A 49,456-nucleotide genomic window follows, 5' to 3' on the forward strand; every position below is an offset into this window, starting at 1 on the left:
TAATTACCTCTGAAATCGTCAAAGTATGGCATTTTGTAGCCTTTATTGATGCGAACAAAAATAGCTACTTCACCATTAATTTTCTGATTGGCACCCAATGTCCATGACGTTTTTCACTCGTCATAGGTCACAAACTTATTGATAATTCCATCTAGCCCTTCATCAACAGAGTAGTCAACTTTGTAATTTTCACTGCGTAGGCCTAAATCGAATGTAAGCACATCGCTAAAATTGTATGTTTGTGTGGTATATAAGGCTAGAGCAGTTTGTCACAAATAGGCTAATGAACGACTTCTTGAAACTAGGTGGATTAGTCAGCTGTTTAAGTGAAATAACAGAACAATGGGATAGCCCAAATGGCTGGGCGCCACTGCAGTGGTTTGCGGTACAAGTGGTGCTTAAGTATGGCTATAAGGTAGAGACCAATGAAATGATGGTACGCTGGCTTACAATGCTCGAAAAAGACTTTGCGACTCGGAGGGGGTTAGAAAAATATAACGTTGTATTGCCTGAAAACACCACAGGAGGCGGCGAGTATCAGGTTCAACAGGGTTTTGGATGGAGGAATGGCGTGACCAGTCGATTTTATACCTTGTTGCGTTAGTAAGTGGATAAGGCGCGATGTACACATGGCGCCTTATCCAGGTTCTTCGACACTTGAATCGGCAGAATAACGACTTTATTTTACGTAATAAAGTAGTTCATTTTGGTGGTGCCGAGAGCTTTCATCCGTGCCATATGGCCAAACATCAAACTTAGTACTTGAATTGGGGGCTTGAAGTACTGACGCGCCTTGATACGTGTAAGAATTAACGCGAGTCGAGTCTTTATCGCCTAAAATGACACCCGCATAATCCCATGAAGCATTGCAATTGGTATCTTCATGAAGCCAAATTAAGCCATATTCCCCTTCAGTTGATAAATTGGCTAAGTCATCTTCCGAATGAATATTTCGACAGTTTGCATTGATCATCTTCGTTTGTGTAACTGCCGTAATATTTTGATGTTCATCAATGAACATCATGCCGCCTGTGACGGTTTTTCTCAGTGCCTGCCAACGTTGTGACTGCATCACCGCATATGAATTTGGAGATATAATATCTCCTGCAACGATATTTTCGATGTTATCTTTATGGTTGGCAAACAAGGTCCATCCACCACCTTGGTGTGCCATATCACACCATACTTTAAATGGTTCAACCCCTAAATGTGCGCCGTCTGGGTCTATTTCATATAAACCTGATTGGGCATCAGTAAACTTATTTTTGATATCTAAGCAATTTTTACCTATGCCACTGACTTTGTCTTCTAGAATGCCTACTTTAGATTCTAGCAATGCAATACGCGCAAGTAACTGTTGATATTTTTGATCTTGTTTAAGTTGTTCAGCATCATGGTAAGCTTTTGTTGCTAAGTGGTTTGCTTGGGTTGGAGTGGCAGCTATCACGTTACCAACCACTTCTAATGGGACTGAAGGGGTAAGCGTGCCTATGCCTACGTTAACATGAGTGACAACGCTATTTGTGAGGTCTTGCCATGACGATGTTCCTGCGACTCCTTGTATCCCTTGTATCCCTTGAATTCCTTTATCGCCTTTAGCACCGACATTACCGGTATCTCCTTTGTCTCCTTTGATACCAACGGCACCTACATCACCTTTGTCGCCTTTATCACCTTTATCACCTTTATCGCCTTTATCACCTTTATCACCTGTAGGTGCTGCGGCTACTTGCCACGATGCACCATCGCAAAATTGCAGTTCAGATAAGGCAATTTCATATTTTAAAATGCCAATACTAGCGTTATCACATGAGGTTGAAGTTACGACATGCGTTGATGTAGGTGGTGTGCTACTAAACAAACTTGGGTTTGATTGGCCGACGTATTCAGCATAGTTTGAGTAGCCATCTCCATCTAGGTCAGAATATTTATCATCATTACTGTATGCGTTAGTCGCATTGGCATTTTCCCAAGTGTTGGGAATACCGTCTGCATCACTATCAGTTTGCATTCCTGAAAGAGAAATATTGTCGATAAATACCGTGGCATTATTTGAAGTGTTTTTTATTGAAAGTGAAGCTTGTTCATGCGTTGCAAGTAGGCTTTTAAGTGGTTCAGATACTGTTATTTGGGTATGAAATTGAGAGAAAAGGTTTGTTTCTTGTAAAGAAAGAGTGGATAGCAAGACATATTCATTATTGACGTGGAAACCAATTTGAAGATGTTGCGTTTGAATGTCCTGAACATGCAACTTAGCATCAAACCTTAACCAGTACTGCTCATGAAACAGCTGTTTTGTTTCGATAGTTTGCGCCAATGAAGAATGTGGCGGTAATTCGGCAATATTACCAAACTTTTCATGTGCAGAGATCGAGACATCGTTGGTGAATATTGAGCTACTCCAGTGTTGGGATGCTTTTTCAAAGGCACCATTGTTCAGTAACTGTTGTGCATTTGCCAATGGAAAAAGGCAGCAGGTCATAGTTAGGGTAATTAAGTTCAGTTTTAACTTTGAAGTCACTATAAAGTCCTTGATTTATTTACGTTAAATAGCAATTTTTGAGCGGTTTAATTGCGTATTATAATATATAAAAGTATGAATTAATTTATTTTATTTGAGTCTTTAGGCTGGTGTTGTGTTGAGTTTTGGGGAGGAGGTAATACTGCATTGTGAATCTATCAAATTGTTCTATATATACTTTTTATGTTTTTTTAAAAAGCTCAGGCAATTCACTTACAGGCTTCTATACTGATTAAGTTAAATAAAATGTTGGAATCAATAATGAACATAGTTGTGTACAGTCTAATAATAGGCGGCAGTATGTCTACCGCTTTAGCCAATGAGCAAAGTAACTGGTCATGGCAAGCAATAGACGGCAGTTTATCAAAAACTGCCATGCAAAAAGGTACTGTCAATCCGAGCGAGCGATATTTCTCAGCAGATATTCAAAAGGCACAGAAAGATTTGATGGCTGTGGCACTCAATGACAGCTCAATACGCATTAGTTTGCCAACGTTAAGCGGCAAATTTGTACAGTTTTCTATCTCACATGACTCAATAATGGCGCAGGCGCTGCAAGAAAAGTTTCCATCCATTCGCAGTTTTGCAGGTTACGAAGTAGGTAATTCAAGTAATAAAGGTCGATTTGATATCGGGCCAAATGGCGTGCATGGCGTTTATTACATTAATGGGGAGCGTCTATATTTAGATCCTGCGGACAGCGGTATTTTAAAGCTTTATAAAAAAACCGCTAGGCAGCAGGCGTGGAGCGATGAGGTGCTCACGCCTGAATTGGACGCATTAACACTTAAAAACACACAGCCGCGTGGACCCTTGATTGGTAACGGTGGCAACGTAGACTTTGTGACGTATCGTTTAGCGGTAACAACCAGTGATGAATACACTGCTTTTTTTGGTGGCAAAGTGGGGGCAATGAATGGCATTGTGACGACCATAAATAGAGTGAATCAGGTGTTTAAAACCGACCTTGCTGTTAAATTAGAGCTGATCGCGAACAATGATGCCCTTATTTTTGAAGCCAATGACCCGTATGATAATGGCAATGCAGACGACACTTTAGGCGTAGTTCAAACTCAAATAGATACCATAATTGGTACGGCGAATTATGATGTAGGCCATCTTATGGCCACAGCGGGGGCCGGTCTAGCTGGTTTAGGGGTTGTGTGTTCGGAAGGTGCAAAAGCATGGGGTATGACAGGGATTTCTACGCCTCAAGGTGATGCATACGATGTTGATTATGTAGCCCACGAAATTGGGCATCAGTTTGGCGCTAATCATACCTATAATGGTTCAAGCGGCTCTTGCAATACGCGAGTGGGTTCTGCGGCGTATGAGCCAGGCAGTGGCATAACCATAATGAGCTATGCAGGTATTTGTGGTGACGATAACTTGGCTCAAAATTCCATTGCCATGTTTCATTCACACAGTATTGATGAAATGAATACGCATTTAACGACGGGATCAGGCTCTACATGTGGTACACCTGTGGGAATTGGTAATAATGCGCCTATTTCAGACGCAAAGTTAGATTACACTATTCCAATCAATACGCCATTTATGCTATCGGGTTCTGCCACAGATCAAAACACTGCAAATACATTAAGTTATGCATGGGAGCAAATGGATTTGGGGGCCACAACTTTAGGGGCATCCCAACTCATTGATAATGGTGAAGGACCATTGTTTAGGCCTTATTTACCTAGTAGTGGCGCGACGCGTTATTTTCCAAAGCTTGAAGATGTGATGAACGGTACGACTACGAAAGGCGAAGCGTACCCAACAACAAATCGAACTATGAATTTTCGGTTAGTCGTTCGAGATGGAGAGGGCGGGGTAAATTATGACGCAATGACCGTTACCTCCACAACGTCTGCGGGTCCATTTGCAATAACATCTCCAACCTCTTCAACTATGTTAGGGGGAAGTAATTCAGTCAATGTGCAATGGAATGTTGCCAATACAGATCAGACGCCCGTTTCGTGTGCAAATGTTAACATTATGCAGTCATCAGGCGACACATCATTCGATCAGATGTTACTAGAAAATACACCGAATGATGGTTCTGAAACGGTTAGTTTAGCAGGCAGTGCCGATAATAAAGCCAGAGTAATGGTGAAATGTAGTACAGGGATCTTTTATGCATTATCTCAAGAGTTTCAACTGGGCAGTATTATTTCTATTACTGCACAAGACACATTGAGTATGAACGAAGACGCAAGTCTATTGTTGACGCCAGCGATGTTTACGGTCATTAATCAACAACCCGATTCGACATTGACAGTTACGGTTTCGACAGGCACGAACTATACAGTTAATGGTGAGACAATTACACCTACGTCCAATTTCTTTGGTGAATTAACAGTTCCCGTGAGTGTCAGCGATGGGAATAATTCCAGTGTTAACTTTTTAACCAAGGTTAGCGTAGTCGCTGTGAATGACGCCCCCACAATTACAGGTCAACAAGATATAGCGGTTAATGAAGATGCGTCGTTAACGTTAAGTTTAACGCATTTTAATATTGTGGATATCGATAGTACGAGCTTCACCTTGACCGCACAACAAGGAGATAATTACACGTTAGACGGTTTAAAAGTAACACCCTCCGCTAACTATAACGGTGCATTAACGATTCCTATTACTGTTGCTGATGAGTTAGGTGCTTTGGTTGATTTTAGTGCTCAAGTAACCGTCACAGCCATTAATGATGCGCCAGTGGCAACGGCTGATAGTGGTACGGTTGTTCAAGGTGAAACCGTGGAATTGAACGTGTTAAACAATGATACAGACATAGACAGTACTGAACTGAAAATAAGCATGGTTGATTATAGCGGGACAGGCACTGTAACTATTAGCGGGGCGGTGCTCATTTACCAGGCAAGTGCTGACTTTACAGGGCAAGAACAATTTAGCTATGAAGTCGACGATAATAATGGTGGAAAAGGAATAGGTACGGTTACGATTGATGTTACGGAAGCTATTGTTGAGCCAACGCCAGATCCAACACCCACAGTGCCAGTTACACCTGCGGAGCCTGTATCTGATTCAGGTGGTAGTAGTGGTACTTTGTTCTTCTCAGGGGTCATTTTAATGCTCATTGCCTTCAGGCGGTTTATTGCATGGAGGTTTTAAGATGTTGAATTACAAGCATCTCATCTGGATTTTTTTACTAGGTGGTTGTGTGGTGACTAACTCAACAGATAAAAGTGCTAAACCTGAGCTCGTTAATGAGCTCAGGGCGTTAGCGTGGTTTGATGAGCAGCGTGTTGAAGAGGTGATCCAATTACACCAACAGCAAAAAGTATATGGCTTAATTGCGTTAAATAGACGGGGGTATTTTTATCCAAAAATTGGCATGTCTCGAAAACCACTTAAATTGAAAGCAGGCTGCATGACTTGGTTGTTATCTAGTTCCTCTGATGTCATAACAAGTGATAGTAACAAGGAACTTAGGGTCTCACAGCAGAAGTTTTCAAGCCGTTTTAACGAAGCCATGGCGCCAAATTGCTTGGAATAAAGGTCTCTTTTAAACCATACAAAAGTGGTGTTGCATAATAGGTCAAACAGGGGACGTTTGGCCTTTTTTATTGAGAAAAAATATCTGATCATTGAGTGGGTCAACGCTGCTTTGTTGCCAAAGTTAGCTATAGTTACAGGAGTGCTTGAGGTAATAATATGATCGATATTAATAATTGTTTTGTGAAACACCCCCATCCTTTTTTCGATTGTCAAAAATGGCAGCAGCTGGTTAATACACTTGCAGAACTATATGACGCGGCCAGTGGTACAGTTGTTCAGCTCAGAGAAGATGAGTTTAATGTTGTTGCGACCAGTTATAATGATGATAATTTTTTAGCTCAAAATAGTAACTGGCCTTGGGAAATGCGCAGTTTTTGTCGACATATGATGGAAACAAAGCAATCATTGTATGTTGGTGATGCAGCTAATCATGCCATGTGGTGTCAAGTACAACCTGTGAGTGAGGGGCCTGTGCGCTCATACTTAGGTTTTCCACTGTTTTGGCCTGATGGTGAACTGTTTGGCTCGATTTGTGTTATCGATACTAAAGTAACGGATTACCCACCAATTTTGGTGCAGCTCCTTTCGCAATTTAAAACAATTATAGAGGGGGATTTACGGCAAATTGTTGATTATGAAAAAATAAAGTTACTTGCGTTAGAAGATGAACTCACCGGTATAAATAATTTACGTGGATTTAATGTACTCGCAAAACAAAGGCTAAAAGATGCACACCGGTTTATGCAGCATGTTGCCATCGTCTATCTTGATATTGATAACTTAAAGCAAGTGAATGATGAATATGGCCACCAAAGCGGTGATCACTGTATTGTTGCATTAGCGACGCTATTGAAAAGTGCCAGTAGAGATGCTGATATTAAGGCACGGGTTGGTGGAGATGAGTTTGTAGTTATGTTGTTATCATCAAGCGACGCGTTTATTTCGCAGTGGTGCAAGAGTTTAATAGAAAAATATGTGGGGGTGTTGAAAGATAAGCCCTATACTCAACTTATAGGTGTAAGTGTAGGGTACAGTATTTATGACCCTGTTGATAAAGTACCTTTAGAAGACATGGTTGAGCGAAGTGATAATGCTATGTATGCGAATAAACAAGCTAAAAAGCGTGCTTAACCTCATTTTCATGGGCATAACTGGGCCCTATTTGTATTCGTGATAATTTATAGTTGGTAACGAACGCCAATATAGAAACGTCTTCCATTGCTGTAAATTCCTGTCGGTGCAAACATATTTCTTTCGTAGCTATATAAAATTTCGTTGGTTAAATTAATAAAATCGAACGTGACTTTGATTTTTGGGGTTACCGAAAGTGTGACGTTACCGTCGAGTTGACCATAATCATCAGTTATCGTTTCGCCAACACCCGTGGCAAATTCTGTCCGAAAGTTATAAGCAAGGCGCGTACTGATAAAGTGATCTTCATAATAGGCTGTGATATTAAAACTATGTTTTGAAGTGCCTGGTACTCGGTCTTTTTGTGAGGTGAGGTTTTGTACACGAGTGCCATCGACGTAAGTATAGTTGGTAATTATGCCAAACCCATAAGCGATATATTGTTGATAACTTAGTTCGACTCCTCTGACACTTCCGCCGTTACCATTGATAGGTCGGTCAATTGACATTAAAATATTTTCATGGCGCTCTAACTCTCTTTTGAACTCGATAAAGGAGTCGACATTTTTATTGAAAACCGCTGCAGAAGTAAGACCTCCTTCTTGAAAGTACCATTCAATACTGGCGTCAAATTGTGTGGCGCGATAGGGGTCTAAATCAGGATTTCCTCCTTGGCCTTGTGCTTGGGTCACATTGTAGTTAGTTGATGGCATTAGGTGGTTAAATTGTGCTCGCGACATGACCCGAGCAAAAGAAAATCGAGATACAACATCATCTGCCAGTTCAATGTTGAGGTTGATACTGGGTAACAAATCTAAATAGGATTTTTTGTCGTTAACCCATTTAAGTTCAGTATTCACTGAATTAACTGGGAGCTGTTTAAGTGCTGCGGCATTTTGCCAAGTCGAAACGGCTCTAACACCTAAATTTAATCGATAAAAATCACTGTCTAAAGCTAATTTAAAATACCCAGCCAATGTTCGTTCTTCGATGTTAAATCGACTGGCTCGCTCCACGGTTTGTACAAAACCGAGTGACTCAAAGTCATTGTTTAATTGCGCAATATTGACAAAGCTATATTGTTTCAGTGTTTGTTCGTTGCCGATATCGTGTAGGAAATCATTCGCAACAGCTGCAGGGTAATTTGCTAACGTGGTGTTTAATTGTCCTGCAAGTCCATTTAAACCGCCATTGATTGACCGTAGGCGACGGAAATCTCGTTGATGTTCTCGATACTTAAGGCCAACTTGAATACTCGATATAACTGGGTGCTCAAGTTGATAAGTAGAGTCAATTTGTGCGAAGTGTGCTTTGTCATTACCATGCTGCGCATCTTTTCTTGCTTCGGTTAGGAACCAGCGCTGTGCATCGAGAGGGGAAATGTCATATTGGGCTATGATGTTTTGTTCTTGTCGTGTATCGACACTAAATTGGGTATTTGCAGAAAATTGTGACGTGCTGTCTTCGCTGGTTCCGCCTTGCGCGTGACTGAAACCTATTTGGTATTGAGTTTGCCACACTGGGCCTGAATATAATAAATCGAAATGAATGCTCTGTGTTCTTATTTTAGAATTACGCCAAATGGCCTCCATGCTGGTATTGAACATTTCATTCTCTAGTTGGCTATATTGTCCGTAAGTCAGTGTTTTTTTGTTGAGGACAGCCCCTTTTATCTTGCCACCTAAATCTAAAACTTTTGCGGGTTGCCATAAAAAGTTTTGATTTGTGTTGTCGGCGTGTAATTCTGAGTGAAGTAGGTGTGTGTTCAACTGCCAATGGTGGTTGAACTTATATGCGAAATTGGCTGAGACAGTTGATAAAATGCGCGCTTGATTAAATATTGCTGAGCCCCCTCCGCCTGGCGTCCAAATATTTGACAGGTTTTCATTTTCGGCTTTTTTAACTGGCACTAAATCATGGTTATTATCAAATTGGTAATTTCGCTCATGCCAGCCCCATGACTCTAAACCATCACGACGAAGTTGTCTTTTATTTTGAGTGGCCGTAAATAGTGCTGCGAAATCTTCATTGGGGTTTTTATAGTTAAAAATTACGGACAGTTGAGGGTCAAGTTCTTTTGATAAATCATTATACTGTAGCTGAGTATTTAGCACCAAAAAGCGGTTATCAGTGAGTAAAGGGTCTAACGTTTTGATATTGATAGCTCCGCCTAGAGAGCCCTCGTCTTGATCTGCTTGTGGGGTTTTATATACTTCGAGAGAAGCAATAATATCGGCAGGTAACAAAGTAAAGTTAAAGCCACGATTTGGCTGAGATGAAATCCACCAATCAGCAGATGCTAAGTATTGACCATTAAGGTAGGTTCTATTTTGTTCTGGCGTTGTGCCCCTAACGCCGACTCTTTCACCTTCACCTTGTATTCTAGATAAAGATATTCCGGTAATACGTTGTAAAGCTTCTGCGACATTTTTATCTGGAAACTTACCTATTTCTTGGGCGCTAATAGAGTCTGTTATTTGATCACTAAATCGCTTATTATTAAGAGACTTGACAACGCTGTCATGAAATCCCCTAATTTGTATTTTTTCAAGCGTGTTGTCACTCGTTTGCTGCGGTGTATTTGCCAATAGAAGTGTAGGAAAGAGCAATATTTTTAATAAGAATAATGAATAACGACGATGAACCATTTAGCTTCCCCATACAGCTTTGGGTAAATAAACCCGTTTTTGCGTATTGTACTATTGATAATCAGTGTATTATTAATGCCAAATATCATACTCTTTTATTACGGTTTTAACCATACCTTTACATTGTACTTAGGACACTATGCAGCAGAATAGGCCCAAAAAACTGTTAATTAATGATGTTGAATTAGACGTTGTTGGGTTACGCGTCAAAGTGGCTGAGCAATGGCGTACGATTGAAGTAAAGCAATTGGCACTGTTACAGCTATTGTTAGACAATGAAGGTAAAACAGTGTCGCGTGATACCATTATCACAACGTTATGGCCTGATATTATCGTCAGTGACAATTCAGTCAGTCAGTTGGTTGTTCAACTGCGTAAAACGCTCGGTGATGATAAAAGTAGGCCGCAATTTATAAAAACAGTTCCTAGGGTTGGTTATCAGTTAATTGCTGCCGTAAATGATGTGCCAGACATCGCCTCGAAACTCATCAGAGCACAAGAAAATAGACCTATCTACTGGCTTTTAGGGGGGCTGTTATTTGGGGCTGTAGGTTATAAGGTTACCGGGGCTCTGCTTACAACCCCCGCTCAAACTATTGACTATAAATATCAATCTAGGCTAACAGCCTCACCAGGGGCTGAAGTTTATTTACGCTATTCTCCCGATGGGCGTTATTTGGCATTTAGTCACGTGGGTAATAATCAAGAACAGTTTGACCTATCCGTCATTGATATGAAAACTCAGTCTTTACATAACTTAAAGAGTACAGGGTATAGCGAAGAAGCGCCGGTTTGGTCCGCAGATGGAAAGTGGCTTGCTTATTATCGGTATGATCCGTTTTCATGTACTGTTCGCGTATTTTCTGTTGATAGTACAATAGAAATGTGGCGTTTGAGTCCTGAAACGACTTTATTTGAATGCGATCCAGCGCAAGGGCCTAACCCTTTATTTTGGCCAAAAGAAACTGCAATTTATGCGCAGCAGTGGCGCGACGAGGATGTAAAAATTACGCGTTATCATATTGAATCTGAAAATAGCTTCATTATCACAAAAGAGACTGAATACTCAGATAGCCAAGGTATGCTACATGATGTAAATCCAAACAACCAAATGCTGCTATTCTCGCATGCTAAGCAGGGAAAAAACCAACTGCTATCAAAGAGTGAATTTCATGGTGATCTAAATAAAAGGTTGTTAAGTGCAAATGTCAAAGGCCCTGTTGTATGGGGAAGAGAACGTGGTACCTATTGGACAGGTGATGACTCATTAAGTCTTTCAGATATTACTGGGAAATCGCAAAAAATACATACGCCAAATGGCGTTATTACAGATATTGCGGTTGACTTTAATCATGGCCATGTCGCGCACTCAGAAGGGATTTCTCAGGTCAATTTGTATCATTTAGATAAATCGAATGAAAGTGACAGTTCTGATTTAATCGCGATTTCTTCCGCAGCAAAACTAGACATACTAGCGGAGGTTTCACGTGATGGACATTGGTTTGCGTTTGCTTCTTATGATCAGCAAGTAAAAAGCCAACGTGCGCAAGTTGAGATCTGGGTTAAGCATAGACAAAGGCCTACCGCGAGCTTACTTGCGTTGTTACCAAGCCAAGTATTTCCAAAACAGTTGCTTTTCTCACCAAAAGGGAACAACTTACTGATTGTTTCTAATCGTGGTGATACCTACTTAATTAATTTGTTTTCTAAGAAACTTGTCACCATTATTCAAGATTACAATAAAACACGGAATATGGTTTGGAGTGCTGACGGGCAATCAATCTATTATCAAGCGAAACATTCAGAGGGCACTTGGCAGTTATGGCAATACTCATTGAATGAAACGACAAATCGATTGTTGTCTAAGGGTGTTAAATCTGTGGAAGTAGATGAGTTAGCACTGGCGTCTAAGAATCAGAGTTTTACAGGTTTTTTGGATGATGCTACATCCTATTTGTTGAAATATACTGCACAAGATATTGACCCAAATCAGCTTCGCGCTTCGCTTCGTTTATATCAGCCAGCCTTATTTGAGAAAGGCATTTATTACGTATTACGTCAGGGTCATCAGCTGTATTTGTATTGCTATTACACCGACAGGCAAGAAAACGTGAGAGTCAAAGCGTTAGGTACGTATCTTTATGATATTAACGTTCCACTTTCACTAAGTACTGACTGGCGAGGAGAGCATATACTTATTAATAAAGTGGATGGAATAGAAACGGACATTGTACTGCATCACTTTACTCCAAAGACGCAATGAACGAATCAATCTCATGAGTGGACCATGCTCTAGAAAGAGCCGATTTTTTGGCCTTTAACGCGAGTGCTTTAGCTGCAGATTGAACTGGGGCTAGTTGCGCTTGGTAAAGTAGTAGAGTGGGGTGGTTATTATCTAAAGCGCGTGCTTTGTTTATCCATTTATATATCGTTTCACTTGCGGTGTCATTGCGGATCAGCTCCTTGATGAGTGTCAACTGAGCTCTGAGGTGTTGCTGTTGTGCTGCACGCTTAAGCCATTTAATGCCTTTATTTGGTGCATAATAACTTTCAGTTTTTTGTAAATAGCTAAGTCCGAGCCTGAATTGCGCTGCCGCTAGGTTATGATCAGCGGCTTTATGTAGCCAATTTAGGCCAACCAGTTTGTTCGGGTGCGATGTTTTTGCGCTCATTAAGCTGGTGGCGAGTTTATATTGAGCTAAAGGATAATTGTTCTTGGCTGCGGCTAATAATAAGGCTGCATCTGCATTATCATCTCGCCAGTGATATTTTAATAGCCTGCTTGCATTATACTTATCAGAGTTTAACCATTGAGAAATGTAATATTGTATTTTGCCGTTTCCTTGTTCTGCAGCATCAATATGTTGTGTTATTTCTCGTTGATACTCTTTTCTCTGTGCCCCCAAACTTTTGTCATATTGCTTACCTTTGAAAGTGGTGAAATGGTATGTCAAAGAACGATTGAATATCGGGGTCGTAACATCGTATTTCCAATGTGTTAAAGCATTCAGAATACTGGCTGTAAAGGTATTCTTTGGGTGACTGTCAACAATAGATATATCTGTTACATTACCATTGTCGTCAATATCAAATTCGGCCCATACCCAACCTTCAAGTCCCAGTCGCCGAGCTTCATCTGGATATTTTGGGGGAACATAAGTTGTTCTAGACAGAGGGAATGTGGAATTGGGCGTCAAAGCAGGAAAGAGCAGTTTAGAAATAACATCGTAAGAATAGAGTTTTTGTAATGTTTGGTACATGTCGGTCATAGCATGAGGGTCATTATAACTTTGTAAAACCAGCTGTGCCGTTTGTTGGGCATCGTGTGAACCAAACTCACCAGCAAGCATGAACCATGCATAAGCACGAGGTTTACTTTGTGTGACCCCTTGACCATGTAAAGACATGACGGCCAAATTATACATCGCATCAGCATTACCTAACTGTGCCAATTGCTCGAATGAGTTATACGCAGAGCGGTAGTTTTTATTCTGGTAAGCGACAGTAGCACTATATAAATCTGCAAATACGACTTGGCTTTTAATTACTAAGCAGATGCTTAGTATGACAATCAGTCGGTTGAAATTCATAGTGCCTTATTGATTTATGATGAAAAGATAACAGGGCGGGTAACCCAATAATTTCCTTACAATCGATTGTACTGTTTTATTTTATAAATACCAGTTTCCGAGCCTATATCAGGTGGATAAAAGAAAAAGCTGATAGCAACTGCTATCAGCTTTTGCCCCGGGCAAGGAGCGTCCATCCATGGATAGTCGAATCTGTGTTAGCTATACAATCTTCGACTAGAAGTTAAATCTAATACCAGCAACAAAGCGACGGCCATCGGCATACACACCTGTAAGAGCATGCTCGACGCCCTCTTCTTGGTAACTAAACGTATGCTCGTCTGTTAAGTTAACGGCTTCAAAAACAGCGGTAATATTTTCGGTAACGTTGTAACTCAGTGTTGCGTCAATTTGGCCATAGGCATCTTGGTATCCTGGCCATGCTCTACCAGTATCATACCCTGTTCGGTAGTTGTATGAAATTCGACCGCTATATGTCTCTGTTTCATAATAAGTGCTAAAGTTGAACGTACTTTCAGATATACCAGGAATAAGAATATCATTACCGTCAACATCTTTGGACTCGCCATCTACGTAGGTATAATTGGCTGAGATACCGAACCCTTCAGATAATTCAGTTTGAAAGCCTAATTCTAAGCCTTGTAAGGTGCCAGACGGACCGTTAATCGGACGACTAATCTCAATAGGCACACCGTCAAATATTTCTGTTTGCGTATTATTCCCAAGTGTTGATTGCAAATCCTTATAGAATATCGCCGCTGAGAATATGCCAGCTTCAGAGAAGTACCATTCATATCCAATATCAAATTGCGTGGCACGATATGGATCAATTTTTGAATTGCCACCAGTTCCAACACGCGTTTCAGTATTGTAAGTTGTGGCATTGGTCATTGCTGCATAATCAGGGCGAGTCATAACTCTCGCTGCGCCAAAGCGCAGTAACATATCTTCATCAAGGTCAATGGCAAGGTTAATACTGGGTAAAATATCAAAATAGCTGGTGTCTTCTTCTTTCCAAACTTTAGCATCAGCCGGACCGACATAAGCACCGGTAGTCTGTTGTGTTTCTACCAACCTGACACCAAGGTTACCGCGCATACCTTCAACATCTATATCTGCTTTAATATAACCGGCCAAAATTTCTTCTTTGATAGCGAAGTTACTATCATGAAGCAATCCGTATTGCCAATCTAGCGCATCGCCAGCCGCACGTGTCGTAGTGAGGTCTGTCATTGCATAATTTCGTAACGTGTCATTTGTACCAATGCCAGATAAAAAGTCACTGGGGGAGGCAAATGAGTAGTCAGCTAAACTCCAGTTTAAGTCCGTTCGTGTTTGTGAACGTAAGCGAACATTTTCTCTTTTATGGTCTCGATACTTAGCACCTATCTTAATTTTGCTAAATACAGCTAAGTCAACCGGTCGTTCAAAATCAGTTTGAAGGTAGTATTCTTTATCCAATGCATCGTTGCTGTCATAACGTAAGAAGCCGAGGTCCCATTTACTGCCATCAGCAGGGTCATTGGCATAGCTGGTTCCAATGCTTTCTTTTTGTGACGCATTAAAACTATGAACAGCATTGCCTTCCCATCCCACACTCCGGTCTGTTTGTGTTCCACCAGAGCCTTCCGTGACACCTATGTGGTATGAAGAACTCCACAGTTCACCTTCATGATCTAATTTTAAGTCATATGATTTGGTTTTGAGCTTTGAATTACGAATTTTCGTTTCATCAAGAATATTATTGCCGTCAGGAGAAAGGCCCATTGTGCCCGCTTGTGCAAATTTCCCTACTTTGTCGTGTTCAACAACGTCTAAAGAGGTGTATTGAGAGTTACCATAGCCTGGAAGCCAGAGAAAGTTCTGGTTTGCATTGTTAGCCTCCATTGTAGAATCTAGCGCGTTGAAAGTAATATCTGTGTTGTCAGATGGACGATACTGAAGTGTTAAGTTGAATCCTGTTCTAATGCGTTCTTGAGTGAACATGGCTGAGCCACCACCACCGGGCGTATACACATTGTTTATTTCAGTACCATCTTCTAAGGTAATGTCACGATGTGACCAGCTCCATGCTTCGATACCATCGCGTCGTAAGTTTCGTTCTTGCCTAAATACGGAAATTAAAGCACCAAACTTTTCTTCACTGTCTTTCCAGCTATACAAACCCGCTACTTGAGGGTCTGTTTCGCCAGAAATTTCACTGTGCTGCATAAGAACTGAGCCCGCAATTTTATTGGCATCAAGATCGAGCGGTTTTCGAGTACGTACAATCACTGTACCACCAATAGACCCCTCATCGATATCGGCTTCTGGTGATTTGTATACCTCAAGGCCTGAAACAATTTCTGACGGCAACATGGTGTAGTTAAAGCCTCGGCTGGCTGACGAGTCGACCCACCAATCTGCAGAACCAACGGCTTGGCCATTTAATAGGGTTCTATTTTGATTCTCTGATGTACCTCGGATACTGATGCGCTCGCCTTCACCAAAGTTTCTACTCATTGATACACCGGTAATACGCTGTAGCGATTCGGCAACATTTTGGTCTGGAAACTTACCTATGTCTTCAGAAGTGACGGCATCGACGATAGAATTTGCGTAGCGCTTAGTATTGATTGATTTAACCACGCTGCCACGAATGCCTCGTACTTGAATTACTTCTACTTCATCTGTTTTTGCACCCGTTGCATGTGCAAATGAAGAAACTCCGGCTGTTGATGTCATTAACAGACTGCTAATGATTAAAGTGAGTTTGTTTTTCTTATTGGTGAGCATGTTTAGTCCCCTTGGTTGCATTTTATATATGTAATTGGTATTGCGACTAAGGCTATTAAACACGCTGCAAAAAATTAAATCTTGAATTGAAATGATTAATTATGAAAGATGGCTTTTTTGTTTTTAATATAATTAAAGTTAGTAATATTAGTGATTTGTGTGAGTGTATTTTTTATTTTTTGCTTTTTGAGTAATGTTACCCAGAAAAAAATAGTGCGCACGGTGGTTGCTTTCACAAGTAAAAATAGCGATAAGGAGGGTTTAGGCCGCTTAACGCTATTTCACATAAGTGAGTTATAGACTCTTTTTAGGAGGAAGCGCGACATTGGCAAATATAAGTCCTGCCACTAACGACATGAAGATGAGGAATGTCTGTTGTCCTATATGATCTGCGTGTAAAAAGCTTTGCCCTTCAATAAGAGAGTTTAAACCGATATACGTCTTTGACCCAGGAACGAGTACAATGAGACCTTGCATTGCAACAATAGAAGCGGGTGCATTCACCATACGATTGAAGAAGTTACTAAACACACCGACGGCAAAGGCGCCCACAAAGGCACCGATTGAATAATCAAAATAAAGCGCTGCGCTGACACTGGCACCATAGGCTATAAAACCAGAAGCGATAGACCAACTAGCATGTTTTAATTTGGTTCGGAAGATCACGATGAGACTGGTACACAGAAGTAAGATGGCTAACCAAGCAGTCCATTTTGGTAACGGCTCAGGCTGAACAAAGTCGGTAATGCCAAAAAGAGCAAAGCCAAGACTCATTCCGAGGAATGCGCCAAAGTAGAGCTTGAACAATAGCATGAGGGCATCCATAACACGTGCTGTACCAGATACCAGATGTCTTGCTGATAGTTCAGCAAATGCGAGCGCGAGCGCTAAGCCTGGAATAAATACAATAATGGCCGAGAGTACCACGAGTCGGATGTTAATGCTTGGGTCGATATAGCTACTGATGGCACATGCGCCTAATGCTGCAACAATTGCAACGAGCGGTTCTAACATATGCGTGACGCGTTTGGAGCGAGCAGACCACATAACAAAAATAAAGACTAGAATTGAGAATAACCCAGACCATAAAACGTCGTTCCAACTAGTGCCCATTAACATGGCAAAAGCAGCACCAGAAATAGAAAAAGCGGTACCAGTGAGGAGTTTACTGTATGGATTGAGCTGTTCATTAATATTGTCTAAACACGTATCAGCTTCATCAATTGATAGCTCACCAGCCAACATACGAGATACAATTTCGTCGGTATCAGCAAGACTACCTAAATCGTGGTCGCCCGGTTCTACTCGTGCGACGTGAGTGTATTCATCCTCATGGCCTTCAGACCAAATGACAAAGGTGACTGAAGTTGGAGACATAACAAAAGCTGACTTCAGATCTAAGTGGGTTGCGACTTCCATTAAATGTGCTTCAAGGCGATAAGCTGGCGTGCCATATTTATGAAGCATCTTGCCAAGTTTCACAATAAGCTTTCGTTTTTGGGTAAAGGTAGCTGTGTTCAACGGTGTTAAACCTAAAATGATAAAAAGACTACGCAATTCGTTGCGTCGCGATACCTTATATAGTTTAGTTAATTATAAAAATTAACTCTAATAATGGTAGATTTCTGCGCATTCTAATCGCTTTTATCGCAAAGTCTAGGTCATTTATCGAATTTAATTTGCATTTTTATAAGGTTGATAAATTACCCGGGTAAATATGCGCTTTCAACCTTAAAATATGCAGTTAATTTCATAATTTTTATTGTATTAACCATATGAAAATAATTGAATATTTTGCATTTATTTGATTTGGGTCCAATTTTATTCTCAATCTTCACTTATACTAGTTCTAATAGAATAGTCGTAGGGGCGAATATGTTAGGCATGATTGAAGGTATGGCGCTAGGTAAGCAGTTAAGATTGTCATTCTCATTGCTAATTATTTTGTTAGTGGTGGTCAGTGTGTCTGGCTATTACGGTTTAAGTTCGGCGCAAAGTGGCTTCACCAGTTATCGGGGTTTTGCGCTGGAAACGAATTTATCGGGCCGGATGCAAGCGAATTTACTTTATGCAAGAATTAGCGTGATAAAATATCTATCAGATAGTAGCCCTGCAATTGTTAAACAATATGACGAACGAATGGACAAGTTACAAGGTTTCTTCGTAGAAGCGCAAACGAAAGTGACCGATCGTCAGCGTCGTCAAATATTGGTAAAAAGCAGTGATTTGCTCACAGAATATGACCGCGCATTTAAAGAAGTGCAAGGGCTCATCTCGCAACGTCATAATGTTGTCAATAATGAGTTAAACCCGCAAGGGAAAGACATTCGAGAGCAGTTTACACGATTACTAGATAAACTAAATAATGAACAACGTTCTCAAGAGTTATATGCCATAGCCAAAGCCGAAGAATTTTTACTTTTGGGGCGCTTGTATGTTGTTAAATACTTAGTGACGAATAGTGATTCTGATAGAAACCGTGCAGAAACTGAGCTCAAAGAAAAATTGATGCGGGCACTTGATAACACTGTGAGTCAATACCCTGAAATCTCACCTGAGCTGGCCCAAATTAAATCGTCTGTAAGAAGTTACCTCACGTCTTTTGACAAAGTTACCAGAATTATCTCAACAAGAAACGGTCTTATTTCTGCAAAACTGAATCCAATTGGTGCCGAAATTGCTGAGCAGTTAGAGGAGCTAAAACTGGGTGTCAAATCGAAGCAAGATGAAATAGGTCCAAAAGTAAAAGGTACAACGGAGTTTCTGTTGAGCTTAGTGAGTATTATTTCTGTTATAGCTGTGATTGGTGGCATATTCTTGGCCATTGTATTACCCAGAGTGATCCGTAAACCGATTGGTGGAGAACCACTTGAAATTGCGGCCGTAGCTCAGCGTATTGCTAATGGTGACTTTACGCAAAAGTTTGATGGAAAGTCTGAAAGTACCGGTATTTATGCGTCTATGGCGGCTATGTCAGATAATTTAAGCATGGCCATTTCAGGTGTGGTAAGCACGGGACACCGATTGACTGAACAAGCTCAGTTATCAGCGATGATCGCTGGTGAAACGCAAGATGTGGTGTCTCAGCAAAAAGATCGCAGCGCGCAAATTGCCACAGCTTTAAATGAAATGGCATATAGCATCCAGGAAGTCGTTAAGCTTTCAAGTAGCTCGGCATCCTCGGCGAATGAAGCAAAAGTTTCAGCTGAAGGCGGTTTATCATTGATTGAGCAAATGGTATCGGCGATTGAGCGATTATCTTCAACCATAGAAAACGCGATGCAGGATATAAAAACACTGGCCCAAAGCAGTCAAAATATTGGTGCTGTGGTAGAGGTTATTGGTAATATTTCAGAGCAAACGAATTTACTAGCATTGAACGCCGCAATTGAAGCAGCAAGAGCTGGAGAGCAAGGCCGAGGCTTTGCTGTGGTGGCAGATGAAGTAAGAAGTCTTGCTAAACGGACTCAAGATTCAACGACCGAAATTCAGACCATGATAGAGTCTTTGCAATCAGGTACTAATAAAGCGGTGGCGAGCATGAATGAAAGTTCAAGTGAAGCGTTGAATACCGTGGAGCTGTCGTCTGAAACAAAAGAATCACTGGATAAAATATTAGGTAAAATTAGTGTGATTAACGATATGAATAATCAAGTTGCAGTTGCCATTAATGAACAGTCGACAGTGTGTGAGGATATCAATCAAAACATTACATTTTTAACTGATTCAGCTGAATTGAGTGAGCAAACGAGCAATAAATCAGCGGCAGCCAGTGAGGAGCTCAAAGGGTTAGCAGGTCAGTTACAAGACATTGCTGGCAACTTTAAAGTGTAAGGTAGCACATTACTGAAGCATGACTTCACGTGTTAGGCTTCAGTAATATATCTATGTATGATCAATGCTTGTTTTTGGCTTCGATCCATTGGGCCATATACTTGGTGCTTTGCATGGTGTGATGTTTGAGCATTTGACCGGTAAAGTTTTGGTTTCGGTGCTCGTTTAAGTGCGCAATAGTGCGTTGAATTTTTTCAAGCAATAGAGCTTCTAATTGCCGACTATCATAGTGATGTTCGAGTAACTTGTTGCCAGCATTTTGAGCGTCATTGTAGCGTGTTGGTGATTGATACAAAGCAATGGCTTGTTGGGCAAACTCTTCTGCTGAATCAGCTATGGCGCCATGCCATGCTAGAGTTCCATGCATACCTTCGGCACCAATACTCGTCGTAACACAGGGGGTCTGCGTGATCATTGCTTCAAGCAGCTTGCCTTTAATACCTGCACCGAAACGAAGAGGAGACAAACACACCCTACTTTTTTGCATAACTTCCAGTGCGTTTTCAGCCCATCCTTTAATCAAAAAGCCCGTTTTAGTGTTGTTAAGGGCTGTGGCCTTTGGGGGAGGATAAGAGCCATAAATATGTAATTCAGCATTTGGCAGCGATTTTCTGATCAGAGGCCAGATCTCTTGTAAATACAGTACGGCATCCCAATTCGGCGCGTGACGAAAGTTGCCAATGGTCATAAAATGTTGACGCTGTTCAAAGCTTGGGACATTTTTATTTATTTTATCCAAATCGACCATAAAAGGTAAATGATGCAGTAATGTGTTATCCACTTTAAAAACAGACGCCAATAAGGTCATTTCATAGCTAGAAATAATCAAGCTCATGTCACAGCGTAATATCGCGGCAATTTCTCGCTTAGCGAGTGAACTCATCAGGTCATTGTGTGTAAATGAGCGCTGAGCTTTATGGGCATCATGTCGTGCATTTCGTAAGCATTGTAAATCTTCAGTATCGAGGATTTTAAGCGCGTTAGGTGCATACTTATCAACTCGCCAGCCAAATTGCTCTTCCATCATAAACCGATCAAACATAACGATATCAGGAGCGAACGATTGAATATACGTATCAAAGCTAGCACAATTAAGGGTAATACTCTTGGTGGTTATGTCTTCATATGATAAGTCAACCATATGCTCTGTTACTTGAGCTGGGCTGGCAAATTCAACCTGCCATTGTTGTTTTTTGAAAAACCGCAAAATAGACATCATATGACTACCTGCAGCTGATGAGTTAGGCTCTGGCCATACATAACCAATCACCAATACTTTTTTACTCATAGTGACGATTCACGTATTTGAACTGAAACATCAACAAGTGTCCTGACTGCTGGCTGCGCTTTATTAAGTATCTCACCCAGTGTCTGACAGGTTCTTTTTCCTATATCATTGGCATCAATACGCACAGATGATAATGCAGGCTGCATCAGACATGAATCTGCTAAATCATCAAACCCGACGACTTTCACGTCTTTTCCTGGGATTAAATTGTGCTGACGCATAGCTTCGATAGCGCCATAGGCAATTACATCACTGAAGCACACGATGGCTTTAGTATTTGGTGCTTGTTCAAACAAGGTATTAAATGCTTCTCTACCGCCTTGTCGGTTGGTGGGGGCTTCAATGATGCGCTTTTGGTCTGTGATACCTTTTAATTTTAAGGCGGAATTAAAGCCTGCAATTCGCTCATGGTAATCAGAAATATCAGCAATACCACCAAGAAACGCGATATCTGTAATACCTTGCTCTAATAAATGTGAGGTGGCTAAATGCGTACCTTTTTGGTTGTCGGGTAAAATGGTGGGTGCACTAGAGTAGGGGACTTCACGCATGATATTGATAACAGGAAATCCACTGTTGATTAAGTTATCTACCCATTCACGATCAGTACCAGGTGCAGGGCACATGACAAATGCTGCCACATTATATTCTTTTAAGGTGTTTACCACTTGTTGCTGGCGCGCGAAGCTTTCGCCTGTATTCACTAGCATAGGTACCATGCCAAGTGCATAAATGTGTTTTTCAAGCCCGACCGCTAATTGTGCTGAATAGGGGTTTGTTAAATCATTGATCACAACAGCTACGAGATTTGAGCGTTTACTACGCAGCGCTGCGGCATCGCGGTTATAGACATATCCAAGTGTTTCAATGGCTTTTAGTACGCGCTCTTTACTCTTATCACTGACCTTATCACTTTGTGTTAATACTAAAGAAACAGTAGATTTGGAGACTTGTGCTTCTCTAGCTACATCGAAAATGGTTACTTTTTCTGGCTTATTATTTTTCATAAGAGACGGTATTTGCCTAAAGTAGGTGCTTGCTGTTGACGAAAATGCATTTTAGCGTAAATAAGAGCGTCAAAAAAGTAGTAGCGAACGTTAAAAATCCCTTATTTGGCTGCATTTTTCTATTATTCACGTATATTATGGCCAAGTTAGTCATTTTAAGTGCAGGGATTTTTACAAAATGAGAAATTGGTTGTTTTATTGCGTTATAGGGTGGTGGAGTATCACCGCTATTGCAGCAGAGCAAAGCGCAGGTTATCAAAGCCCTTCAGCAGAACTAATGAACATTGTCGATGCGCCGCTTATTCCACAAAGTAAGTTAAGCGCCGATGGCCGCTGGTTAGCACTACTAAAACGTGAGCGAGTTGTCCCTTTAAATGAATTAAAATTACCTGAAAAAGCACTAGCAGGAGTTAAATTTAATCCCCTTACGTTTATGCGAAAATCATCGCGAGTGTATTCAAAAATAGAGCTGAAACATGTAGAAACGGGTTCCATTGTCAGTCTTAAAGGACTTCCTAATGGAAAGTTAAGAGATGTAAGCTGGTCATCAAATAGTCAATATATTAGCTTTATTGTAGAACAAAAACACAGTGCTACTTTGTGGCTATATGACATTAAAACTCGTCAAACAAAACAAATGACAACAACATCTCTCAATGGTGTTGTTACTAAAAATGCATATAAATGGTTGCCTGATAGCAGCGGCTTTGTGGTGAACTTTGCGGTCAATCATGGAAAGCCGCTAATGTCTGAGAAAAGCCAAAAAATAGCGCCCATTGTACAACAAAGTAGCGGTGTGAAAGCGCCAATTCGTACTTATCAAAATTTGTTGAAAAACGCACAGGATGAAGCCGAATTCAAATTTTTTGCGCAAGGTCAACTTGCAAAACTGCGCTTGAATGGTCAAGCAAAAGTCATCGGTAAGCCAACTTACTTAAAGTCATTTTCGGTTTCTCCTGATTCGACCAATTTAATCGTGGGAATGATTGATACGCCTTTTTCTTACCAGCTACCGTACCAGCGCTTTGCATCAGTCTGGCAAGTGTGGGGAATGACGGGATTTCCTCTTTATCAATTGGCGCTGCAGCCTTTGGCCGACAATATACCGCAAGGCTTTGATAGTGTACGCGTTGGCGCAAGAGATTTTCAGTGGCGCAAAGATAAAGGTGCAACGGTATTATGGGCTGAGGCTCAAGATGGTGGAGATATGAAAAATGCCGCTGAATATCATGACCATCTTTATACCATAAGTGCACCCTTTAAAAGAGAGCCAGAACGGTTTGCTAAGGTAACAGACAGATTTTCTGGTATTCAGTGGGTGGATGATAATATTGCGATGCTTACAGAGTGGCAGTTTGCTAATCGTATGGTTCGTACATCTGTTATTTCCCCTCGCAATGCAGATGATAGACGAGTGGTTTTTTCAGAGCGTAGTTACAATGATGCGTATAAGCACCCAGGGCGATTTGTGACAGAGAAAAATGACTTAGGGGTTGATGTCTTAAAGCTGGTCGGAGGTCGCTATTTATTTTTGCGGGGTGATGGGGCAAGCAAAGAAGGTAATAAACCATTTTTAGATAGATTTGACGTGAAAACCAATAGCACCACTCGGTTATGGCAGTCAGAAGCGCCGTATTATGAACGGGTACGCGCTTTATTAGATGACGAAGGAATGCGTTTTATTACGTTACGAGAGTCTAAATTGGAGCAACCAAACTTCTTTATTCGTGATCTTACATTTGATTCATTAACACAGTTGACGCGTTTTCCTCATCCTTACCCTAAATTTAAAGGGGTAACTAAGGAGCAGCTTAAATACCAAAGAAGTGATGGTATCGAGTTAACAGGGAGTTTATATTTGCCACTTAATTATGATCCATCAGAAGGGCCTATCCCTGTACTCATGTGGGCATATCCACTGGAATACAAAAATAAAAAAGTTGCTTCACAAGTAAGAGAGTCTCCATATGCATTTCCATACATTGGGTATTGGGGACCAATGCCTTATTTAGCGAAAGGAATAGCGGTGTTTGATGACCCCCAAATGCCAATTATTGGTGAAGGTACACAGCAACCCAATGACAGTTTTAGAACTCAACTCATTGCAAGTGCAAAAGCCGCTGTAGATATACTGGTTGATCAAGGTATCGCAGATCCTGAGCGGATTGCGATTGCAGGGCATTCATATGGCGCATTTATGGTGGCAAACTTATTAGCACACTCTGATTTATTTGTGGCAGGTATTGCTCGCAGTGGGGCATATAACAGAAGCTTGACGCCATTTGGTTTTCAAGGAGAAGACCGTGACTTCTGGCAAGCACAAAGTCAATACAACGACATGTCTCCTTTTTTCCACGTAGATAAAATTAACGAACCAATGTTAATGATCCATGGAGAAAAAGATCCAAACTCAGGCACGTTTCCTATGCAATCAGAGCGTATGTATGCTGCGATGAAAGGGCTGGGAAAAGAAGCGCGATTGGTTATGTTACCTTATGAAGGACATAGTTACCGAGCTCGAGAGAGTATTTTACATGTCTTATGGGAGCAAGAAAAGTGGATAGAAAAATACTTATTACCGCTGCCTAAGGTGGACGAGATCAACAATATTGATTCAACTTTACTCAATGACATGGTAGATGCGGGTGAGACGGGCACTGACGTACTTTAAGTTACTCGCAGTTACGTGTGTGGTATAAGGCTATGTACGTGATTATAACGGTTGGCTTGAATTTATGGTAAGTGGCTGAATTATACTTAGTGGATGATCATGTTAGGTGTTAACAGTGCTTTTAGCTTTATTTAAACATATGACCATATCAATCAATTGTGCTGTTTTGGTGCTACTGATTGGACTGTTGTGTCTTAATATTGATAACAGTGCTGCCAGCAGGTTTTTAGCAGAGCCAATGATAGAGCAAACTTTATCAAATGTAGCATATGATCATCCCAGTATTGTTACTTCGAGCACAAATGCAGCCCGATTCATTCACGCTGTTCAACTATATGTTGAATTTTTCGTTATCCTATTGTTGGGTGCGATGGGGTGTTTATGTAAACGTTATCACGTTTATGCACATTTAAAACATCCGCCATGGTATTTAAAGCTCGGGCTGCGGGCTGTGCATCGAGTGGGTATCTGGCGAGATTCAAATGTATTAGAGAAGCAAACTAAGCATGGTTTACGGTCATTTTAATTTTTTGATTTAACACGTTTATAACGACATTCAATTAATTAATAAAGGCATACCATGAATTATTTTTATCTTTTTTACGCTTACTAGTTGTCATCCTGAGCATATTTTTAGCGCATTATGCAGATGCTTGTGATGATCGGCTGACTATAGCACAGCGTCAAAATGCCATTGAGGGTATTGGTCACGCGATGCGTGATACCTATGTTTTACCAAAAGTGGGCGAATCTGTTGCTCAGAAAATGGCTCAAAAACAGATCCAAGGTCAGTTTTCTCACATTAATACTAAACTTGATTTTATTAAAGAAGTCACTGAGCTGTTGCAAAATTTAAGTGGAGACCGTCACTTGAGCGCTCAACTTGTTCCCAAAAGTGGTCGCGTATCACATGTGCTCAAAGAGGAGGATGAAAAACGAGTTAATAACTTTGCTTTTGAGCAAGTGCGGATATTAACAGGGAATGTAGGATACATTAAAATGCATAAGTTTCATCCTGACCATATGGCAAAACAAGTTGCTTCTGAGGCCTTCGCATTTTTATCTAGAAGTAATGCATTAATTGTTGATTTACGAGATAGTGGTGGGGGTTCCCCTTCTTTAGTGCAGCATATAATAAGCCACTTTGTACCACAGGGCACCATTCTGTGGGATTTGCATGGAAAAGGTGGTGAGTTAGAAGCTCGAATTACCAGCTACTATATTGAAGGAACGAATTCTTTTATAAATACTCCGCTGTACATTTTAACCAGTGATCGCGTTGCCAGCGCGCCTGAAATATTAAGTTATACGTTGAAACATTTAAAAAGAGCCGTTGTGATAGGTGAGAAAACAGCGGGTCTAGCGCATTATACAGGGGCTCAAAAAATAAATGATTGGCTATTCATTCGCATTCCAATGGGTCGCCCGGTAAGCCCGATAACAAAAACAAATTGGGAACAAAAAGGGGTCAGCCCGCACTATAGAGTAGATGCAGACTCTGCACTAGATTGGACTATTAACTATCATTTATCGTCACTTAACAACAATGGCGCTGAGTAGGATGATTAACTGCCTGTTTTATGACCGTGAATATGGCTATAAGCGTGCGGTACTTTGCACTTTTTAGTCGTTGCGGTGAGTAGTTCATAATCACTAAAAGTATCATGGTCTATACTCCATGATACTTTTTATCAAACTAAGACTATGATGATTTTGAGCCTGACATAGAACTGCCCAACGAGGCTATTATTACCATGAATACCGCTGTCCATTGCAGGAGTGTGAGCATTTCTGCCAATATTAATAGTCCAGCCAGTGCGGCAATTGCGGGCTCTAAACTCATCATTATGCTAAAGCTCTGTGCCGACATATTTCGTAGTGCAACCATTTCTAAACTGTATGGAAGGGCGCTAGATAATAAACCAATCATGATACCAAGAGGGAGCAATTGCCAATCAAGTAATGCACTGCCTTGCAAAGCCACACCATAAGGGACGAGTACAATTGCAGCTACGGTCATACCGAGAGCAACCGTTGCGCCTCCTGAGCCTTGGTTACCTGTTTTTTTACCAAACAATATATATCCTGCCCAGAATGCACCCGCCACGAGTGCTAGAATAACGCCAACAGGATCAAGACCATCAGCACTGTTAATATCAGGCAGCAAAAGTACGATACCTAACATAGCAAATGCGACCCATAAATAATCGCGTTTACGTTTTGATGAAAAAAGCGCGACAGCAAGCGGCCCAGTAAACTCTAATGCGACGCCAATACCAATGGGGATCCGTTCAATTGCATAATAAAATGTAATGTTCATCCCACCTAGGCATAGGCCATAAATAATAATGGGTTTCCAATTGCGAGGCAGGCGTCGCCACGGGCGAAAAATAAGGCAAAGAATGAGCGCTGAAAACCCTAAACGATAAGCTGTCGTGCCTTCTGGACCAACAAATGGAAATAGCTGTTTGGCGATTGATGCACCGGATTGAATAGTGATCATTGCACAAAGTAAACACGCAACTGCAAATAGCGCATCTTTGTTAATTGTTGGCATAAACGTACTCTAAGGGCAAAGCGTAAAATAGGGCGCTAGTCTACTGTGAGATCAGCGACGCCTCAAGCATATTGTATACCTTGTCGTAAAGTTTAACTTTTGTTGTTCTGTGCATTTACAAAGTGAAACTTTGAGTTTTCTTTTTGTTTATTTTAAAGGGTTCGATTTTCATAAATTTCACTCAATCCTAGGTGTTTATACCAATCATTTTGATGACGCAACATAGCACGGTGCTTCTTAGAATTTAAGTGCGCCAGTTGATCTTTCGTGGTCATAAAAGGTCCAGCACGACAAAACGTGCAATGATTATCGGCTAAATAATAGGGTTTTGTGAGCTTGTTTTTTAAGTACGGATTACATTTTCTAGACCAAACATACGTTGTGCCGCTGGTGTCTTTTACATGCTTATCTCTATCAACATTACGAATTCTATAACCATCGAACAGGGTAATATCAAATGGAGATTGCCCTAGGTATTTAATATCAAGGCCAATATTTAAGGAAGATTCTAAGTCCCACTCACAATAGGGTTTCACATCTTTAGAGGTGATGTAGCATAGCATTTCTCCATGAGGGTCTAACGCATAGCGGTCTGCAAACTGTAGAAAATATCGCAGTAGTCTGCGGTTTAACGTATTAACGGATAACGCTTGAGCATCAAATTCACCTTTACTGGTAAAACCAGGGATCAGTGGAAACTGAAAAATCACGACATCAAAGCTTTGTTGTTTTATACGTTGCCAACTCTCAGGCTGAGTGACATCAAATTCGGTATACACTTCGATATGGTTTTCTTGAAGGACGTCGAGTGCATGAGATTGATATTTCTCTCTCAACTGCAATTCACTGTCGTATATGCTTGCCGTTAAATGCTGTGGGTGTAAATTGTTCAGTAAAGCCAGTGAAAAGCTTAAATCGCCATCACCTACGGTTAATATCCGCCATTGCTTATTTAATATCATGAAATGCCATACTCAGTTTATTCCTAGCAAGTATATCATTTCCTTTATAGGCACGGTTCAATTTATCGGTGAACGGAGTGTATTAGGAATTTTTGAACCGATTGATGATAAACTCCTTAAAGACTCTCAGTCTTGCTGGTTGATGTTGGTCTTTAACATACATTAAATAGAATGGCGTAGAGTCTATATGCCAATCGTCGAATAATGGAACCAATAGTCCGCTATCGAGTTCGGCTTTACAGTATATTTTGGGCACTCTGATAACACCATTGCCAGCGACGGCAGAAGAGACCATAATTCTGCCATTTTTACAGGTTAAACTACCATTAACGAACACATCTAATTTGCGGTTCGTTTTGCCATGGGTAAAGACCCAATTCTTAATACTTCCGATGATACACTTATGCTGTGTTAACTCTTTAGGTGAAGTAGGCTTGCCATACACAGATAAATATTGTGGGCTTACATACGTATCGATTTTAATATCTGTCAGTTTTTGTGCGATAAGCGCTGAATCTTCAAGTTTCCCCATTCGAAACACAAAATCAAACTCACCGGATATGAGATCCACACGTTTACTAGAAAAATCAATTTCGATATTAATATGTGGATATGTGTTCATGAAATCGTTTATCAAAGGGGCGACAACATCTTCACCGATATAGCCGCCGATGCAATTGATCTTTATGCTCCCAGAGAGGGAGTGTGAGCTATCTACCACAGTGTCGATTGCACCAGAAATACCACTAAGTGCATTACTACATTGCGCAAAGAATATTTCACCTTGCGCTGTAAGGTGCTGAGTTCGAGTTGTTCTTATTAATAGGGTAACTCCCAGTGCAGACTCTAACTGAGCTAATTGTTTTGAAATGTACGACCGTGAGCAGGATAATTTCTCAGCGGCTTTTGTAAAGCTACCGACTTCGGCCAATACCACAAAAACGTTTATATCCGTCAAGTTTACTTGTTTGTTCATATAGACCTTATTGTCAATTGTTAATAAACCAAACCCGAGGTTAGTGTATGTAACTATAAGTGGTACAGTGGTAAATCATTACTGATGTTTCTTAACGATTAATGTCGTTAACGTTCATACTGTGGAGTTTATTGTCAACTCATAGGACTCAATGATGTGAATTCTAAGCTATATATCGTCAAATACAATGTCTTTATTATAGTTCCCTGTAACACAAACAGTTTAATGAAAAGGTATAAGATGAAAGGTTTAGTCGTAATTACGGGTGCGAGTTCTGGTATTGGTGAGGCTTTAGCGAAGAAAATGAGTGAACTGGGTCATCCGCTTTTACTGATTGCAAGACGTGTTGAAAAGCTGCAGGCGCTCAAGCTACCCAATACACTATATGCAAAGGTAGACGTAACGGACTGCACATCATTTCAAGAAGCCGTGAATTTAGCGGTACAAACATATGGGCCTGTAGATTTACTGGTCAATAACGCTGGTGTAATGTTACTTGGTCAGATCAACAATCAAAGTACAGCTGAATGGAAAACGATGTATGACGTTAACGTACTCGGATTACTCAATGGTATGCAAACAGTACTATCAGCAATGAAATCTCAAAATACGGGGACCATCATTAACATTAGCTCGATAGCTGGGCGAAAAACGTTTGCTAATCACGCTGCATATTGTGGAACTAAATTTGCTGTTCACGCCATATCAGAAAACGTCAGAGAAGAAGTAGCTGAGAGTAATGTTAGAGTGATAACGGTGGCGCCGGGGGCGGTCGAGACTGAGTTACTGTCGCACACGACATCGACTGATATTATTACGGGTTATGAATCATGGAAAGAAGATATGGGTGGTGCGCTGGAGCCTAATGATGTTGCCAATGCCATTTTATTTGCTTACTCGCAACCTCAGCATGTGTGCATTCGAGAAATAGTTTTGGCGGCAACGAAACAGCAGCCATAGTATGTCAGTTAAGTCGATTTGTTAAATGATATGAAGTGAATCGTTGTGTTTTCTAGATAACCTCAGGTTTGGATAAGGGTTTTGGAATAGAAAATGTTTTGAAAACAAACTTACGTACAATCCAATGATGATATTTTGTTCAATATCAAGGCGCTTTTATGCAGTAATAGCGGGCTATTACAAATGAAAGCAACGCTGAGAGTGAGAAAAATAGCTTTATTGGGCAAATTCGTTTATCCAGAGCTGAGGTTACTTAACCTCAGGTTTGGATAAGAGCTTTGGAATAGAAAATGTTTTGTAAAACTGACTTAGTTGATGAGTCCGATTAAGTCAGTTCACATTTGAACTGTAACGGCGAGTAGGGGAATTATGTCAATTGGTCAAGCAAGGCCATCACTTCGTTACTCGCATTTTCCATTCTGTTTAGCTGCGCGATAGCAGCTTGTTTATCTCCGGACGAAAATAGCATCATGGCTTCGACACCCGCTCGGTGTACTTCTTTATGTGGAGTATCAATACGTTTGAACGCGTTTGCGTTGCCGAATTTTTTGGCACCTTCAGCTTTTAACCAACGGCCTAGGCGACAGCTGGCATGGTCAGCAAAACTATCGATCGGTTGTTTATCAGCACCAATTAAGTGATTATATACATCGCCTTTCCATACAACGTGATCAAGTTTGACTGTTTGAATAAAGGTTTGTGTGGTCGCATTCATGATCGTATTTTTCATTGAACCACAACTACTGACAATGTCTTTATATTCATCGTTTAAGTGTGAAATGCTGCCAGAAAGGTTCTGGTTTGAATCTTGAATAATGCTTACAGCATTCACGGTTAACTGTGTGGTATCAATAATTTTCTTAACTAAGTCAGATACCTCATTGGCAGATTCATTGGTATTGTTGGCCAATGCACGAACTTCATCTGCGACGACGCTGAACCCGCGTCCTGCTTCACCAGCACGAGCTGCTTCTATCGCTGCGTTTAAGGCCAGTAAGTTAGTTTGGTCAGATATTTTAGAAATGGTTGTCACGAACGTATTAATGTTATCAGCCATTTGTGACAAACCTGAAATATTATCTGTCATATCACCCATATTGCCAGCCAAGCTCTCCATACCTTGGAGAATATTCTTTAATGAATTCTCTGAGGTTTCAAACGACTTGTTTACTTGTGTGATAGATTGGCTTTCTTGATCAATATCAGTGAAGCTTTGCAAAACTGTTTCGCGGATCCCCTGGACTTGTGACAGTCCATGCATAGCACATTGGAGTAATTGGTTATCGGTATTATCGTTGAGTTGCGCTTGCGTTTGAACGAGCTTTTCAGTTAGGTCATCATTGTCGGCTTTGAGTTGCGTATTTTCACGAGTCAGCTCTTCGATTGAGCGCTCTAGATCTGCAATTTTTTGTTTTTGGTGTTTGTTACTAAATAGTTGATCTAACACGGCCGATATCCCTGATTAAACAATTTTCAATGCTGAGGGTATCAGTGAATTAGCTAAAGTGCTACAACAAGTCACTTAGTTATTGAGGTAAATCTATTTTGAGTTAACTAAAACTTAATTTTGGCGCGGTCGGGTTCGAACGATTTTACTGGCTTTATCAGAGTACATACTAGAATCTGCACGCTGGACTATAGTATCGGGTTGTTCTTGTGGGTTTGTTTCTGCTGTGCCTATACTCAATCCAACGCCATACTCAAAAATGTGCTCGAGTAATAAATCTCTTAAGGCTGAAACATCTAAATGGGTATTATCAGCAAAGGCAACGAATTCATCTCCTCCAATTCTAAAGCAAAATGCGTCTCCAAACTCTTTGACGAGTGAAGTAGAAAACGCTTTGAGTATATTGTCGCCAACGTGATGGCCATATTTGTCATTTGCTTGCTTAAAGTCATCTAAGTCAAAATAGAACAACAGAGATTTTTTGTTACTCACGTCATTAAATGTTTCAAAACAGGCTTTTCGATTGCCAATCTGGGTAAGGGGATCATGATTGGCTTCGTAACGTAATTGTGCTTCCAGCTTTTGCCGTTGTTCGATTTCTTGGTTGAGTAAGCCAATGACACTGCGTTTGGTTAAGATCATAGCAAACATGCCATAGCAGGTAATTAAAAAACCAATATTCTTTAAGGAGGTATCGAGTACGAGTAATGGGAAGGTTGCATCACTGATAAAATCATCCGTTATATCAAGCAGCAATCCCGCGCAGTATAAAGCCCAGCCAAATAACAGTAATTTATTTTTGAAGTGAGGTAGGCTAAGTGCAATTAAAGATGTGGTCAAGCCGAACCAGAAAATTTCCTCAAAGGTATCCCAATAAAAATCAGGCTGATTGAATTTCCACACAGTGAATAGTGCGACAATTAACCAAATCAGTACGAGGAGCCCTCTAACCACCATATGCATGCCTTTCAAATATCTTATTTATATGTAAGCAGATAATTTAAAAAATAGGCTATAACCGCGTTAACTCAACGCTTTGCGCTAACATAAATAAATGACACACAAATACCACAGAGGTTAGAACATACCGCATCTTGTGGTAATCCTTATGGTAATTTTGCCAGGTAGGCATACCACGTTCAAACACCAACAGCGTAGGATACGAAACAGCGAGGTAGCCCAGTACTGTCGGAGCATTAAAGAGTGCGAGCAAAGGAAATGGGATCACAACCAGTACAGCCATCACTGCGTGCGTGTAAGATTGTTCTCCCGCACGCCACAATGTCCCTGCCATAAACGCTAATATACCTAAGCTGTAATAGATAAATGTGTCGATGGCTATGATCGATGTACCTAGCAACAACGGCCAAAACACGCAAGCCAAAAAGGGTAATAGGCCAAAGTAGCCAAGTTGGATATGGTTTATGAATGGGTGCATTGCTGACTCTTTATTATTTAAGGTATTCATGTTGTACGTGATCAGTATACCTTAGGCACAATGCTTACGGTACGTTTTGTCTACTTCATTGGTATTTTCGCACGAAAGGGTGACTGTTGTTTTATTTCATCCAAAATATCGATTGAGTTAATCTAAACAATCAATTTTATTTGTTACTCACAAAGCTCTATCTTAGTTACCAAGCAAAGCGAACAAGGTTAGTAACGCTAATTATTGTTCGCTAACACACTTGAATAACAGTAACTAAAAGAGAGAATTTAACTATGAGTACTTCTTTGATAAATACAACAATTAAGCCTTTCAATGCAACTGCTTACCACAATGGTGACTTTGTAGAGGTGAGCGAGCAAGACTTACTTGGAAAATGGTCAATTGTGTTTTTCTACCCTGCAGACTTCACATTTGTTTGCCCAACTGAATTAGGTGATGTTGCTGATTATTACGCTCAACTACAAGAAATGGGTGTAGAAGTTTTCTCAGTATCAACTGACACGCACTTTACACATAAAGCATGGCACGATACGTCTGACACGATTCAAAAAATTAAATTCCCAATGGTAGGTGACCCAACAGGACGTATTACGCGTAACTTCGGTGTGATGATTGAAGAAGAAGGGTTGGCACTTCGCGGTACATTTGTGATTAACCCTGAAGGTGAAATTAAAGTGATTGAAACGCATGACTTAGGCATTGGTCGCAGCGCAAAAGAGTTACTACGAAAAGTACAAGCGGCGCAATACATTGCAAGCCATGATGGTGAAGTATGCCCAGCATCTTGGCAGCCAGGTGAAGAAACACTTGCACCATCACTTGACTTAGTTGGAAAAATCTAACGAGTAAGCTGTTTATTGGGGTGGTCTCTTCACCCCTTTATTTTTATTGCTGTGAGGATCTCAAGCATGCTAGACCAAAATATTAAAAACCAATTAAAAAGCCATTTTAGCGCTATAAAAACACCAATTGAACTGGTTATAGCACTTGATGATAGTAAAAAATCACAAGAAATCAAAGTACTAAGCGATGATTTATCATCATTGAGTGACAAAATCTCTGTGATTGAAACTCACCAAAATGGTATACGTAAGCCGAGTATGGTGGTACGGTCACCAACGAAAAATACCCATATTGAATTCGCTGGGGTGCCTATGGGACATGAATTTACCTCATTGGTATTAGCACTATTGCAAACCGGAGGCCACCCAGCTAAAGCGTCAGATGATGAAATCGCACAGATACAAAGTTTAGATAGGCCACTCAATTTTGAAATATATATTTCTTTGAGTTGTCAAACTTGTCCGCAAGTTGTGCAAGCGCTGAATCTAATGGCGGCAATAAACCCAACAATATCAGCAACGATGATTGATGGGGCGTTATTTCAAGATGAAGTCAACGAGCGTAATGTATTAGCTGTCCCAGCAGTGTATTTGAATGGAGAATTATTTTCACAAGGCGCTATTGGCTTAACGGATATTCTCAATAAAGTGGACAGTGGCGCACAACAGAAACAAGCAAAGAGGCTCAGTGAGAAAGCGGTGTTTGATGTCTTGGTTGTTGGTGGTGGTCCGGCAGGTGCATCGGCCGCAATATATTCAGCCCGAAAAGGACTGAATACCGGCGTTGTTGCTGACCGCTTTGGTGGCCAAGTATCAGACACATTAGGCATAGAGAATTTCATCTCAGTTAAAGCAACAGAAGGTCCTAAGTTGGTAGCTCAATTAGAAGAGCATGTGACGCAATACGATGTTGATGTGATGAAAGGTCAGCGAGCAAAGCACATTACCCGAGATGATGTATTAACCATTGAACTTGAAAATGGTGGACAGTTAAAAGCTAAATCGATTGTTTTGGCCACAGGGGCTCGATGGCGCAGTATGAATGTGCCAGGTGAAGCTGAATATAAGGGCCGAGGTGTCGCCTATTGCCCTCATTGTGATGGTCCATTGTTTAAAGGTAAACCTGTTGCAGTGATTGGCGGGGGAAATTCAGGCATTGAAGCGGCGATAGACCTGGCTAATATTGTCGAGCATGTAACGGTTTTAGAATTTGCGGATACCTTGCGAGCAGATGAAGTGTTGATAAGAAAAGCCAACAGCTTAGCGAATATCACCATTATCAAAAGCGCTCAAACCACACAAGTCATTGGCGATGGTAAACGGGTAACTGGCTTGAATTATACAGACAGAAACTCGGGCAGCGAACATCAACTTCCATTGGCCGGAATTTTCGTTCAAATTGGGTTAGTACCCAACAGTGAGTGGTTGAAAGAGTCTGGTGTTCAGCTCAGTCAGTTTGGCGAAATAGAGATTGACTCTAAAGGGTCAACTTCACTGCCGGGCGTTTTTGCAGCTGGAGACGTAACTACCACACCATTTAAACAGATTATTATTGCCATGGGCGCAGGGGCAACCGCGAGCCTCGGCGCATTTGACTATCTTATCCGTTATGATAGCAATACAGAGCAAGCGGCTTAATGACTTAATTTTTACAGATCATTGCATGTCAGCTTGTTAGGTTGCTGACAACACCCAGCAATGCAAAGCCATTTGGTTTTTAATAAACTAAATGGCTTTTTTTACAACGGGTAGTGCGTGTGCTGACTGATATTGCGCGGCAGAAATAAATTGTTCAAAACTTTCACACCAAATAATGACAGTGTTAAATTCTTCAATATTAATTGCATCGGGAATGGGGACGATGAAAGAGTCGAATGTTTTAATGTCCCCAAGGAGCGCCATACTACCTTTGAATGTATGGAAGTCAGCTTCAGTTTCAATGAAGCGTTTCGCTAGATAGAGTTGGTAATCTGGACCTGGCGCAATATTGCCTTTAAAGGCGATATTGTCATTGGAGACACTGACGTCACCTTTAGCAAAATGCAATAGGTCAGAATCTTTTAAAGTAGTGACAAACTGCCCTTTATATTTTGTATGTTGCGTCGCAGTCGCCAGTTCTAGCATACTGGGGCTGTTTGGTGCACTGATAATGGGTAAGGCATAAATACCACTTATGAACCCCAACACAAAAGTCAAAATAATGCATATTGACAGTTTAAATATCCGCATCTACTGATCGCCTTTCATCATAAATTTTATAGATTATAGCGTAAAGCACCTATCAAAGTGGTGCGTTTTATTTATGGCATCACTTCGGAAAAACAGATAAATCACCATAAATGATGGGTGTTTTGTTTTTTTCTAGTGTTTTTATCATAGTTTAAACTGGTTTGATTAGTTTGTTTTGTAACGATTGAAATACATGGTTTTGTCAGTTGGTCGTGTAAGATTTATGCTAATAGCAGGTTTTATTATTGTTATTACCTTGTTTTAATCAATAAAAACAATGGGTTTCGGTATATTTTATAGTTTGAGATTATTTTATTTCTAATCCTTTTTTGTGTGATTTTTAAATTAAACCAATCCCTTGTGGTTGGTTTTATCGAGTGTAGAATTCTGCGCCGTGTCTGGCTATCGGTACATATGTAATCTTTTAGTAGCGCAAATAACAAAAAACATACAAATTAGGAAGGGTTTATGTCGTATTTCTACGAAAATAGGCGTGTTTTTCAATTTAGTGCAATAACGGCTGCCATGTTAAGCAGCTCAGCGTTCGCAGTAATTGATTGTGCACCGCTGGATAAATGGCAACAAAACACCGTTTACACCAGTGGTGATCACGTTCAGCAGGACAAAGTTGCTTATAAAGCAAATTGGTGGAATAAAGCCTCACCAAAGCTTCGTTCAGGTCAGTGGCAAGAGTGGAGCAAATTGGGGGTATGCACGTCTTCAGGGACGGCAAATAAAATTCCGAGCGTGCACTGGTTAAAGCCTGCAGCTGATATTGCTTTGGTTGAAAATGACAGCGTTATCATTGAGTTTTCAGCTACAGACTTGGATGGTTCTGTTAAGCAGGTAGCGGTATATCATGATGACGAGCTCGTACGAGTGTTAGACAGTGCGCCGTATTTGTTTACTTGGCAAGCAAAGGTCGGTGAGCATCAATTTCATGCGGTGGCATTGGATAATGAGGGTGATACGGGGCGTTCAATTAGTCGCAAAGTAACAGTAAACACGTTACCAAAAGACACTAATAAAGCACCGACTGTGCGTCTTGCAGCGCAATTGCCTTCAGAGTTGGAAGTTGGCGCGAGCATTGGCTTTACACTTCAAGCTAACGACTTAGATGAGGATACTCTCAAGCAAGTGTTGCGTCTTAATGGCGAGATACTGGTTGAAACGACTGAACGAACACATCAGTTTGATTGGCAAGCGAAAGCTGCAGGCCGTCAGGTATTTACGTTAAATGCTATCGATGAACATGGCGCTGAGTCAGAAGTGGTACAACGTGTATTTACTGTAAAAGAAAAAGGCGACCAGCCAGGTAGCCATGAAAACTGTCGTCCTGCCGGTTTGTATCAAACGCCTGATGTAACCCCTGCTTACTGCGATATTTACGACAGTGAAGGTCGCGAAAAAATGGGGGTGGATCATCCTCGTCGTGTTATTGGTTACTTTACGAGCTGGAGAACGGGTAAGAATGATCAACCGAGTTACCTAGTTAAAGATATCCCATGGGACAAAATCACCCACATTAACTATGCATTTGCTCATGTTAATGCCGAAAATGAAATCAGCATTGGTAACCCAAACGCCGAAAATAACGCGGCAACTAATATGACTTGGCCGGGGGTAACGGGTGCTGAGATGGATCCTGCGCTCCCTTATACGGGTCACTTTAACCTCCTAAATAAATACAAGCAGCAATATCCTCACGTAAAAACCATGATCTCTGTCGGTGGTTGGGCTGAGACTGGTGGCTTCTTTGATGAAACAGGAAAACGTGTTGCCAGTGGTGGTTTTTACACCATGACAACCAATGGCGATGGCAGCGTTAATCACGCAGGTATTAACGCATTTGTTGCCAGTAGCGTTGAGTTTTTACGGACCTATGGCTTTGATGGCTTAGACGTAGATTACGAATACCCATCGTCAATGAAAGATTCAGGCCACCCTGAAGATTTTGAGATCAGCAACCAACGTCGTGCAGGGCTGAATAAATCTTATCAAGTACTGATGAAAGCATTACGTGAGCCCTTGATAAAGCCGGTGAAACTGATGACAAGCATTATATGTTGACCATTGCTTCACCGTCATCAGGCTATTTATTACGTGGGATGGAGACCTTTCAAACTGCGCAATACTTAGACTTCGTGAATATTATGTCATACGACTTACACGGCGCATGGAACGACCATGTGGGGCATAACGCACCGCTATTCGACACGGGTAAAGATTCAGAGTTGAAGGTGTGGAATGTATATGGCACCAAAGAGTTTGGGGGTATTGGGTATTTGAATACCGACTGGGCGGTGAATTATTTCAGAGGCGCATTACCGTCAGGGCGAATTAATATTGGCTTACCCTATTACACCCGAGGCTTTCAAGGTGTTAATGGTGGGGAGAATGGCTTATGGGGCCGTGCACCGCTGCCAAATCAAAGCGATTGCCCTAAAGGCACTGGCATTGGCGACAAAAACAAATGTGGTAACGGCGCGATTGGCATCGAGAACTTATGGCACGACCTTGAAAATGGTCAAGAAGTGGCCGCTGGTAGCAACCCGTTATGGCATGCTAAAAACTTGGAAAATGGCATAGTACCCAGTTACTTAGCTACCTATGGCCTGACGCCAGAGTCTGATCCTGATGATGTTATGGCGGGTAAATATGAACGTCATTACGATGATGTGGCAGTTGCCCCTTGGCTGTGGAATGCGCAGAAAAAAGTGTTCTTATCAATAGAAGATACTGAGTCTATGAAGACAAAGTTAGAGTACGTTATTGATAAAGACTTAGGCGGCGTGATGTTTTGGGAACTCGCCGGTGACTATGCATTTGATGCCAATAAGGGCGAATACTTTATGGGCTCGACGATGACATCGTTGGCGTATGACACTTTTAATCAAAGTGGCAAAGCATATGGAGCGCACTTAGGGGACTCGCAGTTTACACCACCTGAAACGGCGGTCGATGTGAGGTTTGTTGCAAAAGACTTCCCAGTAGGTGACCAAAACTATCCGATCAGACCTACTTTTGCTTTTACGAACCACTCAGAAATTGATTTAACGGGGGCAAAAATATCGTTCAACGTGCCAACGTCAACGTCTGCTATTTTCAAGTCAAATTGGAATGCACAGAAAAAGCTTAGGATGCAAGTTGAATTAGACAACTCAAATACCTCAGGTAACAACATTGGCGGATTTAAAAAAGAATTCCATCGCTTTTCAATCACCTTAAAGAACCAATGGGTGAATCGACCAGGCTCTACTAGACTGTATTAGTGTGATTACCAAGGGAAACTGTCGGTCTAATTACCGAGCGACTTTGTCGTAGTGACCAAAGTCCTGCGACCAATGCTAATGCATGGGGTGTATGGAAGAAAGGGTTAGAATGTGGTTCAAACTCGGAGCAGCCAAATAAAGCGCCGAGTATACGATTTGTAAGCCCAAATACGAATAGTACTGTGACGATAGGCGACAATGTTGCCGTAAGTTTGGCGGCAAGTGATGCCGATGGTCAAGTGGAACAAGTTAATGTCAGTATTAATGGCACCTTATTGACCTCGTTAAGTACCGCACCTTTTAGCTTTAATTGGCAACCTGATGCAGTCGGTACTTATCGTATAAGCGCTGAAGCGATGGATGATAAACAGACTAAATCAGACATTGCAGCTGTGACTGTGGTTGTTAAAGAGGCTGACTCAACGCCAACTGCACCCAGTGTTACTTTACTCTCCCCTAGTAATGGCAGTGTGTTTGAGCAAGGCAGTATTGTACCTCTGCAAGTAAGTGCAACTGACAAAGATGGGGACTTAAAACAGGTGATTTACTATGTTAATGGGGTTGAAGTGGTGAGTCATGAAGGTCCATATTGGGCGAATATTACACTTGATAGCAATGGGCAATATCAGGTCTATGCGATTGCAACAGATGCCCTTGGGTTAGCCTCTCAGTCGCAAACACATCAATTTAGTGTGGTGGCAAAACCAACTGGTTGTGAGCTTGATAGTTGGCGAGCGGCCACAGTTTATACTGCAGGTAAAAAGGTCAGTCACGAGGGCTTTATTTATGAAGCAAAGTGGTGGACGCGCAATCAAAACCCAGCCAACTATTCATCTCAGTGGAGCGTGTGGAAAAAGCTAAATAGCTGTAAATAGAAGCCGCAGGTTATGAGTAGAAATAATTAGTAGGAATGTAAAAAAGCGCAGTGTTTAAACACTGCGCTTTTTATCGTTACAACAAGTAGCATCGGTAAATATGACACTAATGTTGCTATTTAGTTCAAATTGAAATATTAAAACTTCCAAACAAGTGTTAGACGGGCATCTCTGCCTGGCTCAGCTAAGCCAGAATCAACTGGGCCAAGTGCTGCATAGGTCGCGTGGTCATAGTAAAACTTATCAAAGATATTTTTGACTGCGGCTTCAACTACCAGCTCTTCGCTACCCATGACATACCAAGTTGCCTGTAAGTCATGTGCAGCATAGCCTGCTTTTTCAGGGAGAGCTTGGTTGCTCCACACATTCCCCCCAGAATTGGTTAAACGTTGCACAAAACGGCTATTCCAGCTCACCTCTAAATCATCCGACACGGTGTAATTAATACCAGCAGTTAAAGTATTACCAGAGCTAGTGCCAATTGACCAATCTTGGTCACTAATTGCAGTGCCACTGAGTGCCGGGTTAACGTGGTTTTCCCATTTAGGCTTACTGTGGTTATAGTTTAAATTAATGCTTGTATCGTCAAAGCGGTAACGTGCTTGCAAACTATAACCACTATTTTCTATATCACCCACATTGGTAAGCAGCGTGTGCTCAATTGAATCGTTATTTTTAACCGTTGAAACAGCATCTTTAATGGTTGAATCAAACACATTACCCGTGACGGTTAAGCGATCGCCTAAATATTTAAAACCAACTTCGAAGTTGTTAGCTTGCTCTTCTTTTAAATTGATATCGTTGTCATAATAACCAAGTATAAACAGTTCTTTTACTTTTTGACCGCGTAGCGCTTGAGCAAAGCCTGCATTGAGGGAGAAAGCATTGGTAATGGCGTAGCTCATGTTGATGTTAGGGCTAAAACCGTTGGAATTCATTGTCACACCATTATCGTCAACCAGCTCGTAATTGTCGTAACGTACACCTGTGCTAATTTGAAATTGCGCTGTGATATCAATGTAGTTTTGCACATATAATCCAAAAACTTTACCTTTTTCAAGACCTTCTGTTTCAGCGTTGGTGCCTATGTTTTGCAGCTTTGCCTCATCTGAGCGATAATCAACCCCTGCAACAATTTTAGTATTGCTCAGCTGTGCGGTATTACGTAAGTCGAAACCAGTTGAGTCATACACTGCGTGATAGGTGTTTTGAACCCCTTTATGCAGTGGGTGAGCGTGCGTAATGAAGTTTTCTGTATCAAATACATTGAGGTGTAAATTGATCAGCGCATCATTTGGGTTGTATGTATAGTTAATTGTGCTGGTTGTACGCTCACTTTCTTGTGGTAGGGCGTAGTTTTTTCTGCTCGGATGCCAATGCGCACGCAACAAACGTGTACCATTGTCTTGGCGCATGTCATAACTGGCTGAAATAGTTTGTGTATCGCTCAGTTCACCGGTGATTTTTGCGAATCCAACTTCTTGCTCTGACGCTGTGTAAGCAATGGTGTTGCCTTTGCCATCTTCCATGTCTTTAGTATCGCGTTTTAGCACAGTTACTAAGCCAGACCAATTGTCATTAATATGACCATAGGCGGTCAGGCTGGCTTTAAAACCTTCGCTGTTGCCATAGTAGCCAAGCTTAATATTACCACCAAACTGCTCATCACCAGAGAGTAAGTCGCTGGCATCTTTGGTTAAAAAGCGGATCGCGCCCCCTAATGCACCTGAGCCAGACGTCGCATCACCAGCACCTGCAACGATATCTACTTGCTTAAGTAGTTCAGGCTCGATAGTTAATCGGCCTTGATGGTGAAATAAATAACCCGCTTGCAAAGCACCGTCAATAGACACATTTAGCATGGTGTCTTCTAAACCACGTACATAAATCTTTTGTGCGATAGGGTTTGAACCACCCACTGAAACTTCGGCTTGGCTTCTAAATATGTCGCCTAAATCATTGGCTTGAAGTTGTGCCATTTGAGCTTGACCGATGATCTGATCAGCATCAGATACTTTGCCATGAACTTCAATGATTTCCATTTTATTTGACTGTTCATCGGCCAGTACTGGGGTGCTAACAAGAGCGGCAGTGGATAAAGCTGCCATTGCGATATAAAGAGGAGAGCGAGAGAACTGCATGTGAAATTGCCTATTTTGTAAATGCGAATAATTATCAATGTCGTGTATTATTCATTGTTTATAAGGGAACCGAAAGGACTTTTACAACTGTTACATTTACGGTGACAGTTTATTGAGCGATATCGAAATGGTTAAGCCGCCTGCATCTTGATTGTGAGCCGAAATATGACCACCTAGGTGGTGTATGTGACGTTTACACAGTGCTAACCCAAGCCCAAAACCATTGCTCTTTTGTGCTGAAGTTACGCGATAAAATGGCTTAAATATATCGTCTAATGCATCGTTTGGAACGCCGCACCCATCATCTGTAATGTGTATTTCATGCGGGTTGGGCATGGTTACCGTGATGTGGCTTTTTGCGTAGCGGCTGGCGTTTCTTAACAGGTTTTCAATAACTTGGCCCAAAATGCGACTATTACTGTGTATTTTTAAGCTGCTCGCACAGTGTGTGAAAAATTTTATGTGGGGTGCTTCAAATTGCACATCTTCAATAATGCTATCAATGAGGTCGATTAAATCAAAAGTATCCAGATCAATATCTTGACGCATTGTGGCTGATTCATTTTCTAACCAAGTGAGTGTCAATGTATCTTCGGCGAGTGTACGCATGGCAGTGCAGTCTTTGCGAATTCGGGCTAACATATTCTGTGTTTCTATAGCATGCTCCGCACAATTCAAAGCGGTTTCGACTCTCGCAATGGGGGTACGGATTTCATGGGAGAAATCAGCAATAAACTGCCTTTGAGATTCGATGGTATGTTCAATACAGCCAGCCATTTGATCAAATGTTGCGGCTATTTTCTTAAATTCACTATCGGTAGTTGAAATTTTATCACTGATACGTGTACCGAGTTTACCCGCAGCAAAGTCTTGCGTGGCATGTTCTAGTTGTTTTAAAGGCACCATAATTGCGCGATATATGAGGATACAAAATCCGGCTAAAAAGATCATGGGCAAAATAAACTGCAAGGTTAAGTATGCGAGCTTCCAATAGTCTCCCGGTCGCATATGGGCTGGGAGTTGAATAAGAAAGTGTGTTTTTTTATCGGCAAAAGGCACGTCCATAATGGGATTGTAGTTAAAGTATAAGTGTATTTTCCAAGAGACATCGCGGCCAAGAGAAATATGGTCGCTAAATAAGGGAGTAAGCGTGCTGTTTGCCACGGGCGTGACTTGTTTTTGCACCACGGCAGCCCATGTATTTTCATTTTGCTCAATTGTGTCTATGTACTGTTTCAGTGTTTCTAAGTCACCAGCCAAATATAGCTTTTCGGCATGCTGACCGTAATGTCGTAGCGTGTTTTGATGGCGCATTTCAAGTTGACTCATTTTAATTTCAGTGTAACTGGCCAGTACGTCGATGAGCCAAAAAAGAGAAACCGCGCCCGCAATAATGAGCAGACACAGTTTTGTAAAAAAAGAATGTGTTTTTAACGGATTACGCATTAAAAGAGTAACCCCGACCGTGTAACGTGGTGATAGATTCTGCACTCATGCCAACAGCAATGAGCTTTTTTCTTAGTCGGCTTAGATGCATATCGAGACTGCGGTCATAGCGGCTGAACTGACGTTCGAGTACTTGCTGGTATAAATAGGGTTTGCTCAGTGCTTCACCTGCGTTTTCAGCCAGATGCCAAAGGAGTTTAAATTGTATGGCGGTCATTTCAATTTGTACGTCGTTGAACTTGGCTTGAAGTTGACGTTTATTAAGTAACAAACCGTTTGCTTCAAAGACATAACTATTGGTCAGTTGTGTGGTGTGTTGCGAGCGACGCAAAATTGCTTCTACGCGCAGAATTAACTCTTCAATGTTAAATGGTTTAGGTAAGTAATCGTCAGCGCCCATACTTAGGCCTTTAATTCTATCTTGTTCAGCACCGCACGCTGATAAAATTAGTACTGGGGTTTGTTTGCATTTTCGTAATTGTGACAGTACTTCATAACCTTCTATTAAGGGGAGCCTAATATCGAGAATGATGAGTTCATAATCATGTGCTAATGCGTGCGTTAAACCCTGTTCTCCATCGTGGACACAGGTTACGTTAAATCCTCGTTTTTCGAGTAATGCACACACTTGCTGATTTAATAAAGGATCATCTTCAATAACCAAAATAGGGGCTGACACGATACAATTGCCTATCTAAATAATAATGATTGTATTTTACGTGTATTGTTCGGGTGCAATCAACAGTCGGTTTCAGATAATTGAAATTCAATAAAAATCAAGTTGGTAAGGCTTGCGAATTGTTCGTGTGAAAACTAAGTTAACTAGTTCCGAATGCAATAAAGGAACAACAACATGTATAAGGTAATTTCTAGTTTATTAGCGCTGGGTATTGCGGCGACCGTACAAGCTCAGTCATTACAAGCAACCCATTATGCAGTTCAGTATGAAGGGCGTATTGTTAAAAGTTATGACAGTGGACAAGTCCAATTTAATTGGCCTGGTAGTTATTTTAAAACCAAGTTAATAGGTCGCAGTATCGACATTGAATTGACGGGTTATGGCGATCAATTTGATATATTGGTTAATGGTCGTTTTCATAAAAAAATAGTGACAGACTATTCAGGTCAACCACAGTCTTTTGAGTTATTTAGTCAAGAAACTGCCAGTGAAGTGTTGGTTGAGGTGGTAAAAAGAACTGAAAATTATGATGAGTTTGCCACAATTCATAGTTTTAATGTTGACGGCCGTTTAGAGGGCGTGTGGCAAAACCAAAAGCATATTCTCTATATTGGAGATTCAATCAGTGCGGGGTTTGGCAGTGAATCAAATAAACGCCAATGTACTTGGAGTGAAGTGGTTGAAACCAGTAATGCTCGTGTAGCATTTCCCTATGTGGCATCACAGGCGTTGAATACCAGTTTTACTCAAGTCTCTTTTTCTGGTTTGGGCCTTATTCGTAATTGGGCCGGCAACCAAACTCACCATGATTTAGCGTATTATTATGACCGAGCGGGTGGCGTATACGGCACGAATAAACTCTATCAAGGTACATATCCTGACTTGATTGTTGTAGAAGTGGGTACTAATGACTTTAGCACAGACCCTCAACCTCATGAACCATGGGATGATATAACGCAGGTGCAACAAGCATGGGTTGACGAAATGGTGAGCTTTGTAGGTACGTTGCGTAGTCGTTATCCAGATCGAACAATTGTATTTATGCCACGTCCTGCCTATCCATATGATGTGATTATTTCATCTACAGAACAAGCCATTAAACGGTTGCAGCAGCAAGGGGAGTCGAATCTATATTCTCATAGCTTTAATTCTCAACTGAGTGGCTGTATTTGGCATCCAACAAAAGCCGAACATCAACAAATAGCGTCTGAGTTAGTAAAGTTTATTCATGACAAAGAGTTACTGTAGGTTTTTTTGTTCACAAGGTTAGCTGTGGCATAGCATCGAGTGCTATATAACAGATGCGGCAAGCATGTACGTCCCTTTTTCGTACACGCGCCGCATTTTTACTTATCGGGGAATGAGCACATTTAAATTAAGGTTTTGGTTCTACCCACAATACACCCACTTCTTTTTTAGTTACTCGCACCGCAGTCCCTTTTGAAATGGGGTTTTCAGATTTTAGCTGCCACTGAATACCTGAATAAGCGTGCTGTACGTTAGCTTCATGGTTTAATTCATGCTCTAACGTGAATTCAATATCAGCAAAATCACTGTTAACTTGCTTACTGTCAACATTCTCTTGCATACGCTTTAGCGGTTTCCACAATAACAGTGCAAAACCAAAAGTCAGTATGGCGTTAACCCACAAGGCATTAAGCCAATTGGGTTCGAGTAAACCGGCATACATCATACCGCCAGAAAACACCAAAGAGAGCCCCAGAAACAGCAATACAAAAGTGGCAAAACCCAGTACAGCTACTTCGATGATCAAAGCCAGAATTCCTAGAATGACTAATGCTTGTGCAGTATTCTCAATAAAGTAGCTCATACAACTTACCCCTTTTGTTTGCTATTAAGGCTATTGATGATCGACATGCCTTGAGCAACAAGTGAACTGGCATCAGTGCCGTTTTCTGGTAGCAATACCACAGAAGACTCTTTAGCAATGGCTTCTTTTGCAGCAATGGCTTTGGTCGCCAAGTCGAGCTGTATGGCTTTTTGACCTTGTTCTGTATCTGCGGCTTCACCTACTTTACGTAACGCAGCGGCTTGTGCATCGGCAACGGCAATAATAGCTTGAGCTTCACCTTCAGCGGTGAGGATTTGCTCCGTTTTATCAGCTTCAGCTGCTAAAACTTGTGCTTGCTTTTTACCTTCAGCAACGTTGATGGCAGATTGTCTATCACCTTCAGATTCTAATATTTGTGCACGTTTGACACGTTCAGCTTTCATTTGCGCTTCCATTGCTTCCATAACTGATTGAGGTGGGACAATGTCTTTTATTTCATAACGTAGTACCTGAATTCCCCAAGGCTCTGATGCTGAGTTAATGGCTGACACAATATTGGTATTGAGTAAATCTCGTTCTTCAAATGTTTTGTCTAACTCCATTTTACCTAACTCACTACGCATCGTTGTTTGCGCAAGTTGCGTGACGGCAAAAATGTAGTCATCTACCCCGTAAGTTGCTTTATATGGGTCTAATACGCGAAAGTAGAGCACACCATCCACAATAAGAGAAATATTGTCTTTGGTTATTGCTGATTGAGAAGGTACGTCGACGGCTTGTTCTTTTAAACTTCTATCTGCAGAAATGCGGTCAATAAATGGCACGATAAAGTTAAGCCCTGCTTCTTTTGTTGATTGATATTTACCAAATCGTTCAACGACCCAGGCTTTATTTTGAGGAACGAATTTTATACCGCTTTTTAAAACGATGATGACAAAAATAAGTAGTGCAACTTCTATATTGAAAAGAAGATTAAATATTTGCGAGACTGGATCCATAATGTTCCCTTATATGTTATCGAGTGTATGTTCAGTTGAAAATTATAGAATGACTGAACGTGAGTAATACCGAGAGTTTACGTTACCATTGGCAGTTTGAAACGCCAACTTTAGTTGTGTGTTGGGTCGTGGTAGCAGAGCATGTAAATAGAATAGGGCATTATCAGTATAAATGCCCTATGAGTTTTTAGTTATGTGTATTAGCTGTACAGTTAGACGGGCGAGAGTTAACGGCATTTAAGCCAATTGCAGTACATAAAGTTGGACCCGAATGTTTACCTGCGCCGGCAATCAGCATGGTTGCTTCTTGTGGTAATAGTGTCTTATCGTTTGTGAGTGTTTTTATATTTTTTTTATTTAAAGATAATTTCATCGTTCAGTCCTTTATATCGGTATAGAGCTTATATTGATAACGTAATTTATTTATGAAAACAAGGATTATTTAGTTTTTAGGGTTAAACGTAATCGCTAAAATTTCTTGTTTGTTACTGTCGGACCAAGCCAGTTCAGCGGCGTTTGATTGTGGCAACCATTGATAAGCGGTATGTTCGTTTGGATCGAGTACAATAGGGGTTGCTATGGGCACACAGATGCTAAATACGTACTCTGTATTTATTGTGGCATTGCTAATATAGCGATGTCTCCAGCACTGTCTTATTTCGTAATTATTTGTTTTATTATGGTTATAAATATCTATTCCGAGTTTTAGCGCATCAATGCCTGTTTCTTCTTTGAGCTCTCTATACGCAGTTTGTGTTGGTGTTTCATGTTCATCAATTCCTCCAGTTACAGATTGCCAAAAAGTAGGGTCGTCGGTACGACGGATCAATAAAAATTCGTTGTTTGTATTGTAGATCATGACTAAAACAGAATAAGGCTTGCGAAGCGTCATTATTGAGGACCATGCAGAGATTTAGCTCAGTTTACCTTAAAAATATCTAAGAAGGGTAAACTCTACATGATTGTTGGTGAGCCAGTTAACGGCTTTCTTTAGGTGAACTGGGTAAAAAAAAGGCAGGCCATAGGCCTGCCAAACATAACTACACCCTTTAAAGTGTGCTAAGGAAGATAAAAACCAGCCAACGTCCTTGTTGACTAAAACTCTACTCATTGAAGTTCACTAAGTGCCTAGAGAAATATGCCCTTAATGTGGGACACATGCTAAATTAATGATGATGAGTTGTAAACAAAAATAATCAATTATTTTAATTGTGTGTTTATTTGTTAACCTATTGTGCTGTTTTTTGTACTGTTAATTATCATGAAATTGCTTTTTGCTTGTTTTAAGTACAGCTAACCATATGTTTTTCTAACTTTTAAAGATTTTTTTTTCAAACATCTTGGAAAATTCGTTGATGTGTAAATGTAAATTACTTGTATTAATGCATGAACTTGGAAACATATCGAAAATATTTAGTTGGTTTTGGATACTGTTTTTACGATAAACATCGTGTTCTTCATGATTGTTCCATAATTTATTACTACAGTGGCGGCTGTAACGTAGCAACACTCATTATGAGAGTAAGCGCATTACTTTTCCTATAGTATGTAGGCTCATGGATGGGCCTTTTTATTGTTTTGTGACTTTAGCGCACTTAATGGAAGTTAAGTGGAAGCAGCGTGTCAATGTGTTTATTCCCTCTAACTCGGCTCAAGATCAACACCCATTCGTCGCAAACAAGTTCGACACTCATTCGTTTCACACAAGTTCAACGCTTCTTCGTCGCCCTGACGTAGGTCAGGGTCCATGTGTATATTGGAACTGATGTGTGCGGATCCTGAACCAAGTTCAGGAAGACGAAGTGGGTGAACAAGGCTTAGGCATCCCTTTATTGATGAGACATTCAAG

General features: G+C 41.0%; 36 protein-coding genes and 2 pseudogenes. 15 read left to right on the forward strand and 23 right to left on the reverse strand.

Annotated elements, in window-relative coordinates:
• Positions 1–260 (reverse strand): annotated as a pseudogene (locus J8L97_RS23520) (TonB-dependent receptor domain-containing protein); the annotation flags it as partial.
• 23 nt (positions 261–283) lie between these two features.
• On the opposite strand from J8L97_RS23520, the gene J8L97_RS12065 reads away from it, so the two are divergent.
• Complete coding sequence (locus J8L97_RS12065) at positions 284–604, forward strand: alpha,alpha-trehalase (protein ID WP_247688659.1); 321 nt, start codon at positions 284–286, stop codon at positions 602–604.
• Positions 605–679: 75 nt separating this feature from the next.
• On the opposite strand, the gene J8L97_RS12070 is transcribed toward J8L97_RS12065, so the two are convergent.
• Complete coding sequence (locus J8L97_RS12070) at positions 680–2,521, reverse strand: fibrinogen-like YCDxxxxGGGW domain-containing protein (RefSeq protein WP_211050004.1); 1,842 nt, start codon at positions 2,519–2,521, stop codon at positions 680–682.
• Positions 2,522–2,821: 300 nt separating this feature from the next.
• Here J8L97_RS12070 and J8L97_RS12075 point away from each other — a divergent pair, with 300 nt between their 5' ends.
• The 3 genes from J8L97_RS12075 (at position 2,822) to J8L97_RS12085 (ending at position 7,168) form a co-directional block, all read left to right on the forward strand.
• The gene (locus tag J8L97_RS12075; protein ID WP_211050006.1) at positions 2,822–5,650 is read left to right on the forward strand and encodes a reprolysin-like metallopeptidase; all 2,829 of its coding nucleotides are present in this window, start codon (positions 2,822–2,824) and stop codon (positions 5,648–5,650) included.
• A gap of 1 nt (position 5,651) precedes the next feature.
• The gene (locus J8L97_RS12080; protein ID WP_211050008.1) at positions 5,652–6,035 is read left to right on the forward strand and encodes a hypothetical protein; all 384 of its coding nucleotides are present in this window, start codon (positions 5,652–5,654) and stop codon (positions 6,033–6,035) included.
• A gap of 158 nt (positions 6,036–6,193) precedes the next feature.
• Complete coding sequence (locus tag J8L97_RS12085) at positions 6,194–7,168, forward strand: sensor domain-containing diguanylate cyclase (RefSeq protein WP_211050010.1); 975 nt, start codon at positions 6,194–6,196, stop codon at positions 7,166–7,168.
• Between the two features lie 47 nt (positions 7,169–7,215).
• Here J8L97_RS12085 and J8L97_RS12090 read toward each other — a convergent pair whose 3' ends face one another.
• The gene (locus tag J8L97_RS12090; RefSeq protein WP_211050011.1) at positions 7,216–9,816 is read right to left on the reverse strand and encodes a TonB-dependent receptor; all 2,601 of its coding nucleotides are present in this window, start codon (positions 9,814–9,816) and stop codon (positions 7,216–7,218) included.
• Between the two features lie 139 nt (positions 9,817–9,955).
• On the opposite strand from J8L97_RS12090, the gene J8L97_RS12095 reads away from it, so the two are divergent.
• Positions 9,956–12,079, forward strand: coding sequence for a winged helix-turn-helix domain-containing protein (locus tag J8L97_RS12095; RefSeq protein ID WP_211050014.1), 2,124 nt, complete (start codon positions 9,956–9,958; stop codon positions 12,077–12,079).
• On the opposite strand, the gene J8L97_RS12100 is transcribed toward J8L97_RS12095, so the two are convergent.
• From J8L97_RS12100 to J8L97_RS12110, 3 genes are all read right to left on the reverse strand, one after another.
• Positions 12,060–13,406 carry a TonB family protein gene (locus tag J8L97_RS12100; RefSeq protein WP_211050016.1) on the reverse strand — a complete coding sequence of 449 codons (1,347 nt, stop codon included), beginning with the start codon at positions 13,404–13,406 and terminating at the stop codon, positions 12,060–12,062. The two genes, J8L97_RS12095 and J8L97_RS12100, sit on opposite strands and share 20 nt — an antisense overlap.
• 216 nt (positions 13,407–13,622) lie before the next feature.
• Positions 13,623–16,181: a TonB-dependent receptor gene (locus tag J8L97_RS12105; RefSeq protein WP_211050018.1), complete on the reverse strand. Its 2,559-nt coding sequence runs from the start codon at positions 16,179–16,181 to the stop codon at positions 13,623–13,625.
• A gap of 294 nt (positions 16,182–16,475) precedes the next feature.
• Entirely contained in the window at positions 16,476–17,702 is a 1,227-nt protein-coding gene (locus J8L97_RS12110) for a threonine/serine exporter ThrE family protein (protein ID WP_210998139.1), read from the reverse strand.
• Positions 17,703–18,056: 354 nt separating this feature from the next.
• Here J8L97_RS12110 and J8L97_RS12115 point away from each other — a divergent pair, with 354 nt between their 5' ends.
• A complete protein-coding gene (locus J8L97_RS12115; RefSeq protein WP_211050020.1) occupies positions 18,057–20,015 on the forward strand; it encodes a methyl-accepting chemotaxis protein in 1,959 nt (652 codons plus the stop codon).
• A 61-nt stretch (positions 20,016–20,076) separates the two neighbouring features.
• Here J8L97_RS12115 and J8L97_RS12120 read toward each other — a convergent pair whose 3' ends face one another.
• Together J8L97_RS12120 and J8L97_RS12125 are read right to left on the reverse strand one after the other, a co-directional pair.
• A complete protein-coding gene (locus J8L97_RS12120; RefSeq protein WP_211050022.1) occupies positions 20,077–21,303 on the reverse strand; it encodes a glycosyltransferase in 1,227 nt (408 codons plus the stop codon).
• Positions 21,300–22,310 (reverse strand): LacI family DNA-binding transcriptional regulator, encoded by a 1,011-nt coding sequence (locus J8L97_RS12125; RefSeq protein ID WP_211050024.1) that lies wholly within the window; start codon positions 22,308–22,310, stop codon positions 21,300–21,302. The genes J8L97_RS12120 and J8L97_RS12125 overlap by 4 nt, the downstream gene beginning before the upstream one ends.
• A gap of 178 nt (positions 22,311–22,488) precedes the next feature.
• Between J8L97_RS12125 and J8L97_RS12130 the strand changes: the two genes are divergently transcribed.
• From J8L97_RS12130 to J8L97_RS12140, 3 genes are all read left to right on the forward strand, one after another.
• On the forward strand, positions 22,489–24,981 hold the full coding sequence (locus J8L97_RS12130; RefSeq protein WP_211050025.1) for a S9 family peptidase: 2,493 nt from the start codon (positions 22,489–22,491) through the stop codon (positions 24,979–24,981).
• 115 nt (positions 24,982–25,096) lie between these two features.
• Positions 25,097–25,507 carry a hypothetical protein gene (locus J8L97_RS12135; protein ID WP_211050026.1) on the forward strand — a complete coding sequence of 137 codons (411 nt, stop codon included), beginning with the start codon at positions 25,097–25,099 and terminating at the stop codon, positions 25,505–25,507.
• A gap of 167 nt (positions 25,508–25,674) precedes the next feature.
• Complete coding sequence (locus J8L97_RS12140; protein ID WP_312037160.1) at positions 25,675–26,541, forward strand: S41 family peptidase; 867 nt, start codon at positions 25,675–25,677, stop codon at positions 26,539–26,541.
• Positions 26,542–26,683: 142 nt separating this feature from the next.
• On the opposite strand, the gene J8L97_RS12145 is transcribed toward J8L97_RS12140, so the two are convergent.
• The 3 genes from J8L97_RS12145 to J8L97_RS12155 all read right to left on the reverse strand — a co-directional run bounded on the left by J8L97_RS12145 (position 26,684) and on the right by J8L97_RS12155 (position 29,476).
• Positions 26,684–27,538 carry an EamA family transporter gene (locus tag J8L97_RS12145; RefSeq protein WP_192509951.1) on the reverse strand — a complete coding sequence of 285 codons (855 nt, stop codon included), beginning with the start codon at positions 27,536–27,538 and terminating at the stop codon, positions 26,684–26,686.
• A 152-nt stretch (positions 27,539–27,690) separates the two neighbouring features.
• Positions 27,691–28,500, reverse strand: coding sequence for a class I SAM-dependent methyltransferase (locus J8L97_RS12150; protein ID WP_211050028.1), 810 nt, complete (start codon positions 28,498–28,500; stop codon positions 27,691–27,693).
• Positions 28,501–28,582: 82 nt separating this feature from the next.
• On the reverse strand, positions 28,583–29,476 hold the full coding sequence (locus J8L97_RS12155) for a LysR family transcriptional regulator (RefSeq protein ID WP_211050029.1): 894 nt from the start codon (positions 29,474–29,476) through the stop codon (positions 28,583–28,585).
• A 240-nt stretch (positions 29,477–29,716) separates the two neighbouring features.
• On the opposite strand from J8L97_RS12155, the gene J8L97_RS12160 reads away from it, so the two are divergent.
• Positions 29,717–30,436: an SDR family oxidoreductase gene (locus J8L97_RS12160; protein WP_211050030.1), complete on the forward strand. Its 720-nt coding sequence runs from the start codon at positions 29,717–29,719 to the stop codon at positions 30,434–30,436.
• A 367-nt stretch (positions 30,437–30,803) separates the two neighbouring features.
• Here the strand turns inward: J8L97_RS12160 and J8L97_RS12165 are convergent, their stop codons facing one another.
• From J8L97_RS12165 to J8L97_RS12175, 3 genes are all read right to left on the reverse strand, one after another.
• Positions 30,804–31,883, reverse strand: coding sequence for a methyl-accepting chemotaxis protein (locus J8L97_RS12165; protein WP_211050032.1), 1,080 nt, complete (start codon positions 31,881–31,883; stop codon positions 30,804–30,806).
• 114 nt (positions 31,884–31,997) lie between these two features.
• Positions 31,998–32,840, reverse strand: a complete 843-nt coding sequence (locus J8L97_RS12170) for a GGDEF domain-containing protein (protein ID WP_211050034.1) — start codon at positions 32,838–32,840, stop codon at positions 31,998–32,000.
• Positions 32,841–32,895: 55 nt separating this feature from the next.
• Positions 32,896–33,321 (reverse strand): DUF3429 domain-containing protein, encoded by a 426-nt coding sequence (locus J8L97_RS12175; RefSeq protein WP_211050036.1) that lies wholly within the window; start codon positions 33,319–33,321, stop codon positions 32,896–32,898.
• Between the two features lie 284 nt (positions 33,322–33,605).
• Between J8L97_RS12175 and ahpC the strand changes: the two genes are divergently transcribed.
• Both ahpC and ahpF read left to right on the forward strand, forming a co-directional pair.
• A complete protein-coding gene (gene ahpC / locus J8L97_RS12180) occupies positions 33,606–34,175 on the forward strand; it encodes an alkyl hydroperoxide reductase subunit C (protein WP_192509958.1) in 570 nt (189 codons plus the stop codon).
• A gap of 66 nt (positions 34,176–34,241) precedes the next feature.
• On the forward strand, positions 34,242–35,813 hold the full coding sequence (gene ahpF / locus J8L97_RS12185) for an alkyl hydroperoxide reductase subunit F (RefSeq protein ID WP_211050038.1): 1,572 nt from the start codon (positions 34,242–34,244) through the stop codon (positions 35,811–35,813).
• Positions 35,814–35,900: 87 nt separating this feature from the next.
• On the opposite strand, the gene J8L97_RS12190 is transcribed toward ahpF, so the two are convergent.
• Positions 35,901–36,404 carry a DM13 domain-containing protein gene (locus J8L97_RS12190; RefSeq protein WP_211050039.1) on the reverse strand — a complete coding sequence of 168 codons (504 nt, stop codon included), beginning with the start codon at positions 36,402–36,404 and terminating at the stop codon, positions 35,901–35,903.
• Positions 36,405–36,872: 468 nt separating this feature from the next.
• Here J8L97_RS12190 and J8L97_RS12195 point away from each other — a divergent pair.
• Both J8L97_RS12195 and J8L97_RS23530 read left to right on the forward strand, forming a co-directional pair.
• A pseudogene (locus J8L97_RS12195) lies at positions 36,873–39,661 on the forward strand (glycosyl hydrolase family 18 protein); the annotation flags it as partial.
• A gap of 164 nt (positions 39,662–39,825) precedes the next feature.
• Entirely contained in the window at positions 39,826–40,551 is a 726-nt protein-coding gene (locus J8L97_RS23530) for an Ig-like domain-containing protein (protein WP_312037161.1), read from the forward strand.
• A 137-nt stretch (positions 40,552–40,688) separates the two neighbouring features.
• Here J8L97_RS23530 and J8L97_RS12205 read toward each other — a convergent pair whose 3' ends face one another.
• From J8L97_RS12205 to J8L97_RS12215, 3 genes are all read right to left on the reverse strand, one after another.
• Positions 40,689–42,692, reverse strand: coding sequence for a TonB-dependent receptor domain-containing protein (locus J8L97_RS12205; protein ID WP_211050041.1), 2,004 nt, complete (start codon positions 42,690–42,692; stop codon positions 40,689–40,691).
• Between the two features lie 96 nt (positions 42,693–42,788).
• A complete protein-coding gene (locus tag J8L97_RS12210; protein ID WP_211050043.1) occupies positions 42,789–44,138 on the reverse strand; it encodes a sensor histidine kinase in 1,350 nt (449 codons plus the stop codon).
• Entirely contained in the window at positions 44,131–44,817 is a 687-nt protein-coding gene (locus tag J8L97_RS12215; RefSeq protein WP_211050054.1) for a response regulator transcription factor, read from the reverse strand. Before J8L97_RS12215 ends, J8L97_RS12210 begins: the two co-directional genes overlap by 8 nt.
• 174 nt (positions 44,818–44,991) lie before the next feature.
• On the opposite strand from J8L97_RS12215, the gene J8L97_RS12220 reads away from it, so the two are divergent.
• Positions 44,992–46,065 carry an SGNH/GDSL hydrolase family protein gene (locus J8L97_RS12220; RefSeq protein WP_211050056.1) on the forward strand — a complete coding sequence of 358 codons (1,074 nt, stop codon included), beginning with the start codon at positions 44,992–44,994 and terminating at the stop codon, positions 46,063–46,065.
• A 127-nt stretch (positions 46,066–46,192) separates the two neighbouring features.
• Here J8L97_RS12220 and J8L97_RS12225 read toward each other — a convergent pair whose 3' ends face one another.
• From J8L97_RS12225 to J8L97_RS12245, 5 genes are all read right to left on the reverse strand, one after another.
• Positions 46,193–46,648, reverse strand: a complete 456-nt coding sequence (locus tag J8L97_RS12225) for an NfeD family protein (protein WP_192509969.1) — start codon at positions 46,646–46,648, stop codon at positions 46,193–46,195.
• A gap of 5 nt (positions 46,649–46,653) precedes the next feature.
• Entirely contained in the window at positions 46,654–47,607 is a 954-nt protein-coding gene (locus J8L97_RS12230; RefSeq protein ID WP_210998117.1) for a slipin family protein, read from the reverse strand.
• A gap of 187 nt (positions 47,608–47,794) precedes the next feature.
• Positions 47,795–47,980: a hypothetical protein gene (locus tag J8L97_RS12235; RefSeq protein ID WP_211050058.1), complete on the reverse strand. Its 186-nt coding sequence runs from the start codon at positions 47,978–47,980 to the stop codon at positions 47,795–47,797.
• A gap of 69 nt (positions 47,981–48,049) precedes the next feature.
• On the reverse strand, positions 48,050–48,499 hold the full coding sequence (nudB, locus tag J8L97_RS12240; protein WP_211050060.1) for a dihydroneopterin triphosphate diphosphatase: 450 nt from the start codon (positions 48,497–48,499) through the stop codon (positions 48,050–48,052).
• 749 nt (positions 48,500–49,248) lie between these two features.
• On the reverse strand, positions 49,249–49,456 hold a 208-nt coding region (locus tag J8L97_RS12245), incomplete at its 5' end, for a hypothetical protein (protein WP_211050063.1).

The organism is Pseudoalteromonas sp. MMG012 (assembly GCF_018100875.1).
Taxonomy (GTDB): Bacteria; Pseudomonadota; Gammaproteobacteria; order Enterobacterales; family Alteromonadaceae; genus Pseudoalteromonas; species Pseudoalteromonas aurantia.

Coding starts and splice junctions, on each gene's coding strand:
- J8L97_RS12065 (WP_247688659.1), top strand. CDS start 284: ATGAACGACTTCTTGAAACTAGGTGGATTAGTCAGCTGTTTAAGTGAA.
- J8L97_RS12075 (WP_211050006.1), top strand. CDS start 2,822: ATGTCTACCGCTTTAGCCAATGAGCAAAGTAACTGGTCATGGCAAGCA.
- J8L97_RS12080 (WP_211050008.1), top strand. CDS start 5,652: ATGTTGAATTACAAGCATCTCATCTGGATTTTTTTACTAGGTGGTTGT.
- J8L97_RS12085 (WP_211050010.1), top strand. CDS start 6,194: ATGATCGATATTAATAATTGTTTTGTGAAACACCCCCATCCTTTTTTC.
- J8L97_RS12090 (WP_211050011.1), bottom strand. CDS start 9,816: ATGGTTCATCGTCGTTATTCATTATTCTTATTAAAAATATTGCTCTTT.
- J8L97_RS12095 (WP_211050014.1), top strand. CDS start 9,956: ATGCAGCAGAATAGGCCCAAAAAACTGTTAATTAATGATGTTGAATTA.
- J8L97_RS12100 (WP_211050016.1), bottom strand. CDS start 13,406: ATGAATTTCAACCGACTGATTGTCATACTAAGCATCTGCTTAGTAATT.
- J8L97_RS12105 (WP_211050018.1), bottom strand. CDS start 16,181: ATGCTCACCAATAAGAAAAACAAACTCACTTTAATCATTAGCAGTCTG.
- J8L97_RS12115 (WP_211050020.1), top strand. CDS start 18,057: ATGTTAGGCATGATTGAAGGTATGGCGCTAGGTAAGCAGTTAAGATTG.
- J8L97_RS12120 (WP_211050022.1), bottom strand. CDS start 21,303: ATGAGTAAAAAAGTATTGGTGATTGGTTATGTATGGCCAGAGCCTAAC.
- J8L97_RS12125 (WP_211050024.1), bottom strand. CDS start 22,310: ATGAAAAATAATAAGCCAGAAAAAGTAACCATTTTCGATGTAGCTAGA.
- J8L97_RS12130 (WP_211050025.1), top strand. CDS start 22,489: ATGAGAAATTGGTTGTTTTATTGCGTTATAGGGTGGTGGAGTATCACC.
- J8L97_RS12145 (WP_192509951.1), bottom strand. CDS start 27,538: ATGCCAACAATTAACAAAGATGCGCTATTTGCAGTTGCGTGTTTACTT.
- J8L97_RS12150 (WP_211050028.1), bottom strand. CDS start 28,500: ATGATATTAAATAAGCAATGGCGGATATTAACCGTAGGTGATGGCGAT.
- J8L97_RS12155 (WP_211050029.1), bottom strand. CDS start 29,476: ATGAACAAACAAGTAAACTTGACGGATATAAACGTTTTTGTGGTATTG.
- J8L97_RS12160 (WP_211050030.1), top strand. CDS start 29,717: ATGAAAGGTTTAGTCGTAATTACGGGTGCGAGTTCTGGTATTGGTGAG.
- J8L97_RS12170 (WP_211050034.1), bottom strand. CDS start 32,840: ATGGTGGTTAGAGGGCTCCTCGTACTGATTTGGTTAATTGTCGCACTA.
- J8L97_RS12175 (WP_211050036.1), bottom strand. CDS start 33,321: ATGCACCCATTCATAAACCATATCCAACTTGGCTACTTTGGCCTATTA.
- ahpC (WP_192509958.1), top strand. CDS start 33,606: ATGAGTACTTCTTTGATAAATACAACAATTAAGCCTTTCAATGCAACT.
- ahpF (WP_211050038.1), top strand. CDS start 34,242: ATGCTAGACCAAAATATTAAAAACCAATTAAAAAGCCATTTTAGCGCT.
- J8L97_RS12190 (WP_211050039.1), bottom strand. CDS start 36,404: ATGCGGATATTTAAACTGTCAATATGCATTATTTTGACTTTTGTGTTG.
- J8L97_RS12205 (WP_211050041.1), bottom strand. CDS start 42,692: ATGCAGTTCTCTCGCTCTCCTCTTTATATCGCAATGGCAGCTTTATCC.
- J8L97_RS12210 (WP_211050043.1), bottom strand. CDS start 44,138: ATGCGTAATCCGTTAAAAACACATTCTTTTTTTACAAAACTGTGTCTG.
- J8L97_RS12220 (WP_211050056.1), top strand. CDS start 44,992: ATGTATAAGGTAATTTCTAGTTTATTAGCGCTGGGTATTGCGGCGACC.
- J8L97_RS12225 (WP_192509969.1), bottom strand. CDS start 46,648: ATGAGCTACTTTATTGAGAATACTGCACAAGCATTAGTCATTCTAGGA.
- J8L97_RS12230 (WP_210998117.1), bottom strand. CDS start 47,607: ATGGATCCAGTCTCGCAAATATTTAATCTTCTTTTCAATATAGAAGTT.
- J8L97_RS12235 (WP_211050058.1), bottom strand. CDS start 47,980: ATGAAATTATCTTTAAATAAAAAAAATATAAAAACACTCACAAACGAT.
- nudB (WP_211050060.1), bottom strand. CDS start 48,499: ATGACGCTTCGCAAGCCTTATTCTGTTTTAGTCATGATCTACAATACA.